52 protein-coding genes and 1 riboswitch (1 of these 53 only partly in view) are annotated in these 56,520 nt (G+C 64.3%); of the genes, 22 read left to right on the forward strand and 30 right to left on the reverse strand.

Annotated elements, in window-relative coordinates; genetic code table 11:
- From lepB (OIU93_RS08725) to rplS, 5 genes are all read right to left on the reverse strand, one after another.
- A protein-coding gene (lepB, locus tag OIU93_RS08725; RefSeq protein ID WP_264269699.1) for a signal peptidase I crosses the window boundary here: on the reverse strand, positions 1-208 show its 5' end (the start). It extends 509 nt beyond the left edge of the window; only the first 208 of its 717 coding nucleotides appear in the window; it begins with the start codon at positions 206-208; the stop codon falls past the left edge of the window.
- A 194-nt stretch (positions 209-402) separates the two neighbouring features.
- Positions 403-948 (reverse strand): hypothetical protein, encoded by a 546-nt coding sequence (locus tag OIU93_RS08730; protein WP_264269700.1) that lies wholly within the window; start codon positions 946-948, stop codon positions 403-405.
- A gap of 170 nt (positions 949-1,118) precedes the next feature.
- Positions 1,119-4,085, reverse strand: a complete 2,967-nt coding sequence (locus OIU93_RS08735) for an LPXTG cell wall anchor domain-containing protein (protein WP_264269701.1) — start codon at positions 4,083-4,085, stop codon at positions 1,119-1,121.
- Positions 4,086-5,170: 1,085 nt separating this feature from the next.
- Positions 5,171-5,860 (reverse strand): signal peptidase I, encoded by a 690-nt coding sequence (lepB, locus tag OIU93_RS08740; RefSeq protein ID WP_264269702.1) that lies wholly within the window; start codon positions 5,858-5,860, stop codon positions 5,171-5,173.
- Between the two features lie 60 nt (positions 5,861-5,920).
- The gene (gene rplS, locus OIU93_RS08745; protein ID WP_264269703.1) at positions 5,921-6,280 is read right to left on the reverse strand and encodes a 50S ribosomal protein L19; all 360 of its coding nucleotides are present in this window, start codon (positions 6,278-6,280) and stop codon (positions 5,921-5,923) included.
- Between the two features lie 525 nt (positions 6,281-6,805).
- Positions 6,806-6,913, forward strand: a riboswitch (TPP riboswitch).
- 12 nt (positions 6,914-6,925) lie between these two features.
- On the opposite strand from rplS, the gene thiC reads away from it, so the two are divergent.
- Entirely contained in the window at positions 6,926-8,710 is a 1,785-nt protein-coding gene (gene thiC / locus OIU93_RS08750; protein WP_264269808.1) for a phosphomethylpyrimidine synthase ThiC, read from the forward strand.
- Between the two features lie 246 nt (positions 8,711-8,956).
- The gene (locus OIU93_RS08755) at positions 8,957-9,709 is read left to right on the forward strand and encodes an ankyrin repeat domain-containing protein (RefSeq protein WP_264269704.1); all 753 of its coding nucleotides are present in this window, start codon (positions 8,957-8,959) and stop codon (positions 9,707-9,709) included.
- 22 nt (positions 9,710-9,731) lie between these two features.
- On the opposite strand, the gene trmD is transcribed toward OIU93_RS08755, so the two are convergent.
- The 4 genes from trmD to rpsP all read right to left on the reverse strand — a co-directional run bounded on the left by trmD (position 9,732) and on the right by rpsP (position 11,985).
- Positions 9,732-10,538, reverse strand: coding sequence for a tRNA (guanosine(37)-N1)-methyltransferase TrmD (gene trmD, locus OIU93_RS08760; protein WP_264269705.1), 807 nt, complete (start codon positions 10,536-10,538; stop codon positions 9,732-9,734).
- A gap of 5 nt (positions 10,539-10,543) precedes the next feature.
- Positions 10,544-11,089, reverse strand: a complete 546-nt coding sequence (rimM, locus tag OIU93_RS08765) for a ribosome maturation factor RimM (RefSeq protein WP_264269706.1) — start codon at positions 11,087-11,089, stop codon at positions 10,544-10,546.
- Between the two features lie 239 nt (positions 11,090-11,328).
- Entirely contained in the window at positions 11,329-11,568 is a 240-nt protein-coding gene (locus tag OIU93_RS08770) for an RNA-binding protein (RefSeq protein ID WP_264269707.1), read from the reverse strand.
- A gap of 3 nt (positions 11,569-11,571) precedes the next feature.
- Complete coding sequence (gene rpsP, locus OIU93_RS08775) at positions 11,572-11,985, reverse strand: 30S ribosomal protein S16 (RefSeq protein ID WP_217388303.1); 414 nt, start codon at positions 11,983-11,985, stop codon at positions 11,572-11,574.
- A 442-nt stretch (positions 11,986-12,427) separates the two neighbouring features.
- On the opposite strand from rpsP, the gene OIU93_RS08780 reads away from it, so the two are divergent.
- On the forward strand, positions 12,428-13,060 hold the full coding sequence (locus OIU93_RS08780) for a hypothetical protein (RefSeq protein WP_264269708.1): 633 nt from the start codon (positions 12,428-12,430) through the stop codon (positions 13,058-13,060).
- A 172-nt stretch (positions 13,061-13,232) separates the two neighbouring features.
- Positions 13,233-14,117, forward strand: a complete 885-nt coding sequence (locus OIU93_RS08785; RefSeq protein WP_264269709.1) for a hypothetical protein — start codon at positions 13,233-13,235, stop codon at positions 14,115-14,117.
- A gap of 120 nt (positions 14,118-14,237) precedes the next feature.
- Here the strand turns inward: OIU93_RS08785 and OIU93_RS08790 are convergent, their stop codons facing one another.
- Both OIU93_RS08790 and OIU93_RS08795 read right to left on the reverse strand, forming a co-directional pair.
- Positions 14,238-14,366, reverse strand: a complete 129-nt coding sequence (locus OIU93_RS08790) for a hypothetical protein (RefSeq protein WP_256449130.1) — start codon at positions 14,364-14,366, stop codon at positions 14,238-14,240.
- A 153-nt stretch (positions 14,367-14,519) separates the two neighbouring features.
- The gene (locus OIU93_RS08795) at positions 14,520-15,737 is read right to left on the reverse strand and encodes an amidohydrolase (protein WP_264269710.1); all 1,218 of its coding nucleotides are present in this window, start codon (positions 15,735-15,737) and stop codon (positions 14,520-14,522) included.
- Positions 15,738-15,922: 185 nt separating this feature from the next.
- Here OIU93_RS08795 and OIU93_RS08800 point away from each other — a divergent pair, with 185 nt between their 5' ends.
- The 4 genes from OIU93_RS08800 (at position 15,923) to OIU93_RS08815 (ending at position 19,149) form a co-directional block, all read left to right on the forward strand.
- Positions 15,923-16,195: a hypothetical protein gene (locus OIU93_RS08800; protein ID WP_264269711.1), complete on the forward strand. Its 273-nt coding sequence runs from the start codon at positions 15,923-15,925 to the stop codon at positions 16,193-16,195.
- The gene (locus OIU93_RS08805; RefSeq protein ID WP_264269712.1) at positions 16,192-16,458 is read left to right on the forward strand and encodes a potassium transporter TrkG; all 267 of its coding nucleotides are present in this window, start codon (positions 16,192-16,194) and stop codon (positions 16,456-16,458) included. Before OIU93_RS08800 ends, OIU93_RS08805 begins: the two co-directional genes overlap by 4 nt.
- A 313-nt stretch (positions 16,459-16,771) precedes the next feature.
- Positions 16,772-18,112: a hemolysin family protein gene (locus OIU93_RS08810; protein WP_264269713.1), complete on the forward strand. Its 1,341-nt coding sequence runs from the start codon at positions 16,772-16,774 to the stop codon at positions 18,110-18,112.
- Complete coding sequence (locus tag OIU93_RS08815) at positions 18,109-19,149, forward strand: hemolysin family protein (protein WP_264269714.1); 1,041 nt, start codon at positions 18,109-18,111, stop codon at positions 19,147-19,149. The genes OIU93_RS08810 and OIU93_RS08815 overlap by 4 nt, the downstream gene beginning before the upstream one ends.
- An 86-nt stretch (positions 19,150-19,235) precedes the next feature.
- On the opposite strand, the gene pstS is transcribed toward OIU93_RS08815, so the two are convergent.
- The 3 genes from pstS to OIU93_RS08830 all read right to left on the reverse strand — a co-directional run bounded on the left by pstS (position 19,236) and on the right by OIU93_RS08830 (position 23,629).
- Positions 19,236-20,366 (reverse strand): phosphate ABC transporter substrate-binding protein PstS, encoded by a 1,131-nt coding sequence (pstS, locus tag OIU93_RS08820; protein ID WP_372342897.1) that lies wholly within the window; start codon positions 20,364-20,366, stop codon positions 19,236-19,238.
- A 252-nt stretch (positions 20,367-20,618) separates the two neighbouring features.
- Positions 20,619-22,055, reverse strand: coding sequence for an HNH endonuclease (locus tag OIU93_RS08825; RefSeq protein WP_264269715.1), 1,437 nt, complete (start codon positions 22,053-22,055; stop codon positions 20,619-20,621).
- A gap of 128 nt (positions 22,056-22,183) precedes the next feature.
- Positions 22,184-23,629, reverse strand: a complete 1,446-nt coding sequence (locus OIU93_RS08830; RefSeq protein ID WP_264269716.1) for an NAD(P)-binding domain-containing protein — start codon at positions 23,627-23,629, stop codon at positions 22,184-22,186.
- Positions 23,630-23,822: 193 nt separating this feature from the next.
- Between OIU93_RS08830 and OIU93_RS08835 the strand changes: the two genes are divergently transcribed.
- Positions 23,823-24,209: a metalloregulator ArsR/SmtB family transcription factor gene (locus tag OIU93_RS08835; protein ID WP_264269717.1), complete on the forward strand. Its 387-nt coding sequence runs from the start codon at positions 23,823-23,825 to the stop codon at positions 24,207-24,209.
- A gap of 2 nt (positions 24,210-24,211) precedes the next feature.
- On the forward strand, positions 24,212-24,670 hold the full coding sequence (locus OIU93_RS08840) for a low molecular weight phosphatase family protein (protein WP_264269718.1): 459 nt from the start codon (positions 24,212-24,214) through the stop codon (positions 24,668-24,670).
- On the opposite strand, the gene OIU93_RS08845 is transcribed toward OIU93_RS08840, so the two are convergent.
- Positions 24,667-25,344 (reverse strand): TetR/AcrR family transcriptional regulator, encoded by a 678-nt coding sequence (locus tag OIU93_RS08845; protein WP_264269719.1) that lies wholly within the window; start codon positions 25,342-25,344, stop codon positions 24,667-24,669. The genes OIU93_RS08840 and OIU93_RS08845 overlap by 4 nt on opposite strands.
- Before the next feature lie 96 nt (positions 25,345-25,440).
- Here OIU93_RS08845 and OIU93_RS08850 point away from each other — a divergent pair, with 96 nt between their 5' ends.
- A complete protein-coding gene (locus OIU93_RS08850; RefSeq protein ID WP_264269720.1) occupies positions 25,441-26,472 on the forward strand; it encodes an NAD(P)-dependent alcohol dehydrogenase in 1,032 nt (343 codons plus the stop codon).
- Positions 26,473-26,575: 103 nt separating this feature from the next.
- Positions 26,576-27,520, forward strand: coding sequence for a DUF4389 domain-containing protein (locus OIU93_RS08855; RefSeq protein WP_372342895.1), 945 nt, complete (start codon positions 26,576-26,578; stop codon positions 27,518-27,520).
- Here OIU93_RS08855 and OIU93_RS08860 read toward each other — a convergent pair.
- On the reverse strand, positions 27,517-29,823 hold the full coding sequence (locus OIU93_RS08860) for an FdhF/YdeP family oxidoreductase (protein WP_264269721.1): 2,307 nt from the start codon (positions 29,821-29,823) through the stop codon (positions 27,517-27,519). The two genes, OIU93_RS08855 and OIU93_RS08860, sit on opposite strands and share 4 nt — an antisense overlap.
- A gap of 208 nt (positions 29,824-30,031) precedes the next feature.
- Between OIU93_RS08860 and OIU93_RS08865 the strand changes: the two genes are divergently transcribed.
- The 3 genes from OIU93_RS08865 (at position 30,032) to OIU93_RS08875 (ending at position 33,930) form a co-directional block, all read left to right on the forward strand.
- Positions 30,032-31,261, forward strand: a complete 1,230-nt coding sequence (locus OIU93_RS08865; RefSeq protein WP_264269722.1) for an MFS transporter — start codon at positions 30,032-30,034, stop codon at positions 31,259-31,261.
- Positions 31,262-31,485: 224 nt separating this feature from the next.
- Positions 31,486-32,850, forward strand: a complete 1,365-nt coding sequence (locus OIU93_RS08870; RefSeq protein WP_264269723.1) for an MFS transporter — start codon at positions 31,486-31,488, stop codon at positions 32,848-32,850.
- 468 nt (positions 32,851-33,318) lie between these two features.
- Complete coding sequence (locus OIU93_RS08875) at positions 33,319-33,930, forward strand: hypothetical protein (protein WP_264269724.1); 612 nt, start codon at positions 33,319-33,321, stop codon at positions 33,928-33,930.
- Here OIU93_RS08875 and OIU93_RS08880 read toward each other — a convergent pair.
- Positions 33,912-34,493 carry a dihydrofolate reductase family protein gene (locus OIU93_RS08880; protein ID WP_264269725.1) on the reverse strand — a complete coding sequence of 194 codons (582 nt, stop codon included), beginning with the start codon at positions 34,491-34,493 and terminating at the stop codon, positions 33,912-33,914. The two genes, OIU93_RS08875 and OIU93_RS08880, sit on opposite strands and share 19 nt — an antisense overlap.
- On the opposite strand from OIU93_RS08880, the gene OIU93_RS08885 reads away from it, so the two are divergent.
- Together OIU93_RS08885 and OIU93_RS08890 are read left to right on the forward strand one after the other, a co-directional pair.
- A complete protein-coding gene (locus OIU93_RS08885; protein WP_264269726.1) occupies positions 34,477-34,905 on the forward strand; it encodes a hypothetical protein in 429 nt (142 codons plus the stop codon). The genes OIU93_RS08880 and OIU93_RS08885 overlap by 17 nt on opposite strands.
- 138 nt (positions 34,906-35,043) lie before the next feature.
- Positions 35,044-36,669, forward strand: a complete 1,626-nt coding sequence (locus OIU93_RS08890; protein ID WP_264269727.1) for a peptide chain release factor 3 — start codon at positions 35,044-35,046, stop codon at positions 36,667-36,669.
- A gap of 21 nt (positions 36,670-36,690) precedes the next feature.
- Here OIU93_RS08890 and OIU93_RS08895 read toward each other — a convergent pair whose 3' ends face one another.
- Positions 36,691-36,915, reverse strand: coding sequence for a 2Fe-2S iron-sulfur cluster-binding protein (locus OIU93_RS08895; RefSeq protein ID WP_264269810.1), 225 nt, complete (start codon positions 36,913-36,915; stop codon positions 36,691-36,693).
- A gap of 191 nt (positions 36,916-37,106) precedes the next feature.
- Positions 37,107-37,673, reverse strand: coding sequence for a helix-turn-helix transcriptional regulator (locus OIU93_RS08900; protein ID WP_264269728.1), 567 nt, complete (start codon positions 37,671-37,673; stop codon positions 37,107-37,109).
- Between the two features lie 68 nt (positions 37,674-37,741).
- On the opposite strand from OIU93_RS08900, the gene OIU93_RS08905 reads away from it, so the two are divergent.
- Positions 37,742-38,620, forward strand: a complete 879-nt coding sequence (locus tag OIU93_RS08905; RefSeq protein WP_264269729.1) for a class I SAM-dependent methyltransferase — start codon at positions 37,742-37,744, stop codon at positions 38,618-38,620.
- 74 nt (positions 38,621-38,694) lie between these two features.
- On the opposite strand, the gene OIU93_RS08910 is transcribed toward OIU93_RS08905, so the two are convergent.
- On the reverse strand, positions 38,695-39,249 hold the full coding sequence (locus OIU93_RS08910) for an isochorismatase family protein (RefSeq protein WP_264269730.1): 555 nt from the start codon (positions 39,247-39,249) through the stop codon (positions 38,695-38,697).
- A 242-nt stretch (positions 39,250-39,491) separates the two neighbouring features.
- Between OIU93_RS08910 and OIU93_RS08915 the strand changes: the two genes are divergently transcribed.
- Positions 39,492-40,106 carry a flavodoxin family protein gene (locus tag OIU93_RS08915; RefSeq protein ID WP_264269731.1) on the forward strand — a complete coding sequence of 205 codons (615 nt, stop codon included), beginning with the start codon at positions 39,492-39,494 and terminating at the stop codon, positions 40,104-40,106.
- Positions 40,107-40,126: 20 nt separating this feature from the next.
- Here the strand turns inward: OIU93_RS08915 and OIU93_RS08920 are convergent, their stop codons facing one another.
- From OIU93_RS08920 to OIU93_RS08935, 4 genes are all read right to left on the reverse strand, one after another.
- On the reverse strand, positions 40,127-41,197 hold the full coding sequence (locus OIU93_RS08920) for a 2,3-butanediol dehydrogenase (RefSeq protein ID WP_264269732.1): 1,071 nt from the start codon (positions 41,195-41,197) through the stop codon (positions 40,127-40,129).
- A 340-nt stretch (positions 41,198-41,537) separates the two neighbouring features.
- On the reverse strand, positions 41,538-42,320 hold the full coding sequence (locus OIU93_RS08925; protein ID WP_264269733.1) for a CatB-related O-acetyltransferase: 783 nt from the start codon (positions 42,318-42,320) through the stop codon (positions 41,538-41,540).
- A gap of 167 nt (positions 42,321-42,487) precedes the next feature.
- The gene (locus OIU93_RS08930; protein ID WP_264269734.1) at positions 42,488-43,357 is read right to left on the reverse strand and encodes a VOC family protein; all 870 of its coding nucleotides are present in this window, start codon (positions 43,355-43,357) and stop codon (positions 42,488-42,490) included.
- A 394-nt stretch (positions 43,358-43,751) separates the two neighbouring features.
- Positions 43,752-45,257 (reverse strand): PucR family transcriptional regulator, encoded by a 1,506-nt coding sequence (locus OIU93_RS08935; protein WP_264269735.1) that lies wholly within the window; start codon positions 45,255-45,257, stop codon positions 43,752-43,754.
- 207 nt (positions 45,258-45,464) lie between these two features.
- Between OIU93_RS08935 and OIU93_RS08940 the strand changes: the two genes are divergently transcribed.
- Together OIU93_RS08940 and speB are read left to right on the forward strand one after the other, a co-directional pair.
- Positions 45,465-46,862 (forward strand): MFS transporter, encoded by a 1,398-nt coding sequence (locus tag OIU93_RS08940; RefSeq protein ID WP_264269736.1) that lies wholly within the window; start codon positions 45,465-45,467, stop codon positions 46,860-46,862.
- Positions 46,859-47,857, forward strand: a complete 999-nt coding sequence (speB, locus tag OIU93_RS08945) for an agmatinase (RefSeq protein ID WP_264269737.1) — start codon at positions 46,859-46,861, stop codon at positions 47,855-47,857. The genes OIU93_RS08940 and speB overlap by 4 nt, the downstream gene beginning before the upstream one ends.
- A gap of 321 nt (positions 47,858-48,178) precedes the next feature.
- On the opposite strand, the gene OIU93_RS08950 is transcribed toward speB, so the two are convergent.
- The gene (locus OIU93_RS08950; RefSeq protein WP_264269738.1) at positions 48,179-48,973 is read right to left on the reverse strand and encodes a GAF and ANTAR domain-containing protein; all 795 of its coding nucleotides are present in this window, start codon (positions 48,971-48,973) and stop codon (positions 48,179-48,181) included.
- A gap of 542 nt (positions 48,974-49,515) precedes the next feature.
- On the opposite strand from OIU93_RS08950, the gene OIU93_RS08955 reads away from it, so the two are divergent.
- Positions 49,516-50,637 (forward strand): YihY/virulence factor BrkB family protein, encoded by a 1,122-nt coding sequence (locus OIU93_RS08955; protein WP_264269739.1) that lies wholly within the window; start codon positions 49,516-49,518, stop codon positions 50,635-50,637.
- A 69-nt stretch (positions 50,638-50,706) separates the two neighbouring features.
- Here the strand turns inward: OIU93_RS08955 and OIU93_RS08960 are convergent, their stop codons facing one another.
- From OIU93_RS08960 to OIU93_RS08980, 5 genes are all read right to left on the reverse strand, one after another.
- Positions 50,707-51,879, reverse strand: coding sequence for an alcohol dehydrogenase catalytic domain-containing protein (locus tag OIU93_RS08960; protein WP_264269740.1), 1,173 nt, complete (start codon positions 51,877-51,879; stop codon positions 50,707-50,709).
- 187 nt (positions 51,880-52,066) lie between these two features.
- Positions 52,067-52,708, reverse strand: coding sequence for a DUF3618 domain-containing protein (locus OIU93_RS08965; RefSeq protein ID WP_264269741.1), 642 nt, complete (start codon positions 52,706-52,708; stop codon positions 52,067-52,069).
- Positions 52,705-53,160 carry a phage holin family protein gene (locus tag OIU93_RS08970; protein WP_264269742.1) on the reverse strand — a complete coding sequence of 152 codons (456 nt, stop codon included), beginning with the start codon at positions 53,158-53,160 and terminating at the stop codon, positions 52,705-52,707. Before OIU93_RS08970 ends, OIU93_RS08965 begins: the two co-directional genes overlap by 4 nt.
- Positions 53,157-54,071 (reverse strand): hypothetical protein, encoded by a 915-nt coding sequence (locus OIU93_RS08975; protein ID WP_264269743.1) that lies wholly within the window; start codon positions 54,069-54,071, stop codon positions 53,157-53,159. The genes OIU93_RS08970 and OIU93_RS08975 overlap by 4 nt, the downstream gene beginning before the upstream one ends.
- Positions 54,072-55,181: 1,110 nt before the next feature.
- Positions 55,182-55,640: a hypothetical protein gene (locus tag OIU93_RS08980; RefSeq protein WP_264269744.1), complete on the reverse strand. Its 459-nt coding sequence runs from the start codon at positions 55,638-55,640 to the stop codon at positions 55,182-55,184.
- Positions 55,641-56,520: the final 880 nt, after the last annotated feature.

The raw sequence follows: 56,520 nt of genomic DNA on the forward strand, positions 1-56,520 counted from the left end.
TGGCGAAGATGCGGTCGTTGACCTGCAGCGTTTGTTCCATGGAGCCGGAGGGGATGTAGAAGGCGCGGAAGAAGAATGTCTTGACGACCAGTGATATCACCAGGGCCACCACGACGATGATCAGGACTTCGCGGATGGCGGCCCACACGGGGTTTCGCTTTTTCCGCGGTCGATCGGGTGTTGCGGCTGCGTCGCTGGCGTGGCTCACGTGGGTGAAGGCCCTTTCAATTTTCTGTCTTCGCTATCAATGCGGGATGCTTCCGATCTGTCTGCCCCGGAATACTGCCGAAGCCCAAATACGGTCCCTCAGGTACAACCCTACGTCGCGTTCCGCATCTTGTTAGTTCGTGGCGCGCCTGCGGCGGGCGAAAGGCGCACCACGAACACTGGGGGCGCGAGTTGTCAGCCGGAGCTGGCGGGGGTTGCCGGTCCGTCGGATTCCACAAACTTCAGCTCGATGTCTCCGGTGACCTTGCCATCTTTGAGCCCCTTCTCGATTCCCGCAAGTTGGGCGGAGTCGACGGCGAGTGTAATGGAGCCGTCGCGTCCGGACGGGAGGTAGCGGTGGATGGCAGTGGCGACGTCCCCGCCCTGTTCGCGCTGCCAGGACATGACCTTGCCGATGGCGGCCTCGAGTTCGGCGGCCGAATGCTTCGCCAGGTGTGCCACCGCACCGGCCTCCGTGACGGTGGCCGCGGAGGCCTGGTCGATGACTGCAAGGTGCAGTTTGTTCCCCTCGATCCAACCCTCGGAGTAGTTGTCCCCCAGGGTTTCCTTGAGTGATTCGTTGAGTTGGAGCAAATCCGGATCCTGGCTCTCGTTCGGTGTGGCGCTGAGTGTCGCCGGGGGTGTCGGGCTGGAGGAGGTCGGGCTTCCGGTCTCGCTGCCGCAGGCGGAAAGCAGGAGCACCGCCGCCAGCGCGGCTCCGCCCAGTGCGGTTCGTGCCATGGGGTTGTTCAAATGAGTGACCACCTTCTGATGTGGGACGAGTCTAAGGGAGGTTCCGGGGCGTTGGCTGGATGAGGCGTGGGAAAAGCAGGGGCCTTCCGCGGAATGACTAGCAATTCCGCGGAAGGCCCCCCTCGCTCACGAGTCCCGGCTAGCCGAGGACCACGTGGTTAGGCACTGTGGAGCCCGGAGTTGTTCTTGCGGCGCAAGAGCATGAAGAACCCGCCTGCAACCATCAGTGCACCGCCTGCGGCAATAATTGGCAGGACGGCGTTCGCGCCGGTGTTGGCCAGGCCGCCGTTGCCGCCGTTGCCGCTGTTATTGCCGTTGATCTCGCCCTGCGGAACGACCGGAGCCTTGGAAGGTTCGGAGTCCTGCGTGGGTTCCGGCGAAGCGGTTGGCTCTTCGGTCGGTTCCGGCTTCGGTGCCGCGGCAACGGTGAAGGTCTTCGATATGGCCGCCGAGGCAACCCCGTCAATGACCTGTACAGCCGTGACCTTGTGGTCGCCGGCTTCCAGGTCCTCCGGGACCATGACGGTCCAGGCGCCATTGACCACGACTGCGGCAACCTCGGATTCGCCGCTTGCCGCGTCAGCGGTTTCTGCGACGTTGCCGTTGGCAGCAACAGCGGAGGACAGTTCGGTGCCGTCAAGGCTCACCTTGATCGTGGCCCCGTTGATGCCGAAACCGCTGATGGTCTTCGGGGCCTCGTCGAAGGCGAACTCCTGGCCATCTGTCGGCGAATCGATCGACGGTGCCACCGGTACGACCTTGAAGTCGCTCTTCACCGAAGTAGACGTGGTCTCGCCGACGTTCTGCACAGCCGCGATGCTGTGGGATCCGTAGGACAGGCCTTCTTGAAGCTCGACGCTCCAGGAACCATCCTCGCCCACGACAACTTCGCGCGTGACGGCACCGGTCAACTTGACAGTTGCGCCGGCAACGCCGGTTCCCGAAATCACGGACTGTGCCTCGGTGAAGGTCTTACCGTTTGCCGGGCCGGTGATGGCCGGTGCGGCGAGCTGGACCTTGAAGGAACTGGTGGTGGCCTTCGAGGTTTCGCCACCCTTGACCTGGGTGGCCGAAATGGCGTACTCGCCGTAAGACAGCGCGGTGGGAAGCTTGACGCTCCACGTGCCGTCTGCGGCGACTGTTGCGGTGCCCGTGGCATCCCCGGCGAGTGTCACCGTGGCCCCAACAACGCCGGTTCCCGAGACGGTGGACACCGGTGCGTTGAGCGTGGCGTCGTTCTTCGGGGTGGTGATGACCGGTGCACCGATCACGACGTTCACCGATCCTGCAGTGGTGACGGACTTGTTGAATCCGTTGACAGTCTGCACGGTGAAGTCGTACGTGCCGAAGTCCTCGGGAACCTTGAAGCTGAACTTGCCCGCGGTGACCGTGGCCTTCTTGACCAACTTGCCGCCGGAGACGACCCGGACGTGCGATCCGGAGGGAGCGCCAGCCACGGTGCCGGAGATCGTTGAGCCTGCCGTGACGTCGGCACCGTTGGAGGGCGAGGCCACCGCCGGGGCATTGAGGAACAGGGCGATGGAGTAGCCCTTTGCGTGCTTCAGCCCGTCCTTGATGTCGGTGAAGTACGCACGACCTTCATCGTTCGACGAGACCGCGCTCGTGACGCCCACAGCTGTGCCGCCGGAAATGGCCGATCCGCCGGAGTCGCCCTCGTTGGCTTTCTTCAAGCCCACGTTGGCCATGCCGAAGCCGCGAACACCGCGGACGTCGTCTGCGCCGTTGTATCCGCCGACCAGGAAGATGCCGACCTCGTCCACGGTGCCACAGGTCCAGCCGGTGGTGCGTCCGGACTTGCAGATTTCGGCGCCGATGACGGCACTGGCGACTCCGGTCACCTTGGTGCCCGAGTCGCGTTCGTCGGCACCCTTCCAGTCGGTGACCGTGGATTTGAGAGTTAGGTCCGGGTTGATGTTGTCGATGACGGAGATGTCGGTCCCGACATTGCCCAGGTCCTCGATCTTCGTTGCAGTGTCGAAGCCTGTCACCGGGGAATTGCCCGGTCCGCCGAACTGTGAGAACCCGAAGGTTCCCAAGGGCGCGCCGATCCCCGCAAATTTGTTCGGTGCAGTGTGCTCCATGATATTGACCTTGGTGATGTCACCGTCCTGCTCACAGTGCCCGGCCGAAATTGCTGCGTCGCCACCGTCTGCGTTGAAGCCGCTGAAGCCAATCGAGCACAACGCGATAGCCGTGTCGGTCCGGGCACCGTAGCCCATGCCGCCGAGCACATCGCCGGCTGCTGCAGACTTTGCCGGCCCTTCTGCCTTCTCGATGGTGACCTTGGTGTACTGCTGGGCGAATTCCTCCGGCGTCATCTTCTCGCCGAACCGCAGGGTCGTCGCCTTGGGGGTCTCGGATGTGTTCTTGCCTTCCACGTCGGCGGTTCCGCCGGTACGGATGACAAAGCTGTTGGACCCGGTCTTCATGACCGCTTGAAGCTGGGAAACAGCCTTCGGGTCAACGCTTTGGACGTATGCCTCGAGCAGCGACTCGGCGCTCTTGGGCATCGCCTTGGCCACGACCTCCGGCTTGGCCGTGGCCTCTGTCTTCGGGCTCTCAATGACCGGGAGCTTGGACGGAGCAGCCGTGGGGTCCTGCGTCTCCGGCGCCTTCTTGGTCTCGACCTTTTTAGGCGCGACCGTGGCTTCGGCTTCGGGCTCTGTCACGATGCGCAATTCAACGTCCGTGCCCTTGGTCAGTTCGCCAAGTTTCGTGGTGACGGCCCCAAGAGATGACGCAGCCACGGTGACCTTGATTTTGTTATCTTCGATGGCAAAGTCGGCGGCAAGTTCCGACTGTCCCAATTCCTCCGAGAGCGACTCGACGACCGAGCTCAGCTCGCCGTTCTTGTAGAACTCATCAATGGTGATGCCGAGGTCGCGTTCGACGGCCGCTTCCAGGCCGCTTGGCAGCGCCGCCTGGCTCTGGTCCTGTGATGCTTCAGCGCTCGTGACGGCCGAAGTCTCCGTTGACGCAGGCTCCGGGGCGGCTGAAGTCGTGGCGATCGCCGGTACGGTAGCGAAGCTGCTCCCTAGCACCAGCGCCGTGGTCGCGGCAGCAATGCTGCCGCGCTTCAATAGCGCACGTGAGGATTCGTGCATATGTGTGGTCTCCCAATTCAAGGTGTGGTACCTCGCTTTTGTGTGCGCCGCGACTGTCATGGGACATCCGATTGGGCACACCGCGAGCAATGAGTGTTACCAAAATGAAACCCTAACCTCTGTACATATCGCCTAACAAACAGCGCCTCCCCAAAACTCCAGCGTTTCGAATAATTGATGCGTCAACCACCCAGTTGCACTTCCGCATGATTCCGCGGCAAGGCAGGACGGAGACGGGCGTCACTGGGCGCGACACGCCCGGAACAATACTCGGTAGATTCCCCGCGTAACTTTTAGATATTTCCCGGCATCCATGCATTTTTCTGTGCTGACGGCCGTAAAGCTGGCCGGCTCACATCGACACACGCAATGTGAAAATTATGGAAACCTTATGGAAATACTTGAAGTCCAACACCGGACACAGGCTGAGGGAATCGAGCGCATGCACGCGGCCAACCTGCTGGACGGCACCATTCCATGTCCCCGAAATCTCGAAGCATTGACGCCAATCAAGCGACGGGAATCGAAGTTGCCATCCAGCTCGAGGCAGCACCGACTACCGCGCACCAGCCAGACGGTTTGGCCGATCGGCCATGATTATTCCAACGCTCCTTGCCCGAGAATGCGGGTGCCGTGGGCAGGGGAAAGATCTAGTGACCTGCAGGCAGTCAAGTAGCCGACGCTTACCCAACGAAGCATTCATTCGCTTGCCCAGCACGGCCAGGCCTCGCGCGGTGGATGCCTGGCTATATTCGTAGTCCAATCGGACACGGAGTCGCGAAGTGTTCTTACTCGGCAGGTATGTTTGCCGATATCCGCCTAGCGCATCGATGCGACATCAACGGTCGCTTCCGGGTGTTCCTTACCTGTGGTTTCGACCGGCATGCAGACTTCCCGTACGTCCCGGATCGCACGGGCAGTCCACCCATTAAGTCGACTGATCGTCTCCGTGATTGGTGCCGCGCATCGAGAAGCCGAGGATTTTGGTCATCCGAGGAGGTGGGGCGGAACGAGGGTTTTCCAGGATGCCGACGGCCAGTCGACGGCTGCCGGCCGTCACTACGTGTTGCGGGAGTGGTGTTCGGTTATTCGGCGAGGGGTAGTCCACCCAATACGGATGAGCCATCGATGGGTCGCTTATTTTCCAGTGGCCACACCACTTCGGCCACCTTGCCAATGACACGATCCGTGTCAATCATGCCGCCACCTGGCGCGCCCATCAACGCACGCGAATCCTCCGATACCGAGCGATGGTCCCCCATGACCCAGAGACGACCCTCTGGTACGTGGACATCGAATTCCACGTCACTCGGTGTGTCCCCTCCATGGACATAGGGCTCGTCCACCGGGACACCGTTGATGCTCAGGCGCCCATCCGGGCCGCAGCAGCTGACGGTGTCGCCACCGACTCCGATGACGCGCTTTACGTAGACCGAATCACCTCCGGCCAGGCGCAGTGCCCAGGCCAGTGAATCCAGGGCAGTGGGAAGCTGGTAGGGCAGGAACGAGCCGCGGCCGTCGAAGATGACCACATCTCCGCGTTGGATCTCGGCGTCCTTGTAGGCGAGCCGGTTCACCAGCAAGCCCTCACCCGGGTTCAATGTGGATTCCATGGAAGTGGATCCAATGTAGAAGAAGTCAACGACGGTGGCGCGAACGCCAAGGGTGATCACCGCCGCCGCAGCAAGCGCGCCTACGGCAAAGCGCCAGCCCCTCGAAGGGGACCGGCGCTTTGTCGAAGCGGAAAAACGTTCCGATTCAGTAGATTGATCCACGATGGATCCCCATCCTCGCCATCCGAAGGATGGCTTGGATAGAGGTTCTCGCTTTTCTGGCTACTTGGCAGACCGGAAGTCGCGCTTTTCGCGGATCTTCGCAGCCTTGCCGTGGCGATCGCGCATGTAGAACAGCTTCGCGCGGCGAACGTCGCCACGGGTTACCAGTTCGACCTTATCCAGAACCGGGGAGTGTACCGGGAAGGTACGCTCTACGCCGACGCCGAAGGAGACCTTGCGAACGGTGAAGGTTTCGCGAACGCCGTCGCCTTGGCGACCAAGGACGAAGCCCTGGAATACCTGGACACGGGAGTTCTTGCCTTCGATGATGTTGACGTGAACCTTGACGGTGTCACCGGCGCGGAAGTCCGGGACATCGCTGCGCAGCGAGGCTGCGTCGACAGAGTCGAGAATACGCATGAATGCATCTCCTAGGCAGACGCCGCAGGTCATCTACCTTAGACACGGACCGTAATTGTCCCTCATGAAGCGCGAAGGCGTCGAGGGAAAGATGTGGCGGTCCGGAGCTTGGTACCGCGATCCGTTTGCGGATCGGCGGTAGGTCGGACTGTTGATTCGTTCCCCCTGCGGCAGGAGCAGAACCCAGTAGACCCAAGAATCCATTTTGCCACACTCCGGGGCAAGCTGCGAAGTTCCTTCCTTACAGCCAGGTCCGTCAAAGCTCGATTGGCCTCGGGTCTCCGCCTTGAACGCCGGCACCATGGCCGAATTGTGCCCATCAAATCGGTGCGTTCGTTCAGATTCCACTGCAAATATTGCCGCTGACCGCGCAGAAGGCCGGATATGCCACCCGGGTTGGCCCCGACGGGGTAATCGCCGGCACTTGGGAACCAGAAGCGCGGAGGCCCGGTAAAGGAGCAGGGCCCACCGCGCCGGTGCGCAAGGTCACACTCGATGCCGGATTGAATGTTGTGATAGTTTCACTTACGACCACACGGGTGCCCTTGCAGGGGCTGAGATCGAGCTGAAGCAGCAAGAGACCGTTGAACCTGTCCGGGTAATGCCGGCGAAGGAAGTGAGTACTCCTTGAGCAACACCATTTCAATGCACAGCCCTGTCCAAAACGCCTCGGAAGCAGCCGAGATCCAGTCCCTGAAGTCCCATTCCCTGGCTTATCTCGAGGACGCAGAATCGGGGATCCGGGTCCCGGTCACCGAAATCGCCTTGGAGCCGTCCCCCGGCGGCACGACCAACGCCCCGTTGCGGGTGTATCGCACCGCCGGTCCCGGCAGTGACCCGGTCGTGGGCTTGCCGCCCTTCCGCGGCGAGTGGATCGCGGATCGATCGGACACCGAGGCCTATGGCGGTCGGGAGCGGAACCTGCTCGATGACGGCAAGTCTGCATTGCGCCGCGGAGCGGCATCGGCCGAATGGAAGGGCGCGCGGCACCAGCCGCGGCGCGCGGTGCCCGGAAAACGCGTGACCCAAATGCACTACGCCCGCCGGGGAATCATCACCCCCGAAATGCGCTTTGTGGCGTTGCGCGAGAACTGCGACGTGGAACTGGTGCGCAGCGAGGTCGCTGCGGGCAGGGCCATCATCCCGTCAAACATCAACCACCCCGAGTCCGAGCCAATGATCATCGGCAAGGCGTTCCTGGTGAAGATCAATGCCAATATCGGCAACTCGGCGGTCACCAGCTCCATCGCCGAGGAGGTGGACAAGCTCCAGTGGGCCACGCAGTGGGGCGCCGACACCGTGATGGACCTGTCCACCGGCGATGACATCCACACCACCCGCGAATGGCTGATCCGCAACGCCCCGGTTCCCATCGGCACCGTGCCGATCTACCAGGCACTGGAAAAGGTCAACGGCGAGGCCAACGCACTGACCTGGGAAATCTACCGCGACACCGTGATCGAGCAGTGCGAACAGGGCGTTGACTACATGACCGTCCACGCCGGCGTGCTGTTGCGCTACGTGCCGCTGTCGGCCAACCGCGTGACCGGCATCGTCTCGCGCGGCGGGGCCATCATGGCCGGCTGGTGCCTGGCGCACCACCAGGAGAATTTCCTCTACACCCACTTCGATGAACTCTGTGAGATCTTCGCGAAGTACGACGTGGCGTTCTCCCTGGGTGACGGTCTGCGCCCGGGGTCCATCGCCGATGCCAACGACGCAGCCCAGTTCGCCGAGCTGGACACCCTGGCCGAGCTGACCAAGCGCGCGTGGAAGTACGACGTGCAGGTCATGGTGGAGGGTCCCGGGCACATCCCCTTCCACCTGGTGCGGGAGAACGTAGAACGCCAACAGGAGTTGTGCGACGGAGCACCGTTTTACACGCTCGGCCCGCTGGTCACCGACATCGCGCCCGGCTACGACCACATCACCAGCGCCATCGGCGCCACGGAGATCGCCCGCTACGGCACCGCGATGCTCTGCTACGTCACGCCCAAGGAGCACCTGGGGCTGCCGAACAAGGACGACGTGAAGACAGGGGTGATCACCTACAAGATCGCGGCCCACGCCGCGGACCTGGCCAAGGGGCACCCCGGTGCCTCCGAGCGGGACGACGCGCTGTCCAAGGCCAGGTTCGAGTTCCGCTGGCGCGACCAGTTCGCCCTGTCGCTTGACCCGGTCACGGCCGAGTCCTTCCACGACGAGACGCTGCCGGCCGAACCGGCCAAGACCGCGCATTTCTGTTCCATGTGCGGGCCGAAGTTCTGCTCCATGCGCATCAGCCAGGACATCCGTGACGAATACGGCTCGGCCGACTCGCAGACCGCCATCGCGGAAATGGTCAGGGGAATGCGCGAAAAGAGCGAGGAATTCCTGGCGGCCGGAGGCAAGGTGTACCTGCCGGAGCTGGAGGTTCCGTCCAAGGCCTAGCGTCCCTGAACACGAGGAAGCCCGCGCGGGCACCCTCGTTTGACGGAAACGTTTCCCCGGGCTCCACAGACGTGGAGCCCGGGGACGACGCATCGATGTCGGGACGTCGGCCGGTTCCAAGGACATTTCGACCCGGGGAATGCCCCGCACCCCTGTCCACGCAGACCTCTGCCGCTGACATTTTCCGGCCAGCGGCTTCGACGCCATGCCTCACGGCCCCTTTTCCTCCGGGAATAGGATGGGGCCGTGAGCAACCGGCATTCATCTCGCGTCCTGATGGCGTGTTCACTCGTGGCAGCGCTAGTTGGCTTGAGTGCCTGCAGCATTCCGCCTGCGGTCGTTCAGGATTCTTCTGCGCCTGTACGGGCAACTTCTTCCGAGGGCGAGACCGAAGACAAGGGAGCTCCGGGAGAATCCCTGCTCGCGGCGGCGGTGGCCAATGACGCCGCGCAGGTACGAAGACTGCTCGATGCCGGGGTTTCGGCCAACTACCGCGGCACCGATGGCCGGCCGGTGCTGGTTTCAGCGACTCGCGCCAATTCCGTGGATGCGGTCCGAGAACTTATTCTGCATGGGGCCGACGTGAACGCCCAGGATTCGATCTCGGATTCGGCATTCCTCTATGCCGGGGCGGAGGGCCTCAACGACATCCTGGAGCTGACGCTGGAAAACGGAGCGGAGATCGGCAGCACCAACCGCTATGGCGGCACTGCGCTCATTCCCGCCTGCGAACACGCCCATGTTGAATCCGTAAGACTGCTCCTGGAGGCCAAAGTCGACGTTGACCATGTGAATGATCTTGGCTGGACGTGCCTTCTGGAGGCAGTCATCTTGGGCACTGGAGGACCCGCCCACCAAGAGGTGGTGCGCCTGCTCGTCGACGCCGGCGCGGATACAACCATTCCGGATTCCCATGGCACCACGGCGCTCGAGCATGCCCGCCAACTACAGCAAAGCGCGGTGGTCCGGCTCTTGGAAAATGCCGGGCCACCGCGCTAATGGACGCTAATCCGCGTGAGGCTTAGTCGAGTTCGTCCTTGGGAATGATCTTTCCCTCGGAAACGGCAAAGCCGCTGTGCCACAGGGTGTCGCGGTCGTGCCGGTTCAGCGTGGAGGGATCCAGCTGCACGATCAAGTCGGGGCGGCGGAACGCTGTGCGCTCAAGTTGCTTGTTGCGGCGGAAGCGGGCGATCTTTCCGTGGTTGCCGGAGAGCAACACCTCGGGGACCTCCCGGCCCTCCCAGGATCCGGGCTTGGTGTACACGGGGTACTCCAGCAATCCGTCGGAGTGCGACTCCTCGACCAGCGACTCCGGGTTGCCAATGACGCCGGGAATCAGCCGGCCAATGGCCTCGACCATGGCCAGGACCGCCACCTCTCCCCCGTTGAGCACATAGTCCCCGATCGAAACCGGGCGGACGTCGAATGCCTCGGCGGCGTGTTCCAGGACCCGCTCGTCGATGCCCTCGTATCGGCCGCAGGCGAAAGCCAGGTGCTCGGCTTCGGCCAACTCGTAGGCCATGGCCTGGTTGAAGACCGCGCCGGCCGGCGAGGGGACGACCAAGATGGGCTTGTTCCCGGACGTTGCGGAGAGCGGGGACTCGGTGGCAATCCGATCCAGGACCGCGCCCCAGGGTTCCGGCTTCATGACCATGCCGGCACCGCCGCCGTACGGGGTGTCGTCGACGGTGCGGTGGCGGTCGTGGGTGTGGTCGCGCAGGTCGTGCACGTTCAAATCCAGCAGCTTTTCCCGCCGCGCCTTGCCGATCAGCGACAAGTCCAGGGCCGCGAGGTACTCCGGGAAAATCGATACAACGTCAATGCGCATCTGGACTAGGATTCCTCTGCCGGTGCGTTGGTGTCCGCGCCGTCTTCGCGGTTGATGTCGAACAGGCCTGCAGGCGGGGTCACCACGATGTAGCCGCCGGCGATGTTGACCTCGGGCACGATGCTCTCCACGAACGGGACGTAGATCTCGTCGCCTTCGGTGGATTCGACAACCAGCAAATCCTGGACGTTGCCGGTGCGCAGCGCGATGATCTTGCCGACGACCTTGTCCCCCACGCGGGCTTCGAGGTCCACCAGTTCGTGCTCGTACCAGCCCTCGCTGTCGTCCTCGACCTCGTCGGTGTCGATGAACAGCTTGGCTCCACGCATCGTTTCCGCGGTGTTGCGGTCAAGCAGTTCTTCGAAGGCCAGCAACAGGATTTCCTTGTTCCAGCGGGCACCCTCGACGGTGAGCTTCTTGACGGTGGGGTGCTCGACCTCGAAGACGGCACCCGGGGCAAAACGATCTTCGGGTGCGTCGGTAAGGACCTGCACCGTCACCTCTCCGCGGATACCGTGCGGCTTGCCAATGCGGGCGACCTGGAGGCGCATGCGTTTTCTCCTTGAATACAAATCGGTGGGTTGCCGGCCTTGGCCGGCTGGGGCGCGTGCTCAGGGGACCTACATCCCGTGAACACACTTTTCTAGGTTCAATCTTACGTGCGACTTGGTTGTTGCAGGCTCCTCGCCGCTGACGGCTGCGTCGCACGTCGGGGCTTAAACCACTTTGGTCCCACGATCCGTCATGGATCGTGGGACCAAAGCCAGACAAGGCTGTGTGGTGAGGCTGGCTACCGGCGACGGTCCGTGTCGACTACGTCAACACGAATCGGTTCCTCCGCCAGAGCGGCTACCACGGTGCGCAGCGCCTTGGCGGTGCGACCCTGACGGCCAATGACCCGACCGAGATCCTCGGGGTGCACACGCACCTCGAGAATGTCACCGCGACGATTCCCCTTCAACGCAACCTGTACGTCTTCTGGGGTGTCTACGATGCCACGTACCAGGTGATCCAGCGCATCAACGAGCACTGGCTACTCGGCCTCGGTTGCTTCTGCCTCGACCTCGGCCTCGGCAGCCGGCTTCTCGGCCTTCTTGGTGATGGCCTCGGGCAGGATGACCGAACCCTTCTCCGGAACAACGAATGCCGGCTTGGCTTCCTTGACGCGCAAGGTGCCTTCCTGGCCTTCGATGCCCTTGAACTTCTGCCAGTCACCGGTGATCTTCAAGATCGCGGCAACCTGCTCGGTCGGCTGGGCGCCGACGGAGAGCCAGTACTGGGCGCGGTCGGACTTGACCTCGATGAACGAAGGCTCTTCGGTCGGGTGGTACTTGCCGATTTCTTCAATCGCACGGCCATCGCGCTTGGAGCGCGCATCCATGACGACGATACGGTAGTAAGGGGCGCGAATCTTGCCGAAACGCTTCAGACGAATTTTAACGGCCACGGTAGTGGTCACTCCTGTTTTCTCAACATGTGCGAATCCCTGTTTCTGCACCCGTGGGGCGGGCCATACCGCAGATCATCAAAAGGACAGGATTCAACGCGGAGAGAGGGGCCACATCAAATCGAGTACCTGTCCATTATGCCAGAAAGTTTTGGACTGACGGGACATGTCACGTCATTTCCCGAGACCCGTGTCCGATGACACAGCAACCATAGACGTTTGCATCGATTCCGGTTACCGATCGCAACGTTCGCCGGGCAACCGTCCGCCCACGAGAGCCACCACGAAACCGCGGCTCCAGATCTCGGATCGGGCACTCCACTACACAGGAGCCAGCAGAGGTTCGCCGGCCAGAGCCTGAACGGCCACTTGCCCTTGGTATATTCGGTGTCCGTCCGGGGCCTGTTCGACGTCCCGGGATCAAGGAGGAACAGGGATTTCGATGGCACCGGCCGACAAATGGAAGCGCGCCCAGCCCGATGACCCGTTCTGGGTCCAGCAATGTGAGGGCCTGCGGGCTGAACACGTGGCTCCCCTCAACGAGCTGATCGGCCGGCTTGGTGATGGCAAGGACGGAGTGCGACTGCCGTTGGCAGCCCCGTGGCACGGCGGGATTCACGCCCCTGCCCTGATGGTGCTCAATGACGCGGGCGAACCACGGGACGAAACCAGGTTCATGTGCATCAGAAACCCGGACCGCGCAGCGGACCGCCAACGTCAACTGATGACGGAGTTCGACATCGATCCGGCGGACTTCTGCCACTGGAACGGCTATCCCTGGCCGCGCCTTGATCCCAAGCGGGACCTGACGCCGGAGCAGTCGCTCGAGGGCGGCACGGCGCTGCTGGAGGTCATGGGGCTCATGACGGAGTTGAGGATGCTGTTGCTCTTGGGGCGCAAGGCGCAGGACGCCGCAGACGCGGTTCTCCCGGAAATCGTGTCGGGCTATCCGGACCTGCACATTGTGCGTTCGCTTCACCCGTTGGGCGCCAAGCGGACCGTCGACCGGGAGGAACAGAAACGCGTCTGGACTGGAATCGCCAGCCGATTGCGTGAAGGCAAGCAGGATTCTTGACGCCCTCTGGCGGTGACGCATGCCAGCATCCCGACTCCCCGCGTTCCCGGCACTTAGCCGGGAACGACCCAGTGACGCGTGATACGTCAGCCCCTCCGGGCTACGGGTTCGGCTTCGGGCCGTGCCATGCTTGTGGTTCGACCCCCTCGAAAGATTCATGAGAGAACCCTTCATGCCCCGCAAGATGATCGACCCCGAATTCAGGAACTCGCAGGAATCGGAGTTGTGGGCTGAACACGTTGCACCCCTCAATTCCCTGGTTCAGGACCTGCGCGCCATTTCCCCGGAAGGCGCCGGAACCGTCCCCTTCGTTGCACCCCTTCACGGCGGCACCGATGCCACCGTCCTGTGCCTGATGCCGGCCCCGGACGCTGCAAACCGTGCCGAGACCGGCGAGGACATCGTTTCCAGCGAGGACGACACTGCCACCGCGGAGGCGTTGTCCACGTTGCTGGACGAGTCCGGAATCGATGCCAAGGAAGTCGTGCTGTGGCACGCCTTCCCCTGGTACCGGGCCGAGGGTGCTTCCGGGCGGCTCACGGGCGCCGAGCAGAACGCCGGAGTCGATCCCATGGGCAAGCTGTTGCGCCTGGTTCCCAATCTCCGGGCGGTCATCCTGATGGGCAAGGGCCCGGAGGAATTCTGGGCAAAGGTCACCAAGAAGTCGCCGCAGGCGGTTTCACGCATCACTGCCATCCCCAGTTTCTCCCCCGCCCCGCTCTCACTGAGCGGCACCACGGCCCAGCGGACCGAACGCATTGCCCGACGTTCACAGGCCATGCGCGAGGCCCGCAAGATCGTCCAGGCTCCCCGCGGCCCGGCCGGACCCCGCCGCGAGACCATGGTCCGGGCCGAGGACCTTGGGCCGGAGCACCTGCGCCGCGTGATCGAGGTCAGTGACGGCAACCAGACCCTGCATGGCCCGCTGCTCAAGGCCTTCCAGCCGAGCCCCGAATGGCGCGTGACGCTGACGGTGGATGTGGCCGGACAGCGCCGGGCACTTGGCGTCACGGCCGACACCTGGGTGCGGGTCTACCGCGGCGCCGGCATCCGCTAGCAGCGCCCGGCTCGTTTCCGAGCACGAAAATGCCTGTCCGTCGAAGAGTGCTCTTCCGACGGACAGGCATTTTCAGGTGTTCCCGAGGTGGCCAATTTGATCAGCCACGCCGCATGGCGGTTATTTCGATACCTTGCGTACGGGGTCAAGGATCGTTTCGCCCGCCGACTTCGTGCGCTTTTCGGCGCGCTTCTCCTTGATGGACTTCGAGGGTTTCTTGGCCTCGGCCTTACGCGGTGACTTCGACATTTTGTGCCGTCCTAGCCGGGAATGCTCGGCATTCCCAAAAGTTAGGGGAAAGTACCCCTACCGCCACACCATACGCTGTATTGCCGCGAACTGGGCCGGACCTGCCGGATTCCGCTCACGGCACCATGTGAACGTCGGTCCGCGGACAGCTGGTCATCGGGCAAGCCAGGCCCGGGCCGCGGCGACCAAGGCGTCGATGCCCACGTTCAGGGTCGGCTGGATCCGCGGGGCAAAATGCGGTGAATGGTTCGACGGAACGCCCTCCGGCATCCTTCCGGTGGCGGCAAAATCCTTGATCAGGCCAGGGTCCTCCCCACCCAGCAGCCAGTACACCAGCGGCACCCCCGCTGCCGTGGCGAGAACACCGACATCCTCGCTGCCTGCCACCGCACCCGGGTCAATGACCTTCCCCGCACCGAGTCGCTCGACGAGCGCCGCGGTCACCCGCGCCGATGCATCCAGGTCGTTGACGGTCAGCGGGAAATGTTCCTCCAGCGTGATCACCGGTTCCCTGGGCGACCCCGAGGCCATGGCCTCCCCGCGCACGACACGTTCGATGGAACTGAGCATCTTGGCGCGCACGCTCTCGTCAAAGGTCCGCACGCTCAGGCCCAGGGTGGCCTGCGCGGCGATGATGTTGTTCTTGGTGCCGGCATGGATCTGCCCGACGGTGAGCACCGCCTGATCGCTGGCGGCAAGTTCCCGCGAGACGATGCCCTGCAGGCGCATGGTGGTGGCTGCCGCCAAAAGCACCGGGTCCACGGTGGTTTCGGGCCGCGAACCGTGCCCGCCGGACCCATGCAGGGTGATATTCAGCGAATCGGCCGAGGCCATGGCAACGCCGGGGCGCAGTCCGATCCATCCCGCGGGGAACGGCGCCACGTGTTGTCCGAGCACCACGTCCGGTGCGGGCAGCATATCGAAGAGCCCGGCGTCAACCATCGCTTGGGCCCCGCCGCCGGCTTCCTCGGCCGGCTGGAAGAGTGCCAACAGCGTCCCGGACCACGAGCCGCGCTCGCCCGCAAGTCTTTCCACGGCTCCCAGCAGGCAGGTGACGTGCACGTCGTGGCCGCAGGCATGCATGACGGGTACCAGGCGTCCGTCGGGGCCGATGCCCGTGGCGGTGCTGGCATATTCCAGGCCGGTCGCCTCCAGAACCGGCAAGCCGTCCATGTCCGCGCGCAGCATGACCGTCGGCCCGGGCCCGTTTGCCAGGACCCCGACAACCCCGGTGCCTCCGATGCCCACCTGGACCTCCAGCCCAAGTTCACGCAGGTGCCCGGAAACAATCCCGGCGGTGCGGTGTTCCCGGAAGGATAGTTCGGGGTTGGCGTGCAGGTCGCGGTACAGGCTTTCGAGGTCGATGCTCATGGGCACGAGTCTATGGCCCCAATCCCCGACAGTGAATGGCAATGGCGTTTCTCCGTGCGCGGGCGTATCGGCCACGGGATTCCCCCGCAGCAGTGCTGACGCTCCCTTCGGGCAGGTGGCGATCCTCGTGCTGATCCAGCTCGGCGGCCTTGGCATCATGTCCTTCCCCGCTGCTCGGGGTGTTGATGGCCAGGAGATTGGGGCTCAAGTCCCGCATCCAGGTAGCGGCGGAAACCCAGAGCACGGGCTTCGGCGACGTGCGCTCGGTGCTGCTGGGCGTCATGCGGATCACCATGGCAACCAAACTTGTCGTGGCCCTGGCACTCACCCTGCGTTTCGCCGCGGGGCCGGGCAACCCCTGGGGCCACTGCCTGTGGCTGGGCGTCTTCCACGCCGTTTCCGCGTTCAACAATGCCGGGTTCGCACTCTTCAGCGAAGGCCGCTGCACTGGACCATGAACACCACGCTGGTGGTCTGCTGTTCGGTGGCCCTGCTGGCCGCCGGCACCGCGTTCATCTGCGCCCTGGAATGGTCAAACCCCAAGACCCTGGGCGCGCTGGCCACGGTGGACACGCTGCTGGCCGGACTCTTCCAGTCGGTCATGACCCGCACCGCCGGATTCAACTCGCTGGACTTCGGCCAGATGGTCCCGGCGACGTGGCTGGGCGTCGACGTCCTGATGTTCATTGGCGGCGGCCCGGGGGCACCGCGGGCGGGCTGAAGATCACCACGTTCGCCGAGATCATCGTGGCCGGGGCGACAGCCGCAGCGTAAGGCTTTAACTGTGAGTTCCCTTGGAATCTTCTCCGCGGGCGGGGCCCGGCAAACAGGGCGCCTTCCGGCGCACTGTCGCGCCGGCAGGTGCCCGCGCAGGCCAACGGGGGGGCCTGCCGGCGGCCCCGGACGCGAATACCGGACGCCGCCCGGTCCGCTAGAGTCTACAAGTACTATGGATGACCCCCCTTCCCACATGCCCTTGCCCCTCCACCGCTGCGCCGGATTGATTCCGACCACCACCGGAGAGGGGCGCCCCCATGCATGAGTTGATCATGATCGGCATCGGCCTGCTCCTGACCGTTGGCACCGGCTTGTTCGTTGCCTCCGAATTCGCCTTGGTCAACCTTGACCGCCACGAACTCGAGGCCCGCGCCGAGCGCGGCGAAAAACGGCTGGGCACCACCATCAAGGCCCTGAAGATCACCTCCACCCATCTCTCCAGCGCACAGCTGGGGATCACCTTGACCACGCTGTTGACCGGCTACACCTTCGAGCCGGCCATCAGCTCGCTGCTGCGCGGCCCGCTGCTGGGCGTCGGCGTCCCGGCGGCCGTTGTCCCCGGCGTCGGCGCAGTGATCGGCATCTTCCTGGCCACCGTGTTCTCGATGATCATCGGCGAACTGGTGCCCAAGAACTTCGCCCTCGCGCTGCCGCTGGCCACCGCCAAGGTGGTGGTGCCTTTCCAGGCGGCCTTTACCGCGGTGTTCAAGCCGGTGATCCTGATGTTCAACAACACCGCCAACTCCATCATTCGCTCCTTCGGCATCGAGCCCAAGGAGGAGCTCTCCGGGGCGCGGACCGCCGAGGAGCTTAGCTCACTGGTCCGTCGCTCTGCGCTGGAGGGCCTGCTGGACACCGACCACGCGACGCTGCTGCACCGCACGCTGCGCTTCTCCGAGCACACCGCGGCCGACGTGATGACTCCGCGCGTGCGCATGAGCGCCGTCGAGGCGACGGCCAGCGCGCAGGACATCGTCGAGACCGCCACGCTCACCGGGTTCTCCCGCTTCCCCGTCATCGGGCGGGACCGCGACGAGATCCTGGGCGTCGTACACCTCAAGCAGGCGTTCGCGATCCCGCTGCAGAGCCGGGGAACGGTGGCCGCCACCGAGCTGATGGTCGCCCCGCTGATGGTGCCCGAGTCCATGGGCGTCGACTCGCTGCTGGGGCGCCTGCGCACCCATGGCCTGCAGGTCGCCATCGTCTCGGACGAGCACGGCGGCACCGCCGGCATCGTGACCCTCGAGGACCTCGTGGAGGAACTCGTCGGCGAACTCGAGGACGAGCACGACCGCGCCCGGGTCGGCGTGCTGACGACCGGGCGCTCGGTCACCTTCGATGCCTCGCTGCGCCCCGACGAGCTGTTGGACCGCACCGGCATCACGGTGCCCGACGGCGAGGACTACGACACCGTCGCCGGCTTCGTCGCCGACGAGCTGGACAGGATCCCGGAGCCCGGGGACGAGGTCCATCTGCACGGCGGAACGCTGCGGGTCGAGCGCGTCGTGGGCACCCACGTCCAGCGCCTGAAGTTCACCCCCGACCTGACATCCCAGGACCGCAGCGCCGACGATTCGACCCAGGAGCAGACCCGATGAGCGAGTACCTCCCCGGAATCATCTGGCTCGTCGTCCTGCTGGTCATCAACGCCTTCTTCGTCGGCGCCGAATTCGCCGTGATCTCCGCCCGCCGCTCGCAGATCGAGCCGATGGCGGAGGCCGGCTCCAAGGCGGCCAAGACCACGCTGTGGGCCATGGAGCACGCGACGCTGATGCTGGCCACCAGCCAACTGGGCATCACCGTGTGTTCGCTGGTCATCCTGAACGTCTCCGAACCGGCAATCCACCACCTGCTGGAAATCCCGCTGGGGCTGACCACGCTCTCGGCGGAGGCCATCGGCATCATCGCCTTCATCGCGGCGCTGCTGCTGGTCACCTTCCTGCACGTGGTCCTCGGAGAGATGGTCCCGAAGAACATCTCCTTCTCGGTGCCCACGCGCGCGGCCCTGCTGCTGGCTCCCCCGCTGGTGCTCGTGGCCCGGATCTTCAAGCCGGTGATCTGGACACTGAACGGGATCGCAAACGCCGTGCTGCGGCTGTTCAAGGTCGAGCCCAAAGACGAGGCCGCCAGCGCCTTCACCCTCGACGAGGTGGCGGGCATCGTCGCACAGTCGACCCGCGACGGGGTGCTCTCAGATGCCAGCGGCACGCTGGGCAAGGCCTTCGAATTCACCGCCAAGAAGGTCTCCGACGTCGAGGTGCCGGTCGGCGAAATGGTGTTCCTGCCGCAGGGTTCCTCCCCGGCCGAGATCCAGTCCACCGTGGCCGAGCACGGCTATTCCCGCTACATCCTGGTGAACCCGGACGGCGAACCCACGGGCTACCTTCACCTCAAGGACGTCATGGACCTCACCACGCCGGAGGCCTTCGCCTCCGCGGTCCCGGCCAAGCGGATTCGGGCCCTGGCCTCGGTCTATGGCGCGAGCGAGCTGGAGGACGCGCTGGCTGCCATGCGCCGCACCGGGTCCCACGTGGCCCGCGTATTTGACGCCGAGGGCGCCACCACCGGGGTGCTCTTCCTGGAGGACATCATCGAGGAACTGGTCGGCGAGGTGCAGGACGCCACCAGCGCCTAGTTAGTCCACCGCCGCATACGCGACGGGAGCGGTCCGACCCCCATTGGGCGTTGGACCGCTCCCGTTTTTCCTGCCAATTCGGGACGCTAGGGACGCTGCGTGATCGAATCGATCGCCCTTGCGGCATCCTCGGCAAGTTCCTTGGGCATCGGCGCGCTCTTGGCCGAGTCGGCCGCGACCTTCTGTCCCTCGTCGCTGACAACATAGTGGCCGAAGGCCTTGACCAGTTCCACCGTGTTCGGATCGGTGTAGCCGCTGCACACGATGAAATAGGAGACCAGAACCAACGGGTAGGCGCCGGCCTTGGTGGTGCTGCGGTCAAGTTCCAGGGCAATGTCGTTGGCGCCGCGACCGGGGACCCGGTGCGAGGCGGTGACGGCGATGGCCGCCGACTCGCCGCTGACGGCTACGAAGGAATCGCCCACCTTCAGCTTTCCCTTGCCCAGCGTTTTGTCAACGAGCGAATCATCGGCGTAGGTCACCGCTCCCTCGGTGCGGGCCACCGTGGTGACGACCCCGGAGTTTCCCTGGGCCTGCTCACTCCCCAGCCCGCCGGGCCAGGAGCCGGAAGGATCGTGCTCCCAGTTTTCGGGCGCGGCGGCATGCAGGTAGTCGGTGAAGTTCTCGGTGGTGCCCGAGTCGTCCGAGCGGGCGACAGCGGTCAGGGGGACATCGGGGATGGCCACGCCCGGATTCAGCGCCTTGATGGCGGGGTCCTGCCACGAGGTGATCTTGCCACCGAAGATCTTGGCAATGGTTGCCGCATCGAAGTTCAGTTCCTTGACCCCCGGCAGGTTGAAGGCCACGGAAATCGGCGAGATGTAGGTGGGGATGTTGATGGCCCCCTCCGGTCCGCAGGTCTCCTGGGAGCGGGCGACTTCCGATTCCTTGAGGTAGGCGTCGGAGCCGGCGAAGTTGGTGGCGCCGGCCAGCAGTCCCGCGCGTCCCGCGCCGGAACCCACGGAAGCGTATTGCACCTGCACCTTGGGGTGCATCGTGGCGAATCCGCCAATCCACGCGTTCATGGCGGAGTTCTGGGCACTGGATCCGCCGCCGGTGACGGTACCGGAGAGGTTGGAGGAGTTGTTCTCCGCCGCCTGGCGTTGCGCCTCGCCCAAGGGGTAGTCGGCGCCGCAGCCGGTGAGCATCAGGCCGAGGCCAAGAACCGCCGCAATCCGCCGTTTTGGCAGGGCTTGGAATACGGGCACGGCGGCCATCGGGTTTTTAGCCTGGTACGGCAAGGAGTCCTCCTGGTTAACAACAAATGATCAGAACCTAGTCGACCATAACTCGGCCGCTGTCCGCCAGCTGAACCTGCAGGCTGTGAGTTCTATTAAGCAGGAATTCTCCAGGGCGACGAAAGGATCAAAGAGGCCAAGTCAACTAGGCAATACCCAGCGTTCAACGGTTCGATCCAAAACGCTGGCCCAACGCGGTGGCCAAAGTCGCTGCGACTGTCTTGACGCGCGCTACTGCCGCCGACGAGGCGGCGGCGGGGAGACCGGACGCACCGGGTAGTAGTCGGTGCCGGGCATCCGCGGTGCCGTGGAGGTGTGGACGTGGCGGCTGGAGGTGGTGACCCTCAGCGTATGCCTGTCCCCGGGGATCGGGGATTCCTCCCAACCGGGTGCCTCCTTGGTCGCATTGCACCAGGCACACCTTGAACTGGCATTCTCAGCCCGGGTCGCCCCGCCGCGGGCGGACTGGACGACGTGGTCCAGGTGTTGGATCCGGCCGCCGCAGTACGGGGTTCGGCAGAACTGGTCGCGGACGTTGATGAACTGTTTCAGCCCGCCGCTAAACAGGCGGGTCTTCTGGTCCATCGCGACGAGGTCTCCGGTGCCCGGAGCGGTGTAGAGGCGGCGGACCCAGGAATCGAGCGGTTTGGCCGGGCTCCCGGCCAACAGCTCACGTGCCTTTTGGGCGGAAATGATGCCGTAGCCCTGCAAGTACGCCGGCTCTGGATGCCCCTGGAATAGCGTCCGGTCGGTCATCACCACGCCCAATTGCACAGAGAAGCTGGCGGGGTCGCTGACGCCGGTCAACCCTTCCAGGACGGTGTCGGCGGCGACCTGGGCACAGTTGCGCCCGTCGCCTGCGGCCTGTGCGCGGCCGGTTTCCCGGGCGAGGACCTGGGCGATCGCCACTCCGTATTCGGTGGGCAGGATGCCGACGAGCTTCATCCGGTGCGCGTCGAGCGGATAGATGTTGACGTAGCGGTCCTTCAGGGCCTTGGCTGCCAAGTCCGTCTCGTTTTCGCTCACGTAAGCCAGGGCCCAGTGCCGGACCATCGAGCCAAGTTTCTTCCCGCCAAGTCCGAAACACGTGTGCACGTCGGTGAACAAACGGGCGTCGATCTCCGCCCTGGCCGCTGGATCCAGGTGCCGGGTCTCGCGGTAGATGACCTGCGCCTCAGCCGCGTTAATCACCCCGTACTTCAGTCCCTGCAGGGTGAAGGGCAGCCCGGAGACGAGTAGCTGGCAGAAGTTCACGTACTCAACCCCCGAACGCGGGGACTCGTGCCGCGCCATGGCAACATCGGCACCGATGCCCCACTCTGGGTGCTTCTGGCGCACCCCGCGCTCGGCGCGGTCCGACGTGACGGCATCCACGTGTGCGCAAGTGATTTCGGCCTGCACCGCGCCGGCGCAGGATTTCAGGGACTCCAGCGCACCGATTCCCTCGACCATTTCGAATGGCTCGACCTCGATGGGGGTCCGGCCCAGCGCCAGTGTCACCGTGCGGATCCCGTCCACCCCGGTAAGAGCGAAGTACTCGGCAAGGAACGCGTCGATATCCAGGCCGCGGCCCACCAACGCACCATAGGACAGCTCAGCCGGCGGCACATCGGCGCGAACAGCATCTGTGATGCTGCCGGAACCCGGGTCCGATGACGACGTTGCCATGAACCCAGTCTAGAAAAGCGCACCGACAGTTTGGACTTCGAAAGTCGGCGGCCGGATGAAAACCTCGATTGTCTTCCATCCAGGCAAATGGCCCCGGGCTCGCGGGAAGTCGGCTTCCAACGCCCCGGCTACTTGCCCTGGTCTCCAACCAGTTCGGCGTGGCCGTGCAGCGTTCCGGTGGCGAATCCAATGGACACCGGTTGCGGGCCGCAGCATGACTCCGCCTTGGCTTCGGCCTCCGGCGCAGCACATCCGGCGGCCTGCTCCCCGGGTGCCGGGGTGTCGCAGGAACCACCCAGGTCGGTGGAGCAGACGCCGGTTTCGGGCAACTGCAGTTCAAGATTGTCGGCGGCGTCCCGGTCCCCTGCCAGTGCGGCGGCGATCGAGCGCACCTGCTCGTAGCCGGTGGCCATGAGGAAGGTCGGGGCCCGTCCGTAGCTCTTCATGCCCGCGATGTAGAAGTCGGGCTCGGGGTGCGCCAGGATGCGTTCCCCGTGGGCGGAAACGGTGCCGCAGCTGTGGAACTCCGGGTCGATGAGCGGGCCGAGCTTGCGCGGGGCCTCCACGATTTCATCCAGATCCAGGCGAAGTTCCGAAAGCATGGAAAGGTCGGGGCGGAACCCGGTGGCGGGCACCACCCGGTCGACTTCCAGCTGCCGCCCGTCGGCGAGGCCGACTTCGAGTTTGTCCCCGCGTTTAAGACTGGAGATTGAAACGTTTTCAAGAATGGCGATGTCGCCGTTTTCGACAAAGCGGCGCAGGGATGTGCCCAGCTGGCCGCGGGCGGGCAGTTCGTCCGCCGACCCGCCGCCGTATAGGCGGATTGGGTTGGCAACCCCGCGCAGGCCCCACAGGATACGGGTGTCGGGATGCCGCTGGCGCAGCCGCCCCAGGCTGATCAAGGTGTTGGCCGCGGAGTGGCCCGAACCCAGCACCAGGACGGTCCTGCCGGCGAAATGCTCGCGGCCGGCCCCCAGCGGGTCGGGCAGTGGGGAGGTGACGAAGCCCGTGGCCCGGGCATCGGTCTCGCCGATGGCCGCGATACCTGAGCGCCCCACCGGGTTGGGGTTTCCCCAGGTTCCCGAGGCGTCGATGACGGCCCGGGCCAGGAGGTCTTCAGGACCCCGTGCGGTGACGGTGCGCACCAGGAACAGGGAGCCGTCGCGGCCGCGGGTGCTGGTCTTGTCGATGCCGCGGCCGTTGGCCTGGATGCGGGTCACGGCGGTGACGCGGAGCCCGTAGCTGATAACGGGCGCCAGCCTCGGGTGGGCCGCTAGCGGCTCGAGGTATTGCTCGACGAGTTCCGCACCAGTGGGCAGACGGGTTTCGCGCGGTGCCTCCCAGTCCCCGGCGTAGCCGTCGCCTGGTGTTCCCAGCAGCCGGCGGCAGGCGGCATCGATGTTCCAGCGCCAGGTGGAGAAGAGCCTGATGTGCCCCCACTGCCGAATGGCCGCACCGGGGCCGCGCCCGGCCTCGAGCACGCGGACCTCCTGCCCGCGCTCGAGCAGGTGTGCCGCGGCGGCCAGCCCGATGGGTCCGGCGCCGATGACAATCACCGGGTGGGTCTCGTTCATGGGGTTCTCCTTCAATGGGGAGTGGACAGCTTGGCAGCGATGTGGCCCATGTCTGCAGGTGCAGCGCCAGGTGTCACGGCAATCTTTCGCCAGAAACAATACATCGACGAACGTCGATATATTGAGTATCCTTGCCTATATCGACGATTGTCAATCTCCGCTGCGGAGTCGAATAGAAAGCGACGGATGCCACATGTCCACACCGGTTGCCATCAATGCCCGCGAGGAAACCACCTTGGCCTCCGCCAGCGACACGGACACTCCGTGCTGTGTTCCCGCCCACGGGCAGGGAGCCCTGGCCACCGCCGAAGCCGAGGCCCTCGCGGCTCGGTTCAAGGCGCTCGCCGACCCCAATCGGCTGCGCATCCTGTCGATCGTTTCCTCGTCCCCCGAGGCCGAGACCTGCGTCTGCGACCTGTCCGAACCTCTGGGGCTGGGCCAGCCCACCGTCTCCCACCACCTGAAGGTCATGGTCGAGGCGGGGCTGTTGAACCGCGAGAAGCGCGGGGTCTGGGCGTACTATTCGCTGGTTCCCGGCGCCCTGGACTCGCTGGCCGCAACACTCGCACCGAAGGCATGAACATGGAAGAGAACGCACGCACACCCAGGAAACCGGCGGTCCTGTTCGTCTGCGTCAAGAACGGCGGCAAATCACAGATGGCGGCCGGGCTCATGAAACTCGAGGCCGGCAACGACGTCGCCGTCAGCTCGGCTGGCACCAAGCCGGGGGCGGCGATCAATGCGCTTTCGGCGGAGGTACTGCTTGACCTGGGCATTGACATCGGGGCCGAGCGGCCCAAGGCGCTGACCGAGGAGCACATGCGCGAGGCTGGTCTGGTGGTGGTCCTGGGCGCAGAGGCCAGGGTTCCGGCGCTCGAAGGGGTGCGTGTGGAAACCTGGGAAACCGATGAGCCGAGCGCCCGCGGCATCGAGGGCCGGGAGCGCATGGAATTGGTGCGCGATGACATCCACGCTCGCGTGAAGGAGCTGGCGGCGCGGCTGCTGGGCAGCACGGGCCGTGAGGAGGACCGGGGAGCCTAGTCCCGGCCGATCCAGCGCGTCAGGGATTCGAGAATCAGCTCGAGGCCGATCGCGAATTCGTCGCCAAAGTCGTATCCCGGCTGCAACACGTGTTCGGTGGCGATTTCCATCAGGTGCGGATACTCCCCGGTGGCAAACATCTGCACGATGGGATCGGTGACGCTGGCGGCGGTGTCGGGCCCGGTGAACGGCAACGCGGCTTCCTGCATGGCAAAGCCATAGGTGTAGCTGTCCAGCAGGGCGTAGGCATGTGCCGCGGACTGCACCGAGAAACCGGCGCCGCGAAGCACACCCAGGGTCGCATCGTGGTGGCGCAGGGTGGCCTGGCCGGGGGCCGTGCGTGACTCCAGCAGCCCAATGGCCCAGGGGTGCCGGGCCAACGCGTCTCGCACCGAGGCCGCGCGGCGGCGCATTTCATTGTCCCAGTCCCCGTTGACCGAGGGGACGTCGATCTCCGCATAGACCATGTCGACGATAGCGTCCAGGATCTCGCCCTTGTTCGCAACGTAGTAGTAGAGGGACATGGGCTTCACCTCCAGCACCGCCGCCAGCGACCGCATGGTGAGCGCCCCAATGCCGTCCCGGTCCGCAATCGAAACGGCACAGGTGAGCACCCGTTCCCGGCTTAGCGGGATCCGCGCCGCGGTTTTTTCTTCTTTTTCCCTGGACTTCATGGGCCGATCCTATCGCATCTTCGTACTTTGTAAGTTACGCTCTCGTACTAAGTAAGGCATCGACCCGCGAGGTCTTGCATCCCGGAAGGAAACGCCATGTACGGCGCCAAGCGACTTGCAGCACGAGGGCTCGAAAAAGCCGGCACAATTCCGCCCCAGGGGTCGATGCGCGCCATCGCCCAGGAGCGCTATGGGAATGCCGAGGTGCTTCACGAGGCACGGCTCCCCGTTCCGGTGCCAAAGAAAAACGAGGTGCTCGTGCGGGTGCACGCCGCCGGCCTGGACCGGGGCACCTGGCACGTCATGACGGGCACGCCGCTGCTCGTGCGCCTGGCCCTTGGCATCCGCGGGCCCCGCAACCCGGTACCCGGCCTCGACCTGGCCGGCACGGTGGCGGCAATCGGATCCGCCGTGACCCGCTTTGCCGTGGGCGACGCAGTCTACGGTTTCGGGATGGGCACCTTCGCCCAGTACGCGGTGGCCAGGGAGGACCGGCTGGCCCCGAAGCCTGCAGGCCTCGACTTCCCCCGGGCGGCGGTGATCCCGGTTTCGGCCGCGACCGCGCTCCAGGCACTGCGCATGGGGCGCCTCGCTGCCGGCCAGAGGGTCCTTATCACCGGGGCCTCCGGCGGGGTCGGAAGCTATGCCGTGCAGCTGGCCAAGGCGCTGGGCGCCGAGGTCACGGGCGTCGCAGGTCCCGCCAAGCAGGACCTGGTGCACCAGCTGGGCACCGACCACGCCATCGACCACAGCCGGGAGGACTTTGCCGATGGAACCCGGCACTACGACCTGATCGTGGACATTGCCGGAAACCCAAGCCTGGACCGGTTGCGCCGGGCGCTGACGCCCACGGGCACCGCGGTGATCGTGGGCGGCGAGGGCACCGGTAAGTGGCTGGGCATGGGCAGGCAGTTCCGCGCCGTGGCGCTTTCGCCGTTCATTGGCCAGCGTCTGGCGATGCTGGGCTCCGCACAGCGCGCCTCCGACCTGCAGGAGCTGGCGACGTTCGTTGGCTCCGGCGCCCTGGAGCCGCACATCGACAGGTCCTTCCCGCTGGCGCAGGCAGCCGAGGCCATGGAATACCTGGTGGCCGGGAAGGCCCGCGGAAAGATCGCCATCATCATCTGACTTTCGCCACCGATCCCCCACGCGCCCACGTCCACCCGCCCCGCAAGCCAGGGGCAGCGCACCGCCGAATCCCGCCCACCTCTCTTCGTGAAAGCCGCACGCCATGACCACCCAGCCAACACCCCCGCCCGATTCGCCCTCCACCGGGCACATGCCGGGAATGCATCTGGCCCTGCTGCTGTTCGGGGCGCTGCTGATTCCCGCATCCCTCGGAGCCCTGGCCATCAAGGAGTTCCGCGACCTTGACCTGTCCGCGCTGCTGATTGCCGCCGGGATCGCCCTGGGCATCGTGGCCATCCTCGTCGGCGCCGCGGGGCTGGGCCGCGGCATCGGAATCGGCGCCCCGCAGGCAAGCTCCCTGCCCGGGCCGGTCCCGGCGACGCCGGTGCACCTCTCCGGGCACCTGGACCCGGGGCTTTCGCGCTGGAAGTGGCTGGTGAAGTGGATCCTGGCCATCCCGCACGTGGTGGTGCTGGCCCTGCTGTGGGTTGCCTTCCTGGTGGTGACCGTCGCCGCGGGACTGGTGATCCTGGTGACCGGGCGGTATCCGGCCTCGTGGTTCCAGTTCTCCGTCGGGGTGCTGCGCTGGCAATGGCGGGTGTCGTTCTACGCCTACGGGGTACTGGGCACCGACAGCTACCCGCCGTTCACGCTGGCGCGCGGTCCTTATCCCGCCCAATTCGACGTCTTCTATCCGGCACGGCTTTCGCGTTGGAAGGTGCTGGTGAAGTCCTGGCTGCTCGCCCTGCCGCACCTTTTGGTCATCGCGGCGCTCTCCGGCGGCTCCTGGGACACGGAGGAGGCCGGGATATCCTTGCTCGGCCTGCTGGTCCTCATCGCCGGAGTCGTCCTGCTGGTCACCGGCACCTACCGCCGGGGGCTGTTCGACCTGCTGCTGGGGCTGAACCGCTGGATCCAACGGACCGTGGCCTATACCTCGCTGCTGACCGACGCCTATCCCCCGTTCCGACTGGACCAGGGTCCCGGGGAGCCGGCGGCATATCCCGGGGAACCGGGGCCATCCGGCGCCGACACCCGGTCCCTCTAGCCAGGGCCGGGCGCCGTCGCGGGTTCCAGGCGCACGATGATTGCCTTGGACACCGGGGTGTTGGACCCCTGGGCCGTCGCTGCCAGGGGAACGAGCACGTTGGCCTCGGGGAAATAGGTCGCAGCGCAGCCGCGGGCGCTGGGGTAGGAAATGATCCGCAATCCGCGCAGCACCCGATCCACCCCGTCGCCGGCTTCCGAGTGCACGTCCACGTAGCCGCCGTCGGCCAGGTGCAGCGCGGCCAGGTCCTGCGGGTTCACGAAGATGACGTTGCGTCCCTTGTGCACACCGCGGTACCTGTCGTTTAGCGAGTAGGTGGTGGTGTTGAACTGGTCGTGCGAGCGCAGGGACTGCAGGATCAGCCGATCCTTGGGCAGTCTGATGGTCGCCAGCTCGTTGACCGTGATCACCGCCTTGCCACTCGGGGTCGGGAAGCGCCGCTCGTCCCGCGGCGGGTGGGGAAGCACAAAGCCCCCGGGCCGGCGCACCTTCGCGTTGTAGTCGGCGCAGCCGTCCACCACGCGCGAGATGTGCTCGCGGACGTTGTCGTAGTTTTCCTCGAAGCCCTCCCAGCCGATGGGGTGTTCGGGCCCCAGCACCCGGCGGGCCAGGCGCGACACGATGGCGACCTCCGAGAGCATCTTGTCCGAGACGGGCATGACCCGCCCCTGGGAGGCGTGCACCGCGCAGACCGTGTCCTCCACGGTGACGAACTGGACCCCGGATTTCTGCACGTCGATGTCGCTGCGCCCCAGGGTGGGCAGGATCAGGGCGGCGGCCCCGGTGTATGCGTGGGAGCGGTTGAGCTTGGTGGAGATCTGCACCGAGAGCCGCGTGGCTGCAATGGCGTCCTGGGCGGCGTTGGTGTCGGAAATTGCGTGGACGAGGTTCCCGCCCAGGGCGATCAGCACCTTGATCCGCCCCGCGGCCATGCCCTGGATGCTCTGCACCGCGTCGCACCCGTGTTCCCGCGGCGGTTCGAAGTCGAACTCGGCCGCCAGCCTGTCCATGAAGGAGCGCGGCATCCGCTCCCAGATGCCCATGGTCCGGTCCCCCTGGACGTTGGAGTGCCCGCGGATGGGGCAGGGCCCGGCGCCGGGGCGACCGATGTTCCCGCGCAGCAGCAGCACGTTCATGATTTCCTTGATCGTGTCCACCGCCTTGGTGTGCTGGGTCAGCCCCATGGCCCAGGTGATGATGACCCGGTCGGCCAGCAGGTAGCGCCGGGCCAGGTCGTCGATCTGCGCGCTGTCCAGGCCGGTGGCTGCCAGCACGTCGGCCTCCTCCAGGGTGGAAAGGTGGTGGCGGTACTCCTCGAGCCCGATGCAGTGCTCGGCGAGGAAGTCGTGGGCCAGCACCGAGCCGGGAGCTGCGTGCTCGGCCTCGAAGACCCGCTTGGCCAGCGCCTGCATCAGCGCCATGTCCCCGGCCAGGCGGATCTGCAGGTAGGCATCGGCCAGGTCCGTGCCCCGTCCGACCAGGCCGCGCGGGCGCTGCGGGTTCCTGAAGTTGATCAGCCCGGCCTCCGGCAGCGGGTTGATCGCCACGATGGAGGCCCCGGCCTCCTTGGCCTCCTCCAGCGCGGTGAGCATCCGCGGGTGGTTGGTGCCGGGGTTCTGCCCCATGATGATGATCAGGTCGGCCTTGGCGAAGTCCTCGTACTGGACCGCGCTCTTGCCCACCCCGATGCTCTCGGTCATGGCCACTCCCGTGGATTCGTGGCACATGTTCGAGCAGTCGGGCAGGTTGTTGGTGCCGAAGGCGCGCGCGAAGAGCTGGTAGGTGAAGGCGGCCTCGTTGCTGGCCCGGCCCGAGGTGTAGAAGGTCGCCTCGTCGGGGGAAGCCAGCGCGTGCAGTTCCCTGGCGATCAGGCCGAAGGCGTTCTCCCAGGAGACCGGTCGGTAGTGCTCGCTGTTGGGGGGCTTGTAGACAGGTTCGACCAGGCGGCCCTGTTGCCCCAGCCAGTACTCGCTGCGTTCCTTGAGCTCGGAGACCGGGTGCCCGGCCCAAAATTCGGTGGGCACCTTCAGCGGGTCGGCCTCCCAGGCCACCGCCTTGGCCCCGTTCTCGCAGAACTCGGCGACCTTGCGGTGCGGCGGATCGGGCCAGGCGCAGCTCATGCAGTCGAAGCCGTCCTTCTGGTTCATGTGCAGCAGCGTGCCGGCCGCCCGCCGCGGACCCATTTCCCCCAAGGCCAGCGGAATGGACGCCAACAGCCCCGGCAGGCCGCCGGCGCTGCGCTTGGGCGGGCCCACCGCCAGGTTCTCGTCGGTGACGTCGTCCTTCAGCGGCTTGCCTGCCATGGGAATCAGAGCCCCTTCGTCGGACCGCCCGCGGCCCGGTCGGAATACGCTCCGGCACCGGGCCGAAGCCATGTGCCTTCAGGTCTAGCACCGGGACGGGTGGCATTCAAGGGCCCCGACGCGGTAGCTGTCACCGGCCGCCGATGTGAAACACTGGAGCCCGGCCCCGGATCCCCCGGAATGCCCCATTGACATGAGGAGAGCCTGGATGAAGGAACCCGCCGGGCGCCCCGGATACTCCCTGCTGGCGATCCTGCTGGTCGCCGTCGGCATCGGCCCCCTGTTGACCTACGGGCTGAGCGCCGTCAGCGCGCTGGTCATCACCGAGCTGGGAATCAGCGAGGCGCAGTTCGGGCTGCTGGCCACCGTCTGCTTTGGCGCGGGGGCCGTCGGCAATGCCGCCTTCGGCCGCTTCACCGACAAGCAACCCGATGCCCGCCTGCTGGCGCTGGTCTTCGCCCTGGCCACACTGTCCCTGTTGCTCGCCGCGATCCCCGGCGGCTACGTGCTGCTGCTGGTCGCCTCGGGCCTTGCCGGCCTGGCCCAGTCCTTCCCCAACGGCGTCACCAACCGGATCCTTGCCGAACGCGTCCCGGAAGAACAGCGCATCGGCTGGATCGGCATCAAGCAATCAGGCGTGCAGGTCAGCCAGCTGGTGGCAAGCCTCGGCTTCCCCGCCCTGGCCGCCTGGATCGGCTGGCACGGGGCCAGCGGCGCGGGTGCCGCGGCCGCGGTGCTGCTGGGCGTGGTGGCGCTGCGCGTGCTCAAGGCCGTCCCGCTGCTGCCCAAGATCCCGATACCGGTGGGCGAGGTGCCCGCCGGCGGCCCGGCCCCGGCACCGCCTAGCACCAAGTTCCTGATCTGGGCGCTTGCCGCCTTCGGCTTCGTCAACGGCATGGGCGTGCAGGCCACCAACGTCTACCTCTCGCTGTATGCGGTGCGCGAACTCGACTTCTCCCTGGTGCTCGGCGGCGTGGCCGCGGCGGCCGCCGGGGCGATCGGCGTGGCGGCACGCGTGGGGTGGGGACGGATGATGTCCCGCGGCATGGCCGCCCCGCCGCTCCTGCTGCTGCTGGCGGGGCTGGCGCTCGCCGGGGCCGGGGTGTTTCTGGCCGCCGGCGCGACCGGGTCGGCGCTGCTGCTGTGGCTGGCCGTGGCCCTGCACGGGGCCTCGGCACTGGGGGTCTCGGTGGTGCTCATGGCCGCGGTGGTGCGTAGCGTCCCGCCCTCCTCGATGGGCATGGCCACCGGCATGGTCACCGCCGGGCAGTTCGGCGGCTTCACCGTCGGCCCGCTGGTCATGGGGACCCTGGTGGGCTCGGCCGGCGGCTTCGTCCTGGGCTGGGCGGTGGTCGGCGGGATTTACCTGCTCTGCGTGGGACTCGGTCTCTACCTGGTCTTGCGCCGGCGCCGGCGCAACCGGAGGGCCTCCGCCTGAGGTCTCCGGGCCAACGGACAGTACCGGGAACCTCGAACCTGCATGCACGTCCAGCCCCGGCAAGGGCTCTGTCGCGAGGCCCGGGAACCCCATTTCACGGGCTCTTTTCCCATGCTGTGCAAACCTCGCCCCCGGGTGGGGGAAGTTCTACAATGTGAGCATCAGGCGAGTGGCACCGGGGCCCACCGGACCCGGGTCCCTCATCCCCGGACAAAGGAATTCCCATGGGCACCACACCGCAGGCCTCCCAGCGAATGACCCCCGAACAGCGCCGGGTGGCAGGGGCCACCATGATCGGCACCACGGTCGAGTGGTACGACTATTTTATCTATGCCAACGCCGCCGCACTGGTCCTGGCCCCGCTGTTCTTCTCGCGGTTGGAGGGCACGGTGGCCTCGATCGTCTCGTTCGCCACTGTGGGGATCAGCTTCCTTTTCCGCCCCTTTGGCGCGGTGGTGATGGGCCGGATCGGGGACCGCTACGGGCGCCGGGTCGTGCTGATCATCACCTTGATCCTGATGGGTGTGGGCACCACCCTGATCGGCGTGCTGCCCACCTACGCCACCATCGGGGTGTGGGCGCCGATCCTGCTGGTCTTCCTGCGCGTCGTCCAGGGATTCTCGGCCGGCGGCGAGTGGGGCGGGGCGGCACTGATGGCCGTCGAGCATGCGCCGGCGGAGAGCCGTGGCAAGTTCGGGGCCTTCCCGCAACTGGGCGTTCCCGCCGGGATGCTGCTGGCGGCCGGGGTCACGGCCATCTTCGCCGCGGCGCTGACCGATGAACAGTTCCTGGCCTGGGGCTGGCGGGTTCCCTTCCTGCTGAGCTTCGTGCTCATCCTGATCGGGCACTACATTCGCACCCGTGTCGAGGAGTCCCCGGTCTTTCATGAAATGGAGGCCACGAAGCAGATCGAGACCGCGCCGTTGGCAACGCTTTTCCGCGACCACCGAAGCAAGGTCGTCCAGGCCACGCTGATCTTCATGGGCAACAATGCCGCCGGCTATATGCTGACCGGTGGCTTCATCCTCGGCTACGCCACCTCCCGCCTGGACCTGAACGCCGGCACCATCCTGAACATCATCACCATCGGTTCCGTGGCCTGGCTGATCTCCACCTGGGTCTCCGGGGTGCTCTCGGACCGCATTGGCCGGCGCAAGATGTACATCATCGGCTGGGTCGCCATGCTTGCCTGGCTTTACCCGCTCTTCCTGCTCATCGACACCGGCGAGATGGCGATGGTCGCCATCGCGCTGATCGTCTTTGGCGCCGTCATGGGGTTGTCCTACGGGCCGCTGCCTGCCCTCTACGCCGAACTGTTCCCCGCCCGCATCCGGCTCAGCGGTTCCTCCATCAGCTACGCCTTGGGTGCGGTGCTCGGCGGGGCCTTTGCCCCCACCATCGCCACCGCCCTCGTGGGCGCGTTCAACACCACGATCGCGGTCTCCACCTACCTGTTCCTGCTCGTCGCGGTTTCACTGGTCGCCACCATCACCCTCAAGGACCGCACCGGCACCAACCTCTACCTGCCGGACGAGGAACTCAAGCCCCTGAAAACCGATGAAACACCCGGACCCATGTACGACCCCTGAGCGCTTCCGCGCCACCGACGCCAGCGGACCCCCGAACCCCGCCTGACGGCATGGCATGCTCGCCCGGACGGGTACAGCGCCCCGGGACATGGGCCATGGTGCGACAAGGCCCGTTCCGGATGATGTCGCAGGACCGGGTCGTGGCCGACGGCCAGTTGCACGACCCGAGAACACCGGCCCGCGGTGGCCGGAGGCGCGGCGTTGAACCGGAACACGAAATCGTTCGGTAGCTGCCCGGGTGCCGCCTGGAACAGGGGCAACCGCGCTCCGTGACGCAATCAGATTCCATGCCGACTCGCGGAGGTCCTCCTATGAGGCAACGTATCCAGCCCCGCGGAGGCTTCTCATGGGTCATCGCGAAAGCTTGTCAGCCAGCGGGCCGGAACTGTATGGTCTGCGCAACGGACGGTGGCAGTCGATGGCTCCCAGCGTACGGTTCCGACAATGTCGTCGAGAGGTAACCGTTCGATGTCACCTGACAAGCTGCTCCGGTTGGCCGGTTTGGCCGCGATCGCTGCGGGGGTTCTTTCCATCATCGGGGATGTGATGAGCCTGGTGGTCGATCTGGAGGCCGCCGACGCAGCCAGCGACGTCTCGCAAAGAATCGTGTTTGGCTTCTACCTGCTCGGCACCGTGTTGCTGCTGCTCGGGTTGACCGGGCTGTACGCCAGCCAGTCCCGGACCGCGGGGATTCTGGGCTTTGCCGGATTCCTGCTCGCCTTCGCCGGGACCGCGCTGACGGTGGGGGCAATCTGGTTCGAGTTCTTCGTGGTCCCCGACCTGGCGGCCCAAGCCCCGGATGTGGCGACCGGAGAGCTGGGATTCACGGGATTCGCGCTTTCCTTCCTGATCGCCGCCGTCGGCTGGGTTCTCTTCGCCATCGCGACACTCCGTGCCGGCGTCTATCCTCGACTCGCCGCGGGGCTTCTCCTTGCGGGGGCACTGGTCTCTTTCGTCCCGCTCTTCGCCCAGGTGCCGGCAACGGGACTACTCCTCTCAGTTGGCATCGTCGTGCTCGGATTTTTCCTGTGGAGGCGCCACGGGGCCCCTGCCCGGATCGGTCAACGGCGCACTAAGTAGTGCAGGTGAAGCACCCGGTTGCCCTGAATCACGACGTCGGGATCCCCCAACAGGTGCTGTGCACGGACTGACCCGAAGTAGCGCTTGCCTGACCCGAACACGACGGGTACGACGTCCATGCGCACCTCGTCGACCAGGCCCGCGGCAAGCACCGGGCCACCGACGTCGCCAACGGAAACCTCGACGATGCGCTCACCCGCGAGCTCCTGAGCCTTGGCCACGGCTGCCTCGACGCCGTCGACGAAGTGAAATGGAGCCGCGGGGTCCCAGCCCTCCGGCTTGGGGCGGTGCGTCACGACGACCACGTGGTCTACCCCGCTTGGGGGCTTCCCGTCCCAGCCCTCGGTCATGTCGAAGACGTGGCGGCCCACAATTGTCGCCCCAATTTGGTCCCAGTACGGCCGGGTGTAGTCGTAGGACGCCTGCGACACCTTCAACGCCCCGCTCTCATCCAGCGGAACATCGCCGGCGGACAACCAGTCGAACAGCGGTCCGGGCTGGTCGTTCTCGTCCGCGACGAAGCCGTCCACCGACACCGATCCGTACATGACCACCTTGCCCACGGGGCTCTCCTTTGCTTTGGGGGTGCCCAATATTAACCGGAGCGGACTCGCCTTGCAACAGGAAGGCACGGCAGGACTGTGGCAGTCGGCCAAGACCACTGAGTACCGACAGTTCAAGGCGATGATGATCTCCCTGGAACGGACCACGCAGGCGGCCTCGGGCACGCCGCAGGCCGATGCGGGGGCAGGCGGCCCCCGCGCAGGCGCGCTCTGCTCCTTCGATCTGGCGGACTCCGGCATGAGCTGCGCGCAGGCCGCGTCGTTTGTGCAGAAGCTCTCGGGCACCCGGCCAGGCGCCGGCGGCGTCGAGATCATGGGCCACGGCGCGTGCGAAATGCCGTATCCCGGTCTCTGCGGCAGGTGCATCATGGAAGACACCGGGGTCACCTTCCGCTACGAGTTGAAGCAGTAGCTTGGCTCCCTCTTGCACCGTTCAGCCTCTGGTCGGAAGGGTGCCGGGAGGCCCGTTCACGGCACAGGTTTGGGCCCGAGGAATCAACGTCGAAGCCCCTTGGCTTGGCGCGACCCTCACGCGAGGTAGATTCTAGGGATGGTTCACAGCACTTTCACTGATTTCGACTCCCCTCCCAACACCGACGGCAATGACGTGTTTCACGAGGCCCGCAGGCGCCGGACGTTTGCCATCATTGCGCACCCCGACGCCGGCAAGTCGACATTGACCGAGGCCTTGGCCCTGCATGCGCGGGTCATCACGAAGGCAGGTGTGACGCACGGTAAGCAGGGGCGCCAGGCGAGCATGTCCGACTGGGGCACCATGGAACGCGAACGCGGGATCTCCATCAGCTCCACTGCATTGCGGTTCGAACACGGCGATGTCATTTTCAATCTGCTCGACACCCCGGGGCACGCGGACTTCTCCGAGGACACCTACCGGGTGCTGACGGCCGTGGACTGCGCCATCATGCTTGTCGATTCCTCACGGGGAATGGAAACCCAGACCCTGAAGCTCTTTGCCGTCTGCAAGGAACTTGGGCTGCCGGTGGTCACCGTGTTCAACAAATGGGACCGTCCCGGACAGGAAACGTTGCAGCTGCTAGATGAGGTCCAGGATGCCACCGGCAGGATGCCGGTGCCCTTGAACTGGCCCGTGGGCATCGCAGGCGACTTCCGTGGCCTGTACAACCCGGAAAGCGGAACCTACACGCGCCTATCTCGCACCAATGCCGGCGCCAGCCTCGCACAGGCCGACGAACTGAGCCCCGAAGAGGCCGCCCTGGACGCCGGGGACTCGTGGGAAGCCGCCCGCGAAGACTGCGACATGGCCGTGGCCCTCAATGGCGGCTTTGACGGGGAAGATTTCTTGGCCGGTCGGGCCACTCCGGTGCTTTTCGCTGCTGCGGCGTCCAACTTCGGGGTCGCCCCGCTCTTGGATTTCCTGGTGAACCGGGCGCCCGCGCCTGGTCCGCGCGCGGATGAGGCCGGCACCTTACGCGCATTGGATTCGGATTTCTCCGGGTTCGTCTTCAAGATGCAGTCGGGCATGAACCCGAACCACCACGACAAGCTTGCCTTTGTCCGGGTGTGCTCCGGGACCTTCCGGCGGGGCATGGCACTACGGAACGATTCAACGGCAAAGCCCGTTTCCTCCAAGTACACCCACCACATGAGCGGCAGGGACCGCGATTCAGCGGATGAATCGTGGCCCGGTGACGTGGTGGGCTTCAGCAATGTCAGCGGTTTGCGGATCGGCGATACGGTGCATGCCGGCGAGGCTGTATCCTTTCCGCGACTGCCGCACTTCAACGCCGAACACTTCCGCATGGTGCGCAGCCTGGATACCGGTCGAGCCAAGGCGTTCGCCCGTGGAATCTCCCACCTCGAAGAAGAAGGCACCATCCAGGTTCTCTACCGCAGCTCCGGGACGAGCCAGTCGCCGATCTTCGCGGCAGTCGGAGTCCTGCAGTTCGATGTGGCCCTGGATCGGTTGAAGCGCGAGTTCAACGCTCCGGCCGTCATCGAAGAGGCACTGCCCTATGAAATGGCCAGGGACCTCTACGGCCCGGATCCGGTACAGACCGCCAAGGCCGCCGCCGTCGAGGTCGTCTACCGGTCGAATGGGAATCCCGTGGGACTCTTCAGGAACCAGTGGAAGCTCGGTCGCACCATGGCCGATAGCCCCGAGCTCTTCGGCATCACCGGCGACGAAGCCAAATAACACGGGAACCTGCGGAGCCGGCTAGGCGTCGATCACCAGGTCGCCGGTCGGCGTGGAGCAGCAGATCAGGATCTTGCCCGCGGCGATCTCCCCGGGCCTAATCCCTCCGGCGTGGTTCATCTCCCCCGTGCCCCCGAGCAGGGAGAACTTGCAGGCGCCGCGCATCCCCGGCGTGCACGAGGAAGGCACGGGAGCCCCCGCGGCCAGCACGGCGTCGAGGATGAACTCGTCCGCCGCGCAGTCGATGGTGCGCCGGCATTACCCGGGCGCCGGCATCCAGCAGCGCCCGGGTAATGGACACCAGCGGGGCGAAGCCGCCCAGCGGACCGTGGGCGACGGTCACTGTGCCGGGGGCCAGCGCGTCGGGCAGCCAAGTAGAGGCGGGTCCCCCGGGCACGGCCTTGACCGTAATCTCCAGTCGCGTCCTGCGGGATGCGTTAATCCGCCGCGTGGTCGTGGTGCATGTGGGCCCGTTCCCCGCCGTGGTCGAAGATCGTCAGGATCTCCACCGGACCCTCGTGCGCCCCGATGTGGTGTGGGACCATGGTGGAAAATTCGGCGGCCTGCCCCTCGGAAACCAGGATGGTGCGCTCCCCCAGCACCAGGGACGCCGTCCCGGAAAGCACGGTGAACCACTCGCGGCCCGGATGCACGCTCAGGCCGATGTCATTCGTGGTCCGCTCGTGGGTGATGCGCATCTTCGCCACAGTGGTTCCATTGACGGAGTGCTCGCGCGAGAGCAGCCAGGTGGTGAGTCCGGGCTGGTGCTCGGGTTCGGGTCGGATCACCACGTCCTCGTCGCTGGTCGGCTCCACCAGCTGGTCGAGGGTGGTGCCCAGCGCCTTGGCCAGGGGAACGAGTTGGTCCAGGGCGATCCTCCGGTGGCCGGTCTCAATCCGGCTAAGCGTGGAGGGGCTCAGGAAGCAGCGGGCCGCCAGTGAATCCAGCGACCAGCCCTTGGCCAGCCGTAGGCCCTTGAGGCGCTGGCGGATCACAGTGTCCATGGAAAAATCTTCTTGCGTCATACGCAAGAGTGTATGCCAATTACGCATCCACTGGTTAGGCTTGAACCATGACGACACAGCATTCCCCGGAACACGGCCACCACCATCACGGCGGGAACAACGCCAATCACCACGGGCACCAGCACTCGAACGAGCAGGGCATGGCGGAAATGCTCGACCTGGATGCCCAGTTGATGAAGGAACACCTCCAGGAGATCTTCGCCTGGACCTCCGGGCACCAGCCAGACCCGCGCACCATCCTGGACCTGGGCGCCGGCACGGGCACCGGAACGCTCGGACTGGCCCGGACTTTCCCCGAGGCCGCGGTCGTGGCCCTGGACCAGTCGGAGTTCATGCTCGGGCGCCTGTCGAAGAAGGCGAGGGACCATGGGTTCGAGGAGCGGCTCACGACACTGCAGGTGGACCTGGACACGTCGTGGCCGGATTTGAGGGACATTGACCTGGTGTGGGCAGCATCCTCCATGCACCACATGAGCGATCCTGCCAACGTATACGAGCAGATCGCCGGCACGCTGTCCTCCGACGGGCTGCTGGTGGTCGTGGAAATGGATTCGTTCCCCCGCTACCTGCCCCGGGATCTGGGCTTCGGCGACCCGGGCTTGGAGGAACGCTGCCACGCCGCAGCAGGCAGCGCCAACTGGAACGCCCACCCGGACTGGGCCGGCCCGATCAAGGACGCGGGGATGGAGGTCATCGACCAGCGAACCTTTGTTTACGCGATCGACCAGGACCAGGAGCTGGTGGCGCGCGCCGCCCACCGGTGGTTGTCCCGAATGCGCGATTCCCTGGCGGACACGCTGCCGGCGGCAGACCTCCAAGCCCTGGAAGGGCTGCTGGATGCCAAGGACTCGCGCTCGGTGCTCACACGCACGGACCTGTCGATGCGCGGCAGCCGCACGGTGTGGGCGGCACGTCTCCCCCGATAGGAACAACCCGCAGGGCACCTGCGCCAGTTATTCACCGGCGGTCCGACCTGTTCGGGTCGGATTGTTGGGGACCGTCAGGACCGGAAGTCGACGTCCTGCGCGGCGGTGACCGCCGCGGTGCGCTCCGGCGCCCCCTGGAATTGCCAGTAGAGGTTGATATGGGAGATGGCGACCTCCGGGGGCGGGGCGCCCCACTGGGTCATGTCACTGGTGGTGTGCGCGTCGGACACCAGCGTCACGTCGTAGCCGCGGGTGAAGGCGCCATGGACGGTCGAGCGGATGCAGGCATCGGACTCGGCGCCGGAGACCACCAGCCGGCCGACGCCGGCGGCGGAAAGCACGTCCTCGAGATCGGTGGCCTCAAAGGAGTCCCCATAGATCTTGTGGATCACCGGCTCGTCGGCGGCCGGCGAGAGTTCAGGAACGATCTGCCAGGCGTCGCTGCCCTTCTCCATTTCCTCGTCCGAATGCTGCACCCACACCACCGGCGCCCCGGCCGCACGGGCACGCTTCACGAGGCCACTAATGTTGCCAATAGTTTCGTCTCGCCGGTAGGCGTTCGCCACGACGTCCCGCTGCACATCGATCACGATGAGAGCGGAGCGGGTTCGATCGGAAAATGTGCTCATGAGAAATCCTTCGCGGGCGTCATGGAGTTTATCCACGAACCAACCTACGCCGCGATCCAGACATTTGTGAATGGCGCGAGTGAATATTCGAACAATTCTTGGCTCAGGTCCATGGCATGGTTACGGCAGCTTCGGATTCGTCGTTCCTTCAATCCGGCCACGTGCCCCGATACCTCGAGGAATCAATTCTGCAGGATGCGCAATCACTGGTCGCCTCCGCGCCGACCCGGCAGAGTGGAGACATGACCAATGAATCCTTGAACGCCCTGATCCTCATTTGCACGCTTTCCCCATCCCCCAAGGCATCCAGCAGCGACATGTTGGCGCGACAGATTGCTGCCGAGTTCGCCAAGCACAAGGTGGAGAGCGAACTGGTACGCATTGTCGACCACAACGTGATGCCCGGCGTCCTGAAGGACATGGGCGCTGGCGATGACTGGCCTGATCTCAGAAAAAAGCTCCTGGAAGCGCAGATCCTGGTGCTCGCCACCCCGATCTGGGTGGGGCATCCCTCGAGCCTGGCCCAACGGGTTTTGGAACGTCTTGATGCCGAGCTATCCGAAACCGACGACCAAGGTCGTCCCATCCTGTTCGACAAGGTGGCCATGGTTGGAGTGGTCGGCAACGAGGATGGGGCACACCATGTCATTGCCGACCTGTCCCAAGGTCTGGCCGAAGTTGGCTACACCATCCCGGCCCAAGGATCAACATATTGGGTGGGCGAAGCCATGCACACCACCGATTACCAGGATCTGGAACAGACGCCCGAGGTGACCGCCAACGCCACTCGGATCTCGGTCCGGAACACCGTGCATCTGGCAGCAGCGCTGAGGGACGGGCCCTATCCTGCGGCCTAGGTCGTGCCCGTTTGTCCGTACTAAAGTCCCCTGCCACTAGGCGAGACGATGATCTTCACCGCCGTCTCATTGTGATTGATCAAAGTGTCGAAGCCCTTGTCGATCAGGTCCTCCAGGGCGATGCGCCCGGTGATGAACGGCTTGAGGTCAATCTTTCCGCTGCCGACCAGCTCGATGACCTCGGCGTGGTCGCGCACGTAGGCGATAGTGCCGCGCACATCGATTTCCTTGAGTACGATTTTTTGCCTGTCCACGGTGGCCGGGCGACCCCAGATGGAGACATTGACCAATACGCCGGTGGGCTTCAGCGCATCCAGCAGGGTGTCGAGCACCGCGTTGACCCCGGCGCATTCGAAGGCCACGTCGACACCGATTCCGTTGGTGATTTTCAAGACCCGCGACTTGACGTCCTCGGCGCTGGGATCGAGCACGTGGTCGGCGACCCCGCTTTCGCGCGCCTTGTCCTTGCGGGCAGCCGAAAGCTCGCTGACGATCGTGGTGACTCCCATTCCCTTGAGCACCGCGGCAGTCAGCAGGCCGATGGGTCCGGCGCCACCCACGAGGGCTACCTGCCCCGGCATCACGCCGCTGCGCACTACCGCATGATGCCCCACCGACAAGGGTTCGATCAGCGCGGCCTCGTCCAGCGGGATGTTCCCGATGGGATGGACCCAGCGCGCGTCGACGACGATCTTCTCCCCGAGTCCCCCGCCTCCGCCGGCAAGCCCGATGAAGCCCATCTTGACGCAAAGGTGGTAGTTCCCGTCCTGGCAGGAGGCACACTGTCCGCAGACAAAGTAGGGCTCGACCACGACGTCCTGTCCGACTGACAGATCCATGACGCCCTCGCCAACCGCCGTGATGGTTCCGGAGAATTCGTGGCCGAGGGTCACCGGGGCCTCTTCGTGGGACAGCGGGTGCGGGTGCCCGGGCCCCGGGGTGAAGATCGGGCCCTCCAGGTACTCGTGCAGGTCGGTGCCGCAGATGCCGCACCACGCGACATCGATGGTCACCGCCCCGGGGCGCAGCGCGGGCTCGGGAATCTCTTCAATGCGGATGTCCTTTTGGGCGTAAAAACGAGCAGCCTTCACGGCAAGTCCTTTCTCGAAAGATCGGACGCGGCGACTCGCGCCCTCGCGATTCCCGACAACAATCTTGCGCACCGGCCGCCGGGCAACGCTCATGATCGACGTTACCGCTGTGCCCTCGACACTGGCTAGGGGCAATGCACAACGTTTCGGGAATACGGCCGGGACCAGATAAAACTCTCCACTTGTTGCCTGGTTCGAGGGTGGGCAGCGGGAAAACTGCCCCCTGCGATGAATAGGACAATATCCCTACGGGCGACTCTTGACCGCCCCATCCGCATGCCCCGGATTCGGCAGCACCACGGGGCCCGCACTGGGAACCGGCGAAAATGCCGTGATGGGCTTAGGACGCGGCGCTGGAGTTGGACGGATCGAGCGCCGCAGCCAGTTCGTGACCCGTGACGACTTCCGGCCGGTAGGGTTCGATGGCCCCCGCCTCGATGAGGCCGATGGCACCGCGGGCGAATTCCGCCGGATTCCGGATGTCCAATTGGTTCAATGCGGTGGGCGAGTAGTTCCACCAACTGCTGCGCAGCAGATCGTTGGTGGTTTCCTCATCGAAGCGCGGCCTGATGGTCTTGGCGGGTACGCCGCCGACCACGGTATATGGAGGCACGTCGCGGGTGACGATCGAGTTGGATGCCACCACCGCCCCGTCGCCAATCGTCACGCCGTGGCCCAGGGTGACGTCCTCGCCGATCCATACGTCGTTGCCGATGGTGACCGGATTCGGGGTGTAGTCGAACTTCCGGTAGGTGGGCCGCTCTCCCCTGTCCCGCTCGAAGGTCTCCATCATGAGCCGGCGGTTGTAAAAGACCGGGCTGGTGGAGGCCCATTCGTGCGGATGCCGTGCGCCCATGACCTTCACGCCCTTGGCAATGGAGGTGTAGCGCCCCACCTTGGCCGAAAGCGGAAGGCGGGAATGGGTGTATGAAAAGGATCCCAGGCTCACCAAGTGCCGGCCGCTACCTGCCCAATAGGTGGCGTAGGGCTCAAGGCGCAGGTCGTCGCCGAACTTGATCTGGGTGTCATCCCCGTAGCTGGCTCCGGTGGCTTCTATCGACTTGGCGCCGGGACCCATGAAAAAGATCCGGTTCGCAACCAAGTGAGGGCGTAGTTCGCTCAAGCGTAAATGCATCGTTCAACCGTAGTCATCGAACCCGGTGGTTTCATCGGCATTTACTGGCAAAACCATGACCGGCAGTCACGGAAGAACGCCAAGGCAGAAAGCGGGCCGGGGATCCACGCGAAATCGTGAAGTCCCCGGCCCGCCGTCATGGTTGGCGAATGACATTAGCCGACCGCGACGCGCAGCTGGTTCCGCCACGGGTCTTCGAAGCGCAGCTCGGCACCGGTGTGGTGGCTGGAGATCCCGGCAACCTTGAGGCGTTCGGCAAGAGCGCCGACCTCGTCCTGGTTCGGGACGGTGATGACGACTTCACCCAGGCCCAAGGTGTCCTTGCGGGGACCGACGCCGCGGGAGTTCCACACGTTCATGGCCATGTGGTGGTGGTAGCCGCCGGCGGAGACGAAGAGTGCCTGTCCGTGGAAGCTCGTGGTCTTGGCAAAGCCCAGGGTGTCCACATAGAACTTTTCCGCCGTGGCCACGTCGCCCACCTGCAGGTGCACATGGCCGATGCCGGCATTCGCGGCGGTCAATCCGCTCACGGCCGCCTCGTTAAGGTATTTGTTGAGGTAGTCATTGGGATCCAGGTAGATGGTGTCCATGGCGACGGTGTCGCCGTTCCAGGTCCAGGTGTCACGCGGGCGGTCCCAGTAGAGCTCGATGCCGTTGCCCTCGGGATCGTTGAAGTAGAAGGCCTCGGAGACCAGGTGGTCGGAGCTGCCGGTGAACAGTGATCCGTCGAACTGGGCAGCAGAGAGCACGGTGGCAGCAAGGTCCGACTGCGTGTCAAAGAGCAGCGCCGTGTGGAAGAGGCCCGCTTCACCACGGCCAGGAAGGTTCAAGCCCGTGCCGTCTGCTAAGTGAACGAGCTCGAGACCACGCCGGCCCAGGCCTGTCCCTGTCGGTCCCTCCGATAGAACTTCGAGGCCCAGGGCCTTCTGGTAGTACGCGCTCATCTTCTTCATGTCCCCGACCTTGAGCATGACGGTGCCCATGGCCAGATCGGCGGACAATTGATCTTGGGTGATGGTGCTCATCTTGGCAGCTCCTGATGCGTGATCGTGGGATGTTCTTGCTTCAAGTATGACACGATTTACTTGAAGCTACAATCATTGATCTTGTTCCGTAGATCACCAGACGTCACGGTGTCGGCTTTGCCAAAGGCACCGCAGGTTACAGGTGCATCACCGCCTGCTCATGGGATGCCTGAGTCGCAGCAGGAGTCCGTGCTGGGTTCAGCGCTTCACCAACCCGCTCGCCAAAGGACCGCGCGGCGGAGGGCACTTCGTGGCGCGGGACCAGGCGGCGGCGGTGCACAAGATTCTTAGGGCCAGCGCAATGTGCACCGTTCGTTTCGAGAGGCTCGCCTCGCCCGCCCCGCCTGGCGGCAGGTCTAATCCAGGAGTCCAACGGCAAGTCGGGCCTGTCCCGTCACGGTCGCTGAGCAGGGTCCATCGCCTCATATGCCTGAAAGGCCAGCCACAATTGGGCTACCGCGGAGGATTCAGCCAGATCCAGCCCGGTGAGTTCGCGAATCCTGCGGATGCGATAGATGATGGTTTGCCGATGGACAAAAAGCAACGTGGCAACTTTTTGAGCCGATCGCTGGTTTTCCAGATAGCTCCGGAGAGTGTCCATGAATTCGGTTTGGTTAACCCGGTCGTGCTCAATCACCGGTCCGAGCAGTCTCTGCACCAGTGCCGCGCCGTCACGGTGCCCGCGCATCCCGAACCAGTCTCCCTCCTCCGCATACCCGACCAACCGCATGCCCTGGGCCGCGGCCTGGCCCAACGCCCACAAGGATTCGCGTAGACCACGTTGAATTTCATCGACTCCGACCGGAGTGCTCAGGCCAATAGGCAGCCTGGCCTCCAAGACGTGTTGCAGCAGATCCTCGGGGCAATCTTCGGAGACGAGCAAATGCAGTTTTCCCTCAACCGCCAGACAAATGCTGTTCACTCCATGGCGCCACAAAGCGCGGTGGACCTGCGGCAGGCCCGTTTCGGATCGGGCCGGCACGGCAACCAGGCGTAAGTCGCCAGCCATTAGTCCGAACTCTTCGAGGCGGCGCGCGGCTTCAGCCACACCTATGCGTCCTTCGAATGATTGCAACAAGAATTCCCCTCCCGACTGGAAGCGGCTTTCCATGGACAATGCCGAGCGCGAAAGTCCCAATCCGAGCACGGTGGCCGAATGCAACAGGACGACCCCGTCCGGTTGCGTATTCCCCGCGGGCAACACGACCAGCAAGGCATGCGGATGGGTGGGAATATCCATGAGCATCATGGAGTCCCCGCCGTCGGAACTCCACAGAAAGTGGCGGGTCTCTGCCGTGGATTCGGAGCTGATTCGCCGCACACGCTCCAGCACATCATCGGGCAGGGCGGCATCCCCTGGTTGCCAGGTATGCAGGCAGCGATCATCAACCACATACAGCCGAGCGTCGATTTCCCTCCCGATCCCCTCGAGTAACTGGGACCAGGTTTCGCCGGGCGTCGTGGCCTTGCGCAACAAGTCGTAGATGCGAGCGGTTTGCTTGATCCGGCGTGATTCCTCGAGCAGGCTCGCCTCGGCAATGGACCGGGAGATCGCCATAAAAGGCAGAGGGTAGGGAACGGAGACCAATGGAAGGGGCAAGGAATCGCAGGCCTTGAGGAACTCGTCGGAGAAGTCCGGGGAATGCATCTTCTCTCCCACCGCCAGCGCCACAGCCCCTGCGTTCGCCAGCGCTTGGGCGAGGTGGACCTGCCCCGCGGGATCCGACGGGATCGAAAGGCCATTGGTCATCAAGAGCACCCCCGGTGACACCCATTCCCAGAGGTTGGGCAGGTCCGAGGTGTGCGACCAGGTGATCGAATGCCCCAACCCTTGCGCCCCGGCCACCAACTGCAGACCCAATTGCGGTTCGTCCAGCAACTCCTTCACGCTCATGGCCATTGCGCATTCCCTTTTGTCGACGTCCGCGGCACCGCCGCCGTTCCGGCGGGATCCTCCCATCAAACGCGACCTGTCATACAAATGTCTAGTCGGTGCCAGCGATAGTTGACACATGTCGATTGTCGTCGTGACTCCGATCACGAATGATGGAACCACACCACTAGCCAGCCCGTAGTTCTCGGGCATACAGAGAGAAAAGAGCCCGCAATGAGCACCTCCGTTCGCCTCATTGACGATGCGCCACTGACGCGGTTCCATAAAAAGCTGACCGTGTTTTCCTCCGGCGGTCCCTTCATTGACGGCTACGCCCTGTCAATCATTGGAATCGCCCTGATCACCATGACCCCGGCGCTTGACCTGGGCCCCAAGGAAATCGGCATGGTCGGCGCAGCCAGCCTGGTCGGCATCTTCTTTGGCGGGGGTGTCTTTGGCTGGGTAACCGACAAGGTCGGTCGCCACACCATGTACATCCTGGACCTCATTGCCCTGGCGGTTTTCTCCATCCTCAGTGCCTTCTCCACAGATATCTGGCAGCTGGTTCTATGGCGCTTCCTCCTGGGCGTTGCCATCGGAGCCGACTACCCGATTGCAACCTCGCTCCTGGCTGAGTTCCTCCCACGCAAGCATCGCGGCCGGCTCCTGGGTGCCACGTTCGTGGTCTGGGCCATCGGCGCGGCGGCCGCATTCGCCGTCGGGTTCGCCATGCGCGGCGTGGGGCCGGACGCCTGGCGCTGGATGCTCGCCAGCCCGGCCATCTTCGCGATCATCACGCTGCTGTTCCGGTTGGGCACCCCCGAGTCCCCGCGCTGGCTGCTCTCCCGCGGCCGAGTCGACGAGGCACGCACCGTCATCAAGAAGGTCTACGGCAACGACTACGACGTCAATTCGCTCGGCGAGGACGAGGACACCGGCAAGCGCGCAGCCACGTTCACCGACATCTTCAACAAGAAGTTCTGGCGCCACACCCTCTTTGTCTCAATTTTCTGGACTGCCCAAGTCATCCCCCTCTTCGCGGTCTACACCTTCGCCCCGGAGCTGCTCGCCTCCTTCGGCCTGGACGGGGATGCCAACCTCTACGGCGGGTCGCTGCTGATTTCCCTGCTCTTTGTCGTCGGTGGCATCCCGGGCCTGTGGCTGGTCGAGCGCATCGGACGGCGCAAGCTGCTCCTATGGACCTTCGGCATCATTGTCCTGGCATTGGCAGCCCCAGCGTTCATCCCCGGTGTCGGTCCAAAGACCCTGTTCACGGCCCTGGCAATTTTTGCCCTGGCCTCGGGTGCTTCCAGCTTCCTCGAAGTTGTATACCCCAACGAGCTTTTCCCCACCGAGATCCGGGCCACCGCCGTCGGCTTCGGCACCGCGGTCAGCCGGGTGGGCTCGGCGGCAAGCACCTACCTCATGCCGGTTGCAATCATCAGCTTCGGTGCTTCCGGCGCCCTGTTGATTGGTGCCGGGATCTCCTTGGTGGGGCTCATCGCCACCTTCATCCTGGCCCCCGAAACGGCCAACCGTTCCCTTGCCGACATCTCGGGGGACGGCAACAAGAAACACACCAAGCCCCACGGCAAGACCACGGAAACGACAGTCAAAGGAACCCTCGTATGAGCAAGCACCAGCCCATCGGCCCCGTTGAGGCCACCAAGGTCCCCCGGTTCGCCGGGCTTGGAACCTTCGCCCGCCTTCCACAGATCGATGCGGTCCCCGACTACGACATCGCAGTGCTCGGCGTACCCTTCGATGGCGGTACCTCCTTTAGGCCGGGCGCCCGGTTCGGTCCGGCCGCGGTACGCGAGGCCTCCCGCCTGCTGCGCCCCGGCTACCACGTCGAGCTCGACGTCACCCCGGTTGAGGCAGTCCAGGTCGTCGATGCCGGCGACGTGGCCTGCACGCCGTACGACATCGGCAAGGCCGTTGAGCAGATCGAGGAACAGGCCCTGCCGCTGCTCGCCAAGGACAAGCGCGTGATCGCCGTCGGCGGGGACCACACCATTGCCCTGCCGATGCTCAGGGCCGTGAACAAGGTCCACGGACCGGTGGCCCTGCTGCACTTCGATGCGCACCTGGACACTTGGGACACCTACTTCGACGAGCCGATCACCCACGGCACGATGTTCCGCCGGGCCTTCGAGGAAGGCCTGCTGATCGAGGACAAGTCGATGCACGTGGGCATCCGCGGCCCGGTCTACGACCAGGACGACTTCCTGCGCGACCACGAGTTCGGCTTCCAGATCATCCGCTCCACCGACATCGACGAGATCGGCGTGCCGGCGGCCATTGCGAAGGTGCGTGAACGCCTGGGCGACACCCCGGTGTACCTGTCGGTGGACATCGACGTGCTGGACCCGGCCTTCGCCCCGGGCACCGGCACCCCGGAAATGGGCGGCCTGCACTCCCGCGAGCTGCTGCGCCTGCTGCGCGGCCTGAACGGCATCAACATCGTCGGTGCCGACGTCGTCGAGGTCGCCCCGGCCTACGATCATGCCGACATCACTTCGCTCGCCGCGGCCACGGTAGTTTTTGACATGATGGGCCTGATGGTCAATTCGGGCCATCTGATCCGGGAACAGTCTGAACTGACTTCTCAGCCTGCCAGGGTCTAGGCCAGCACCCACGGTGCTTTTGGCCCGGCCAACGTCTGAGGCGTTGGCCGGGCCGGCGCTGTAGAGAGAACCAAACGTGCCGGAGCTGGCTGGCCCGCCCGAATGATGTTGCCAAAACACCCGCCGAAAGCAGAAAGGTTGCCGTCCCACCATGCACAGAAGCACGGGAGGACGCACTCCATCGAGATCTATTTGATCTGGCCGGTCAGCGATAGCGTCACACCGCGAGAACCAGGGATGGTGCACTGCTGGGCCTGCTCCGTCGGCAGGCCATGTTGCCGACGAAACAGGCCCACTCAAATACCACGCAAGCGACATGCCTCAGTCGAAATGCGTGTGGGTCTCTTCCCTGCTAATGGACCGCACCAGGGTGTCCGCAATGTCACGCAGCTTGAGATTGCGCCCATTTGACGCCGACTTGAGAATTTCCACCGCGGTTTCCTGGCTGCATCGGTTTTGGGCCATGATGATACCAACGGCAAGGTCAATGATGGTTCGTGATTCCAGCGCCGACCGTAGATGGGCGGCAGTCTCAACGAGGCGCGCGAGGCGCAATCCGAGTCGCAAGACCTTGTTGACTTGCTCGGTGTACCTCTTGGCGGCCTCCACGGCCTCCGCATCGAACCTTTCAGGTGTCGCCGAGTACAGGTTCAACGCCGCTTTTGCGTCGTCCTCGAGATCGAAGGGCACGGCCAATACCGAGCAAATCCCATACTGGCGCACGGCCGCTGCGTATTCAGGCCACCGTAGTTCGGCATCGAGGTCCGGGATCTCGATCGTCAATTGGTCTCGGGCTGCGGTCATACACGGACCGTCGCCGAAACTGTATTGGATTTCGTCCATTTGCCGAGCGTGATCACTGCTGCTGGCAACGGTTGCGGCCTTCCGGTCTCGCAGAAGGGTGATTCCACACAAGACTTGGTCATCGTGGTTGGAGAGAATACGTGCGGCATGGCTAGCGAGGCCATTGAGGAACTCTTCAATGTTTTTGCTCTCCAGAATCAAGCCTTGGAGATAGTCGCTGATGGACGATTCAGCTGCGTCGGGATGTGCGGTCGTGTTACTGGCCACGTTCAATTTGCCGTTTCCGTTGTGCCTGGGATCGAACGCGTCCATGCCCCATGGAAAAGACCGGGATTCCGGTACGTCTGGGGGCATTCGCTAGGGGTTGGATCCCGAAAGGCATGCCAACGGCTCTTTGCTTAACCGTAAGTACCAATCTTATGGCCTAAAGTGATCTCTCGCATGCCGTGTGTAGTCGTTACGGTGGTCACGTTTCGCATTCTTTCCCTGTCGTGACTCCGGCAATCACGCGGGGACCTGGTCATGGAAGTCTCAGCCCGCCCCCCTGCATGTGCACCGCGGGCAATTCAAGATCCCGCCGGACCCTGGACCCGGCTCGACGAGACCGTGGGCGCGGTGGCCCATCGCCCTGGATGACAGACACGGGCACCGCGCCCGGCCATCGGACCCTGGGTCCCGGTTACAGTCCCAGGTGGCGGACTAGTTGATGGTCGATCGAAAGATGGACTGAACGAAACTTTGCCGTGTGTTGGTTCCAACGAATGTCAAAATCGTTGCTCCGTCCGAGGGGTCGTGTTTAACTTTTGGCAAGCAGGAAAATATCCACGGAAGACAATAGATTGCCGAGGTGTTCTATGCGCAGCCCCAAGGGATCCAACAGCCACAGCGGATCAGCAGCCGATACCGCAGCCAAGGGCAGGTCGGCTCCCGCTCCCGACGACAAACGGAAGCCGGAAAGTCCCACGGATTTGAATGGGACATCGTGGAAGTACATCTTCACCCGGTCCATCAGGGAATTCTCGCGTGAAAAATGCACTGACCTCGCCGCCGCCTTGACCTACTTTGCAATGCTTTCGCTTTTCCCTGCCCTCCTTGCCTTGGTTTCATTGCTCGGCGTCGTGGGACAAGCCGAAAGCACCACTCAGACGATGATGCAGGTGCTTGAAGGCATTGCGAGCCCCGAAGTCGCAAATACCTTGCGCCAGCCCATCGAACAGCTCGCCAGTACGCCATCGGCCGGACTGGCATTGATCGCCGGTCTCCTGGGTGCACTCTGGAGTGCTTCCGGCTACGTCGGAGCCTTCGGGCGGGCGATGAATCGTATTTACGACGTGGAAGAGGGACGCCCGTTCTATAAACTGAAACCGCTGTTGCTGTTGCTGACCCTCGTACTGCTCCTCATGACCGCCGGCATGGCGATACTGCTCGTCATTTCCGGACCGCTGGCCCAAACCATCGGCGACGCCGTCGGTTTAGGCGAAACCACGGTCAGTATCTGGAACATTGCCAAGTGGCCGGTGCTGGTGCTTTTCGCCATAGTCCTGATAGCGGTGCTCTATTACGGCACGCCCAACGTCAAGCAACCAAAGTTCCACTGGCTCAGTCCCGGCTCGGCAATTGCCTTGCTCATTCTGGCGATCGCAACCTTGGGCTTCTTCTTTTACGTCTCGAACTTCGGCAATTACAACAAGACCTACGGAACCATTGGCGGAGTCATCGTGATGCTGCTGTGGATCTGGATTGCCAATCTGTCGTTGCTCTTCGGCGCCATCTTCGACAGTGAAGCAGAACGGGCTCGCGAATTGCAAGGCGGCATAGAGGCCGAGGCATCACTTCAATTGCCGCCTCGCGACACCAAGGCCAGCGACAAGCTACGGAAACGCGAGGAGCAGGACATACAGGAGGGCAAGGATCTTCGTATGGAAGCCACGGCACGGGGCGAGGATCCTGACGCAAACGAACGAAGGAACACGTAGCCCGGCGGGCAAAGGAATGGGAAGGGGATCACGGACAACACGTCCGGTTCCCCTTCCCCATTCCCCCGATCAGGGCTGCAACACGACCTTGATGCAGCCGTCCTGCTTCTTCTGGAATGTCTCATAGAGTTCAGGGCCACGGTCCAGGGGCACCGTGTGTGTCACCAGATCATCCAAACCTAAGGGGTCCGTTGTGTCCTCGGCCAAGGGAAGTAGCTCCTCGGTCCAATGCCGGACATTGCATTGCCCCTGACGCAACTGGATCTGCTTGTCGAACATCTCCAACATGGGCATGGGAGTAGCCGCCCCGGAATACACGCCACTGAGGGAAATCGTGCCGCCCCGGCGCACCGAGGCCACGGCCGCGTGAAGCACTGCGGTGCGATCAACCGAGACCTTTTCAAGGGCCAGCTTCGCAATCTTGTCCGGTAGCAGACCGGTGGCCTGTTGCAACACCTGGGCTCCCGGGGAGTCGTGGGCTTCCATCCCCACCGCATCCAGCACTGCGTCCGGTCCCCGGCCCGTCGCATCCAATAGTTCCTTGGCAATGTGTTTGCCAAAGTCCATGGTCTCGATGCCGTGGCGTTCGGCCATGGCCCGGCGTTCGGGCACGGGGTCCACTCCAATCACCCTTTGGCCCAGGTGCGTGCCGATGCGTGCGGCAAGCTGGCCCACTGGTCCTAGCCCGAAGACCGCCAGGGTCCCCCCTTGCGGGACATCGGCGTAGGCCACGCCCTGCCAAGCGGTGGGCAGGATGTCGGAAAGGAAGAGGTAGCGGTGGTCGGGCAGTTCCTTTCCGACCACGATCGCGCCGTAATCGGCATGGGGAACACGTAGGTATTCCGCTTGTCCTCCGGGCACCCGGCCATAAAGTTCCGAGTAACCAAAGAATGCAGCCCCCTTGTTGTGGGACCGCACCTGGGTGACCTCGCACTGCGACTGCAGTCCGCGGTCACACATCCAGCAGCTGCCGCAGGAGATATTGAAGGGTATGACCACCCGGTCCCCGACCTTCACCCTGGAAACCGACGACCCGATTTCCTCGACAATGCCCATGGGTTCGTGACCCACAACATCGCCGGCGTGCATGTACGGTCCCAACAATTCGTAGAGGTGGAGGTCGGATCCGCAGATTGCGCTCGATGTTACTTTTATGATGATGTCCCCGGGCTCTTCAATGCACGGATCGGGCACCTCCGTGAACTCGATCTTTCGTTTTCCCTGCCAGGTCAATGCCTTCATGGTTTCCTCCCGAAGCGTGGTGGATTCAATTGGTGTGTGTTTGTGGCCGCAGCGGCTAGAGAGATCGCCCCGGGGTTCGGCGAAGCAGGCCGTCACAGCCCGATTCGATCGATGGGCGCGGGAACGAGGCGCACAGCAGTGTGCCGCGGGGCCGGGATCCCCCGGTCCCGCGGCACAACGCCTTGCGCTACTGGAATCCGCCGCTCGTGCGTGGCGGATCGGGGAAAGCTGCCCCGCCATCCGTGGTGGTGCGCGGTGTTGCGCCCGTCGTTCCGCCCGAGTCCGACACATTCGCCGCGGCTCCGCCGGCGTGGTCCTTCAGGTGGCTGGCTTCGTCGGCCGTCTCCGTCCGGAGTGTATCGGCCGATTCGCGAGCGGAGGACTTCAGGTTCTCCACGGCCTCGGTTGCCGGTTCCTTCATGTCCTCGGCGATGGTCTTGGCAGCCGCGGACAGTTCATCGGTCAATGGCTCCGCTTTCTCCTTTAGCGTATGAACCATCTCGCGTTCCTGGTCGCTACCCGGTATGAGGGAAGAGACGAGAAGTCCGGCACCAAAGGCGATGAGCCCCGCTGCCAGCGGGTTCCCACGGGTCTTGGAGACCATGGTGTCCGGGGCATTATGCAACATGCCGCTCGCATCTTCCCCCGCGGTTTCAACGCTGCCCATCACCGCGTCCTTGGCCCGACGTACCGAACCCTTGATCCGCTCGCTTTGCCGGTGGGCAATACTCGAGGGACTGACCTTGTCGGCAATGGCGTCCACGTCCTCACTGAGGTTTCCGCGGGTACGCTCAATGTCATCACGAATCTCTTCGGGCTCCCTGCTCATGGGGTTTCCTCCTTGGGGTTGAATGCTGGCGGGATGTCCTTGATGGTTTCGGCGGTCTGGGGAAGCCCCTTCACCTCTTTGAATTGCTTCTTGGCAACGCTTGCCATGACCGCGGCGACAATGGCCCATACCACCGCAACGATGACGGCGGACCAGCCGTAGCCGACCCAGTTCGCGATCCCGACCATGGCCGCTATGGACAGGAAAAGCAGGACGAAGTGACCTGCAACTCCTGCGCCTCCGTAGAGCCCCGCCCCCTTACTTGCAGATCGGGCCGAAGCCCGTAGTTCGGCCTTGGCAAGTTCGGTTTCCTGGCGTACCAGGTTCGAGACGTTCTGTGTCAGGTCACTGAAGAGGTCTCCCAACGACAGGTCCGCGGCAGCATTGGTGGTTTCCGCGTTCGGCGGAGCGCCGGCCTGATGGGCACCGGTATTTGTCGGGAATTCGCTCATGATCCGCTGAACCCCTGTTCGCTCCGTCGACCCGTGGGCGGGTAGTACTCCACCCCCGGGTCGATGCCTGTGCCGCCGATGGCACCTGAACCCATGGTTTGGTTAACCGTTGGCGGAAGAGGACTTACGTCCCGTGGTTCGCCCATTTCGGGAATTTGCGCCGTTGAGGCCCGGGACTTTTCGGAGGCATCTGGACCGCTTCCGGCGTTTCGGGTGATTCTGCCGGCGAGCAATCCTGCACCAAGTGCGATGCCCAAAAAGGCCCCGGGACGACGTCGGGCAAAGTCCTTGACTTCGTGGAGGATGTCGCCCGGCTCCTTGTTTCCAAGCCACTGCGCGGCGTCGCCGCTATACCGGGCCGCTTGGGCCACGAGGTTTGATGCCGTACCCGAGGCGTCCGAGGACTGCACCATGGAGCGAAGTTCATCGCTGATCTGGCGCAGGTTCGTGGAAACTTTTTCCTGCGCGACGGCGGTCTGGGCCTTCACGTCCGAGCCAAGTTCATCCAGCAGGTTGCTGGTCTGCTTTTTCGCGTCGTCGAGTACAGACTCCGCCTCTCGTTTGGCTGCCTGGCCTACGTGCCTGGCGGATTCCTTGCCGTCTTCGGCCAGTTCGCGAGCCTGTACCTTGGCTTCTTGGCTTTTCCCGGACGTGGAACCCGGCTGAGGAGCGCCCACCACAGGGGCGCCGGAGACTTTCGCGTCGCCGCCGGCGGTACTGGGTCCACCTAGATCGGGAGGCAGAAGTGGTTCCGGCGGCACAATGGGATCGCCCGTCTCGAACGGCTCGGAAACCGGGTCATTCCGATGCGCTTGGACGTTGTGTCCTCCCGTCTTCGGTGGGGGCACACGACCTGCGTCGCCCATGTTTCCCTCTGGCGGGTATGCGGCGTTGAAATCATTCTCACTCATTGGTTGACCTCCAATTGATCCACGCCCCGTAGGGCAGTATTCGTCGGATTTCGTGACCCGCAGCCTGTGTGGCGGGACACCGTGCGTGCATCGCACCGGGTCCTTGGCGCGTATGCGAATCAATGAACTTGACTTGTTCTCAGTATTTCGGCTTCCTGAATGTTCGCGCTTTGCTCAGGATCAAGAGAGGAAACTTTCCATGCCGAACCTAAACGCTGGATCCCCGCTGCTAAAGGATCCGCGATACAAATCAGCAAAACAAGAGAATCGCGCGGACACAACCTTTTTGACATCGACCCCATGAAAATTGTTGGGATCTCTGTCGCGGCGCTTCGGAGCGGCCGTCAGAAACAGCCTTGAGGACGGTCGTTGCCCTTGCTTTGAGGTTGAGTCGTCAATAACCGTAGAGGGTGTATAGAGCGGAAACTGGCCTTCGACTGGACTCCAGGCCCAGCGTTGCCGTACAGGTCGCCGGATGGGAAACGTGGCACCTTGAATCATCCATCGTCAATTGACGTACGGAGGACCGATCGCGACTACTTTTCATCGACTCGGGCGGACCTCGCGTCTTCAATACAGGGAGGAGCCACAGGGACTCCACAGTGCCGGAATACTGCAAGGGCAGGCAACTGGGAGCGCATGATTTTTTTTGGCCGTGAGTTTGGGTCCTGTGGGAATGATCCTATGGGAATGAGTAAGGTCGATTGCCTCGAACTGGACGTCCACGACATCGCCCGTGCGACGTCTATTATCACGTTGTCGGTCTGCTTCGGTTCAGATCGATCGAATCCGTTTTGAAGCTACTCCAATGAACGAAAATCCACATACTCCGGCAACCCGTCAAAGGCTCGTGAATCGCAGCCGCCCCTCTCGCGCGGCAGTTTCAACTAATGGGCGGCCGAGTGCGGGAAGTGCAGTTGCGTCCCCACCTAGTAGCGTGAGATGAATGCTGAGTTTCCGATGTCAATTGAACAATCGGAACAACGGGCTCTTGGAGTGTTGACGCTCAACCGAAAGACACCTACCCTAACCAAGCGACAGTGGTCGCCGTTCCGAAGAACAGCGACCACTGAAGGCGTTCTCGTCCTCTATTGGACACACGCTTGATACTTAACGATCCTCGTTGCCGAATTCGCCAAGTGTCTCGTCTTCACTGCTACCGGTACGGTCGCCGAGCTGCTCGGACTCGAGGGGTTCGCCGTCGCCGCCGCCGAACCCACCGGACTCCTGGCCACCGCCATCGCCGCCACCGAACCCACCGGACTCCTGGCCGCCGCCGTCGCCGCCACCGAACCCACCGGACTCCTGGCCGCCGCCGTCGCCGCCACCGAACCCACCGGACTCCTGGCCGCCGCCATCGCCGCCACCGAACCCACCGGACTCTTGGCCGCCGCCGAACCCGCCGGACTCCTGGCCGCCGCCATCGCCGCCTAAATCACTGACCATTTCCGAGCCATCCGTGCTTTGTCCGTTGCCGAAGCTGCCAGCATCGGCCTCCCCGCCGATCAGATCTTGGTTCTCGTTTTCGTCTTGGTTTCCGAACTGTCCGGAGTTGTATTCATCTGCCATGATTCTTCTCCTTTTGTATCTTCGACCCCTATACGAGCGGGATGACGAGACCTAATGTAATAAACCAGCACCGACGTGACAACCCGTTTTTGGCCACTCGCCGAGGTGGCTTTTGAACCGTAAAAACCTTCCATCGCCTTCAATTCCGGTTGCACCGAAGGTCCGCCAGGTGATTCAACCCCGTAATATTCCGATACTGGAGATGCCTTCCACGCGATTCGATAAATACGTCGATATTGAATGTTCCGGGCAACGTGTAAATTCCTTCCTTGCATGGCAAGAGTGCCATTAGAGTCGAACTACACAGCCCGACCATGGGACCGTCATATGGCTCGGTTAGCAGAGCTCAGAGCCGCCTGCGCGGCGAATACTAGCTAGCGGGCGACGGTCCCGTGATCGAGGACTGGGCACCGTCGAAACCAATGCAACTGCCGGGCTTGGTCAGGGAACCCTGGGTCGCCCGGAATGACTACGATGTTTTTCCCGCCGACGTGCAAGGGGCGAAGCATGGCGCAGAACGCCAGATCCAGGAGAGTCATAACCGAATTCGGTTTTGCACAGTCACGGAAGGATGAGGTCCGACGACCGCGATTGCCAATAAAGGGACCGTTTGCTGATGAGCAGTCCGTAATTGCTCCCATGAGCCGGACATCACGCGCAATCTCCGCGTTTCGAGAAGACGTCCCACGGCAGCCGTCTTGGCACATCGGCGCTAACAGAGTGAACCACACAGGCGAACGACGCAGACGAGTGGTCCTTCGACCCTCCCTCGATATCGAGCACGCCATCACGCGTTGGATCCATATGCCAGCGATCCATCCAAGCCCATGGCAGGGCCAGCGAGAAAGCAAACCAGTGGATGTCCCGATGCTGGATTCGC

The sequence above is a fragment of the Paeniglutamicibacter sp. ZC-3 genome (assembly GCF_025847175.2).
Taxonomy (GTDB): Bacteria; Actinomycetota; Actinomycetes; order Actinomycetales; family Micrococcaceae; genus Paeniglutamicibacter; species Paeniglutamicibacter sulfureus.

Bases quoted from the DNA above. Each gene is read 5' to 3' on its own strand.
- speB (WP_264269737.1), top strand. From the start codon at position 46,859: ATGAGCAAGCACCAGCCCATCGGCCCCGTTGAGGCCACCAAGGTCCCC.
- OIU93_RS08795 (WP_264269710.1), bottom strand. From the start codon at position 15,737: ATGAGCATCGACCTCGAAAGCCTGTACCGCGACCTGCACGCCAACCCC.
- OIU93_RS08780 (WP_264269708.1), top strand. From the start codon at position 12,428: ATGGCACCGGCCGACAAATGGAAGCGCGCCCAGCCCGATGACCCGTTC.
- OIU93_RS08955 (WP_264269739.1), top strand. From the start codon at position 49,516: ATGCGCAGCCCCAAGGGATCCAACAGCCACAGCGGATCAGCAGCCGAT.
- OIU93_RS08960 (WP_264269740.1), bottom strand. From the start codon at position 51,879: ATGAAGGCATTGACCTGGCAGGGAAAACGAAAGATCGAGTTCACGGAG.
- OIU93_RS08805 (WP_264269712.1), top strand. From the start codon at position 16,192: ATGAACACCACGCTGGTGGTCTGCTGTTCGGTGGCCCTGCTGGCCGCC.
- thiC (WP_264269808.1), top strand. From the start codon at position 6,926: ATGCACAGCCCTGTCCAAAACGCCTCGGAAGCAGCCGAGATCCAGTCC.
- OIU93_RS08855 (WP_372342895.1), top strand. From the start codon at position 26,576: ATGACCACCCAGCCAACACCCCCGCCCGATTCGCCCTCCACCGGGCAC.
- OIU93_RS08785 (WP_264269709.1), top strand. From the start codon at position 13,233: ATGCCCCGCAAGATGATCGACCCCGAATTCAGGAACTCGCAGGAATCG.
- rimM (WP_264269706.1), bottom strand. From the start codon at position 11,089: ATGCGCCTCCAGGTCGCCCGCATTGGCAAGCCGCACGGTATCCGCGGA.
- pstS (WP_372342897.1), bottom strand. From the start codon at position 20,366: ATGGCCGCCGTGCCCGTATTCCAAGCCCTGCCAAAACGGCGGATTGCG.
- OIU93_RS08845 (WP_264269719.1), bottom strand. From the start codon at position 25,344: ATGAAGTCCAGGGAAAAAGAAGAAAAAACCGCGGCGCGGATCCCGCTA.
- OIU93_RS08935 (WP_264269735.1), bottom strand. From the start codon at position 45,257: ATGGCCATGAGCGTGAAGGAGTTGCTGGACGAACCGCAATTGGGTCTG.
- OIU93_RS08830 (WP_264269716.1), bottom strand. From the start codon at position 23,629: ATGAACGAGACCCACCCGGTGATTGTCATCGGCGCCGGACCCATCGGG.
- OIU93_RS08860 (WP_264269721.1), bottom strand. From the start codon at position 29,823: ATGGCAGGCAAGCCGCTGAAGGACGACGTCACCGACGAGAACCTGGCG.
- OIU93_RS08850 (WP_264269720.1), top strand. From the start codon at position 25,441: ATGTACGGCGCCAAGCGACTTGCAGCACGAGGGCTCGAAAAAGCCGGC.
- OIU93_RS08975 (WP_264269743.1), bottom strand. From the start codon at position 54,071: ATGAGTGAGAATGATTTCAACGCCGCATACCCGCCAGAGGGAAACATG.
- OIU93_RS08965 (WP_264269741.1), bottom strand. From the start codon at position 52,708: ATGAGCAGGGAGCCCGAAGAGATTCGTGATGACATTGAGCGTACCCGC.
- rplS (WP_264269703.1), bottom strand. From the start codon at position 6,280: ATGCGTATTCTCGACTCTGTCGACGCAGCCTCGCTGCGCAGCGATGTC.
- OIU93_RS08825 (WP_264269715.1), bottom strand. From the start codon at position 22,055: ATGGCAACGTCGTCATCGGACCCGGGTTCCGGCAGCATCACAGATGCT.
- OIU93_RS08865 (WP_264269722.1), top strand. From the start codon at position 30,032: ATGAAGGAACCCGCCGGGCGCCCCGGATACTCCCTGCTGGCGATCCTG.
- OIU93_RS08800 (WP_264269711.1), top strand. From the start codon at position 15,923: ATGGCCAGGAGATTGGGGCTCAAGTCCCGCATCCAGGTAGCGGCGGAA.
- OIU93_RS08885 (WP_264269726.1), top strand. From the start codon at position 34,477: ATGACCACCTTGCCCACGGGGCTCTCCTTTGCTTTGGGGGTGCCCAAT.
- OIU93_RS08915 (WP_264269731.1), top strand. From the start codon at position 39,492: ATGACCAATGAATCCTTGAACGCCCTGATCCTCATTTGCACGCTTTCC.
- OIU93_RS08835 (WP_264269717.1), top strand. From the start codon at position 23,823: ATGTCCACACCGGTTGCCATCAATGCCCGCGAGGAAACCACCTTGGCC.
- OIU93_RS08900 (WP_264269728.1), bottom strand. From the start codon at position 37,673: ATGGACACTGTGATCCGCCAGCGCCTCAAGGGCCTACGGCTGGCCAAG.
- OIU93_RS08815 (WP_264269714.1), top strand. From the start codon at position 18,109: ATGAGCGAGTACCTCCCCGGAATCATCTGGCTCGTCGTCCTGCTGGTC.
- OIU93_RS08890 (WP_264269727.1), top strand. From the start codon at position 35,044: ATGGTTCACAGCACTTTCACTGATTTCGACTCCCCTCCCAACACCGAC.
- trmD (WP_264269705.1), bottom strand. From the start codon at position 10,538: ATGCGCATTGACGTTGTATCGATTTTCCCGGAGTACCTCGCGGCCCTG.
- OIU93_RS08875 (WP_264269724.1), top strand. From the start codon at position 33,319: ATGTCACCTGACAAGCTGCTCCGGTTGGCCGGTTTGGCCGCGATCGCT.
- OIU93_RS08870 (WP_264269723.1), top strand. From the start codon at position 31,486: ATGGGCACCACACCGCAGGCCTCCCAGCGAATGACCCCCGAACAGCGC.
- OIU93_RS08950 (WP_264269738.1), bottom strand. From the start codon at position 48,973: ATGGACGCGTTCGATCCCAGGCACAACGGAAACGGCAAATTGAACGTG.
- OIU93_RS08735 (WP_264269701.1), bottom strand. From the start codon at position 4,085: ATGCACGAATCCTCACGTGCGCTATTGAAGCGCGGCAGCATTGCTGCC.
- OIU93_RS08930 (WP_264269734.1), bottom strand. From the start codon at position 43,357: ATGAGCACCATCACCCAAGATCAATTGTCCGCCGATCTGGCCATGGGC.
- OIU93_RS08840 (WP_264269718.1), top strand. From the start codon at position 24,212: ATGGAAGAGAACGCACGCACACCCAGGAAACCGGCGGTCCTGTTCGTC.
- OIU93_RS08810 (WP_264269713.1), top strand. From the start codon at position 16,772: ATGCATGAGTTGATCATGATCGGCATCGGCCTGCTCCTGACCGTTGGC.
- OIU93_RS08940 (WP_264269736.1), top strand. From the start codon at position 45,465: ATGAGCACCTCCGTTCGCCTCATTGACGATGCGCCACTGACGCGGTTC.
- OIU93_RS08905 (WP_264269729.1), top strand. From the start codon at position 37,742: ATGACGACACAGCATTCCCCGGAACACGGCCACCACCATCACGGCGGG.
- OIU93_RS08910 (WP_264269730.1), bottom strand. From the start codon at position 39,249: ATGAGCACATTTTCCGATCGAACCCGCTCCGCTCTCATCGTGATCGAT.
- OIU93_RS08730 (WP_264269700.1), bottom strand. From the start codon at position 948: ATGGCACGAACCGCACTGGGCGGAGCCGCGCTGGCGGCGGTGCTCCTG.
- OIU93_RS08790 (WP_256449130.1), bottom strand. From the start codon at position 14,366: ATGTCGAAGTCACCGCGTAAGGCCGAGGCCAAGAAACCCTCGAAGTCC.
- OIU93_RS08980 (WP_264269744.1), bottom strand. From the start codon at position 55,640: ATGGCAGATGAATACAACTCCGGACAGTTCGGAAACCAAGACGAAAAC.
- OIU93_RS08970 (WP_264269742.1), bottom strand. From the start codon at position 53,160: ATGAGCGAATTCCCGACAAATACCGGTGCCCATCAGGCCGGCGCTCCG.